Raw genomic sequence first — 56,914 nt, 5'->3', positions numbered from 1 at the left:
TACAAGCGCAATCACATCACCATTTGGAACTAAAATAGTTTTTAGTGTTGGAAAAATTAGTTTTAATGAAATAAACGAAACATCAATCGACGCAAAAGTTGGTAGACCTTCTGTAAAATCAGCAGGAGTGGAATATCTAAAATTTGTTTTCTCCATGACTGTTACACGCGGATCTTGGCGAATTTTCCACGCTAATTGATTGCTTCCCACATCGAGTGCATAAGCATGCTTGACACCATTTTGTAAACCGCAATCTGTAAATCCGCCAGTAGAGGAACCGATATCTAACATTATTTTGTCTTGTACAGTAAGATCGAATTGTTCTAATGCCTTCTCTAGCTTTAGCCCGCCTCTACTTACATATTTTAATACTTGACCCTTGACGGTTAAGATAGAATCGATTCCTATTTTTTCACCTGGTTTGTCAACCCGTTCTTCTTTGTTATATATAAGCCCTGCCATAATTGCACGCTTTGCTTTTTCTCTTGTTTCAAATAAACCTTGTTCCACTAATAGTATATCTACACGCTCTTTCGGCACTTTGGTCATGATGAAATATACCTTGAACTTTCCGTTATGGAAGTTTTTACTAGCTTTATAATATCTTCTGTCGTGATATGAATTTCTTCTAATAATTGATTCACATCACCGTGTTCGATAAATACGTCCGGAATTCCTATTCTTTTTACGTTCGCTTGAACATGTTTTTCATTGAAAAACTCTAGGACAGCACTTCCAAAACCACCTTGAAGGGCACTCTCTTCCACAGTAATAATCGGAATATTACGTGCGTGCAAACTCATTAGCATTTGCTCATCTAGTGGCTTGATAAAACGAGCGTTCACGACTTCAACCGAAATATTCGCTTCTGCCAATTGTTCCGCTGCTGTCATAGCCATTGGAATCGTCGTACCGAACGTTAGGATAACAGCTTGTGTACCTTCTTTTAATACTTCCCATAAACCGATAGGAATTGTTTTTAAGCTTTCATCCATAGGTACACCTAATCCGTTTCCTCTTGGGTAACGAATGGCGATTGGACCGTCTGCATAATCGAATGCCGTCTTCACCATATGTTGTCCTTCGTTTTCATCCTTCGGCATCATGATAACCATATTAGGCATATGACGTAAAAATGAGATGTCATATACTCCTTGATGTGTTTCACCGTCTGCTCCTACTAAACCGGAACGGTCTATACCAATTACGACATTTAAGTTTTGACGACAGATATCATGTAGCACCTGATCATATGCTCTTTGTAGAAAAGTCGAGTAAATGACTAAAAATGGTTTCATCCCATCTGCAGCCATACCAGCTGCCATTGTCGTTGCATGTTGTTCTGCAATCCCAACGTCAAACATACGATCTGGGAACTCGGAAGCAAATCCTTCCAATTTTGATCCAACTGGCATAGCAGGGGTAATTGCGACAATGCGTTTATCTATACGTGCAAGCTTTCTTGCTGTTTCTGCGATTAAACCACTCCAAGATGGTGCTTTGGAAGAGGATTTGATTAGATCGCCTGTTTCCATTTTATAAGGACCAGTCCCGTGCCAAGTACCAATCTTATCTTGTTCAGCAGGTTTATATCCTTTTCCTTTTTTCGTAATTACATGAAGGAGAACAGGACCTTTCATTTTCTTCGCATTTTTTAAATTTTCTTCTAACGCTTCGAAACTATGTCCATCAATTGGACCTAAATAAGTGAAGCCCATTTCTTCAAAAAATACACCAGACACCAGTAAGTATTTCAAACTATCTTTTACTCGCTCCGCAGTCCCTGCAAGTTTCCCACCAACCGCGGGAATTTTCTTTAGTAAATATTCTAATTCATCTTTTGCTTTATTGTACGTACCATGTGTTCGTAGTTTTCCTAACACATTATGCAATGCGCCAACGTTCGGAGCAATCGACATTTCGTTATCATTTAAAATAACGATCATATCTGTTTTTTCATGACCGATATGATTTAGCGCCTCTAATGCCATTCCACCTGTAAGCGCGCCATCTCCAATAATTGGTACGACATAATTCTTTTTATTTTGTAAATCTCTCGCTTTTGCCATTCCCATAGCAGCAGAAAGTGATGTGGAACTATGTCCTGCCTCCCACACATCATGTTCACTTTCAATTCTTTTCGGAAAACCACAAAGCCCTTTAAATTGACGTAGCGTATCAAACTGATCTGCTCGCCCTGTTAAAATTTTATGCACATATGCTTGATGTCCAACATCCCAAAGAAATTTATCTTCTGGACTATTGAACGATTTATGAAGTGCAATTGTCAATTCTACAACACCTAAATTGGGTCCGATATGACCACCCGTTACAGATAATTTCTCTATTAAAAACGATCGAATATCTTCACTTAATTCCTTTAATTGTTCATTATCTAAACTTTTTAAAAAGGATGGGCTAGAAATTGAAGTTAAATCCATTGCCATCACACACCTTCTTTTAAGATTTCCTTCTTTACAACTAGTTAATATAATATCAATAAATCCCATTAAAACAAAATTTTACGCTGTTAGTTTGATCTTTTCGTAATATAATCGGCAAATTCAACGAGAATACCTTGGTGCATATTAACTTCTTCCAACGCGATAATAGCTGACTCATATTGTTTTTGCAACTGCTCTTTCGCACCGATGAGCGTTAAAATAGAAGGATACGTATTTTTTTCACTTAATACATCTTTCCCAGCAGTTTTTCCGAGCTGCTCAGAAGTGCCTTCGATATCTAAAATATCATCTTGAATTTGAAATGCTAAACCAATATGGAAAGCATACGTTTGTAATGCTTTCATAATTTTTTCCGAAGCATTTGCAATAATGCCACCGGCTAATATGCTAAAGGAAAGAAGTGCGCCTGTTTTATTTATATGAACTTGTTCTAGTTCTTCAAGTGTTAATGATTTTCCCTCACCTAAAATATCTAGTACTTGTCCACCAACCATGCCTTCTGCTCCAGCCGCGTAGCTTAGTCGCTCGATCAACTCTATCTTCTGATCTGCTGATAAATTAGGAAGTCGCGCTATTATTCCAAAGGCAAGTGTTAAAAGCCCATCTCCAGCTAAAATAGCGAGTGCTTCGCCAAAAACTACATGATTCGTAGGTTTTCCTCTTCGCAGATTGTCATCATCCATTGCTGGAAGATCATCATGTATAAGCGAATACGTGTGAATCATTTCAATTGTGCTAGCTACAATTGCTGCATCTTCACTTATTACATTCAGTTCTTCTAAAACTGCAAGTGTGTAAAGTGGTCTTATCCTTTTCCCACCTGCTTGAAGTGAATATACCATCGCTTCTTTTAACTTTTCAGGGGCATGAATTTCCTGTATTAATGTAGACAGCTTTTGTTCGATAACTGGTTGATTTGTTTGGATGAATGTTTGTAGTCCTTTACTCATTTTCGGTACCAGCTTCCTCTGCCTTTTCTCCCATGAAAGAGACAAGTTGCTTTTCTGCACTTTGTAGTTTGTCACTACAAAGTTTGGATAGCTCCATGCCTTTTTGATACAATTCGATCGCGTTTTCTAATGGAACATCCCCTTGTTCTAATTGACGCACAATATTCTCTAGTTGTAGCATAGCTTCATCAAATGGAATTTCTTTTTTAGTCATGAAAATTAGTCCCCTCTCTCATTCGTATCTACTTCTTGAACAATTGCTTCGAGTTTCCCGTCTGATAAAGTAACAATGATCGAATCACCTTGCTGGACATCAGCCACTGTTTTTACTAATTTTTCGTTCTTATACGTAATACTATATCCGCGATCCATTATTTTTAATGGATTCAATGCTTCTAGCGTACGTATGGAGGCGATAAATTGCCCTCGATTTTTTTCGAATATGGATAAAGTTACTTGACTAAGTTGATTCGTAATTGTTTGGACTGATTTTTGATGTTGATCTATTACTTTCTGAGGTGAAAGCTGGATAAATCTATTTTGCATTTGTGTAAAATATCGGCTCTTATCTTTGTATAAACGACTTGTTTCTCTTTGTAGTTGTTGCTCTGCACGTACATATCTCTCTATAAAAGGACGATATAACTTTTCGGGAGTTGCAAGCACAGGAGATTCAATCGCTCGCTTATATCTATTTTTCTCATCCGCCAATTTTTTGGTCACAAAGTGTAAGCAAGCAGATTGATAAGATAATATATTTTTCATAAGATTTTCTTTGCTTGGCACTGCCATCTCTGCCGCTGCTGTAGGCGTAGGGGCCCGTAAATCGGACACAAAGTCTGCAATCGTCGTATCTGTTTCATGCCCAACCGCACTAATAATCGGTATATGACTATTTGCAATCGCTCTAACAACTACTTCTTCATTGAATGCCCATAGGTCTTCAATAGATCCTCCACCTCGTCCAACAATTAGTACGTCTATGGAATCCATGCTATTTGCTTGCTCAATCGATTTTACTATCGATGGTGCCGCTTGGGGTCCTTGAACAATACTTGGAAACACAACTACTTCGCTAATCGGATATCTGCGTTCTAAAGTAGTTAAGATGTCTCGAATCGCCGCTCCTGTTTTCGATGTAACTACTCCAATTTTTTTAGGGAAAGTTGGAATTGCTTTTTTACGGCTCGGATGAAATAATCCTTCTTTCTCCAATTTCTTTTTTAACTGTTCAAAAGCGAGGAATAGTTCTCCGATTCCATCCGGTTGCATATTGGAAGCATAAAGCTGATATTGCCCTGCTGCTTCAAAAACGTTAATATCTCCCCGAATAAGTACATTCATACCGCTTTCAGGCGTAAATTTGAGCGCTCTTGCATTCATCGCAAACATGACGGAAGTGACTCTTGCAGCATCGTCTTTCAATGTAAAATAAATATGTCCGCTCGAGTGGACTTTCACATTGGAAAGTTCTCCTTTTACGTAAACATCCCGTAAGTGTGTATCCGCATCAAATTTTCTTTTTATGTATTTAGTTAATGCCTTAACCGTTAAGTATGTGTTTGATGTCACGAAAACAACTCCTCAGACCCTGGGCAATGTAAAAGCTGTCTTTCTGTCGAAAAACAGCTTTTATCCCTATTAGTTCTTCAATGTATTTTCAGCTGCTATACAAGTATTTTCCATTAGCATCGCTATCGTCATCGGGCCAACTCCGCCCGGTACTGGCGTAATTTTAGAAGCTACTTCTTTTACAGATGCAAAATCAACATCGCCACAAAGCTTGTTATGTTCATCGCGATTAATACCAACGTCGATCACAACAGATCCTTCTTTAACGTAGCTTGCATCAATCATTTTCGCACGACCTGTAGCTACTACTAAAATATCCGCTTGTTTTGTAAATGTATGTAAGTCTCTTGTTTTAGAATGGCAATACGTCACAGTTGCATCTTTTTGTAAAAGCAATTGTCCCATCGGTTTTCCAACGATATTACTTCTACCGATAATAACTGCATGTTTTCCTGCTAGTTCCACATCACTATATTCAAGTAATTTCATAATTCCAAACGGAGTACAAGAAAGGAAGGTTGGTTGACCGATCATCATTTTACCTACACTCTCTGGATGGAAACCGTCGACATCTTTAAATGGAGAAATAGCTGCAATTACACGATCTTCATCAATTTGTTTTGGTAAAGGTAACTGCACTAAAATACCGTGGATTTTCGGGTCATTATTTAATGTTTCTACATGTTTTAGAAGTGCTTCTTCTGAGATATCCGCTTCCAATTCAATCATGACAGAATACATGCCTAGTCTTTCGCAAGTTTTTGTTTTGTTATTCACATACGTTTGAGATGCTGGATCACTTCCAACTAAAACAACTGCTAAACCAGGTGTAACACCTTGTTCTTTTAAACGCTCTACACGTTCTTTTACTTTTTCTGTTACTTGACTTGCGATTTGTTTTCCATCGATTATATGATTTGACACGTTTGATGTTCCTCCATTGTAAGTAGATTATTGCTCTGTATATTTGGATAATACACCATTTACGAAACGGCTAGATTTTTCATCACCGAACAATTTACAAATTTCTAATGCTTCGTTAATCACTACTTTTGCTGGTGTTTCTTCTGTAAATAATAGTTCATATACAGCTATACGAAGAACTGTACGTTCTATTTTAGGTAATCTAGGAAGTGACCAGTTCTCTAATTTATCAATCAAAGAAGCGTCGATCTGTTCTTTATGCTCAATTGTACCAGTTACTAATTGAGTTAAAAATGGATCTTGTTTCTCGGTGACATGCCCAATGGCTTCTTCTATGGAAATTTCGTGATTGTCTAACTGAAATAGTGCTTGCAGTGCTAGTTCTCTTGCTTGTCTTCGTTTCATGAATAAGTTCTCCTTTAAATGTAGCTATCTAAAGAACAATAATAGCATATTTCCCACCACAATGCGTAGGAGAAGAAAGAAAAAATGAAAAGAGCCATCTTAGAGGATGGCCCTTAACAATTATTCTGCTGTTTCAAATTGTACACCCGTAATATGAACGTTTACTTCTTTCGGTGTCAGGCTCGTCATATTCTCGATTGCTTGGCGAATTTGAGACTGTACTTCTCTTGCAACAGTAGGAACAGAAGCGCCGTATTTAACTAAACAATAAACATCAATAAACAATCCATCATTTGTGATCTCTGTTTTAATCCCTTTTCCATGGACTTTTTTGCCTAGTCGTTCTACTACACCCGCAGCAAAATTACCACGGGTTCCAGCGATTCCTTCTACTTCATTTGTTGCAATACCTGCAATTACAGTAATTACTTCAGGAGCAATTTCAATCGTTCCTAAGTTGTCTTTTCCTTCAGGAGTCATTTGAACAAATTTTTGTTCGGTGTTTTCTGTCATTTAGAACACTCCTTTTATGAATTCATCACATCGTATTTCTCTAAAAACTTCGTGTCAAAATCTCCAGATACAAACACTTCATGATTCATGAGTTTTTCATGAAAAGCAATCGTTGTTTCCACGCCATCTATTGCAAATTCAGAAAGAGCACGTTTCATTTTCGCGATCGCTTCTTCACGTGTTTCGCCGTAAGTTATTAGTTTTGCCACCATGGAATCATAAAATGGTGGAATACTATAGCCTGGGTAAACTGCCGAGTCCACACGTACCCCTAGACCACCAGGTGGCAAGTAAAATTCTACTAGACCTGGAGAAGGCATAAAGTTTTTCGAAGGATTTTCTGCGTTGATACGGCATTCAATTGCCCAACCGTTCAGTTTTATATCTTCTTGTTTGAACTGTAATTTTTCACCTGACGCAACGTATAGCATTTGTTTGATCAAATCTATGCCTGTAATCATTTCCGTTACTGGGTGTTCTACTTGAATACGAGTATTCATTTCCATGAAATAGAATTTTTGTTCGATATGATCGAATATAAATTCTACGGTACCCGCACTTTCATAACCTACTGCAAGTGCCGCTTTTACAGCAGCTTCTCCCATTTCTGCACGAAGTTCTTCTGATAATGCAGGAGAAGGCGCTTCTTCAACTAGTTTTTGCATACGGCGTTGAACAGAACAATCACGTTCCCCAAGGTGAACTGCGTTTCCATGTCCGTCCGCAAGTACTTGAATTTCTACATGACGGAATACTTCAATGTATTTTTCTAAGTATACACCTGGGTTGCCAAATGCAGCTGCCGCTTCTTTTTGCGTAATTTTTATCCCATTAATAAGATCTTCTTCGTCTTTTGCAACTCGAATTCCTTTACCGCCACCGCCAGCAGTTGCTTTAATAATAACGGGAAAGCCGATTTCTCTCGCCACATTTAGGGCATCTTCTTCTGTCTCCACAATTCCTTTTGAACCTGGAACTGTAGGAACACCTGCTTTTTGCATTGTCTCTTTTGCAACATCTTTAATCCCCATACTTCTGATTGCCTGGGATGTAGGTCCGATAAATTTAATATCGCATTCTTCACATAGCTCCGCGAATTCTGCATTCTCAGCTAAAAATCCATAACCAGGATGGATTCCTTCACAACCAGTTAGCTTCGCTACACTAATAATATTAGAAAAGTTCAAATAAGAATCTTTCGATAATCTTGGTCCGATGCAATAAGCTTCATCTGCAATTTGGACATGTAGGGCTTCCCGATCTGCCTCGGAGTATACCGCTACCGTTTCAATTCCTAACTCTTTACACGCACGTATAATTCGAACGGCGATTTCACCGCGATTGGCAATTAATACTTTTTTCATTTTATATGCCCCTTTCCTCGTTTATAGTTTAATTCGTTTAAAATTAATTTCCTTTAACGAGGAACAATGGTTGACCATATTCAACTAGTTGACCGTCTTTTACAAGAATCTCTACGATTTCCCCTTCAACTTCCGCTTCAATTTCGTTGAATAGTTTCATCGCTTCTACGATACAAACGATTGAATCAGCATTTATTTTACTACCTACTTGTACATATGAATCCGCATCCGGAGAAGCCGATTGATAGAATGTACCAACCATTGGTGAAGTAATTTTATGTAGTGAGCTGTCTTCTACAACTGGTTTTGCTTCTGCTACAACGACTTCTTCCTTCACTTCGCTTACAGGTTCTGGCTTAACTTCAACCACTTTTGGTTGCTCCACTACAGATGAGCTTTCGAATGTTTGTCCAACTGTTGTAACAGTTCCTTTATCATTCTTTTTTAATTTAATTTTTGTACCATCTGATTCATATAAAAATTCGTCTAATGAAGATTGATCGATCAATTTAATAATTTCTCTGATTTCCTGGATTTTCATGTAACTTATCTCCCTTTTATATACATTATTAATACTTACTATATCCATTTTAGACGTTTTTACGATAATTTGAAATAGCTAGCTCGGAAATCTTCTAGAAAGAATGAAAAAAAGCGCCCGCTAAAGGCACTTTTTTCTTATAATCCATTAAATTTAACTTCTACATTATACGCTTGTGGCCATTCTCTTTTAACCGCATAAACGATATCCGAAGCTTTTTTAGTAGATTGTTCGTTTGCCACGACATCTATTAATACATCCTTGTCTTCGATGCGAACAAGTGCATCATCATAACCTAGTGATTTAATGACAAGCTCCAACATCGCTTCTGTGGAGTCTATTTTTATTAATTCTTCAATTTCGTTAAACGCTGCATCTTTTTCTTCTGTAGAAAAATCATTCGAACCGACTTTTGTTGTTAATGTGTCCCGAAGCTGACTTCGTTTTTGTTGCACTTCCATTCTCATTTCTTCGAATTCATTACTATGAGACACAAATGATTCTTCATTCGTAGAGGAAGTTTCCACTAATTCCACATCCTCTAATGTGTCATTGGAAAATAGGGCGATGCCATCAAAAGGAGATGGGCGATCCGATAAGTAGAAAACCGTCACTACCGCTACTAAACTGATTAAAGTTAAAAACCAAACTGATCTCTTTTTTATATTCATATTATTTATCCTCCATTTCCATTTCTTGTATCACGATTCGATGTGGAGCTATTTGCAAAACAGATGAAAGGGTCTTAATCAAATTATTTTGTACGCGTTTATCCCTCGCTCCTTCCGCTACTACTAGTATTCCAATCAGTTCTTCTTTGTTCCCCCTACTGTCACTTGTCCACTGGAAAAATGATACGTCACTTTCCGTTGACTTTTCAGTGTTCTCTTTGTAATGAAAATACACTTCCACTCGGCCAACCCCACTGATTTTTTCTAATATGTAGCCTAAGTCTTCTGTTGTTTTGGGAGCTAGATTTGTATCCGTAGCATTACTTTCATCATTGGAAAGGAACATTTCTGAAAAAAGTAGACTGATGATGAGAACAGCAATACTTATGACAACAAAACGAAAAGTGGGTTTTTGTTTGATTGATATAATGCTTCACCCTTCTTTTCATGATGGATACAATACTTTATGCAAGACAAACTATTTATATGAAGAGAAAGGACAAGATCCAAAAGATTATCGCAATTTTAACGAGAAAGTCTATCTTTTCACTGCCCGAACCTTCTAGTAGTATCGAAAGAAGTTCTCCAACTACCGCAATTAGTAAAAGACCAAATAAAAAATTGGTAACGATTGATTTTATCCTTTCACACTTATGAGTAATTTCGCAAAAAGCATGGTTAAGATAATAGTAAAAAAGAAAGCAAAAGCGATCAGTACAGATATAATAGACAACACGAATAATGTCCTTCCAATATCGTCCAACAAACCACTAATATTGCCATCGATAAAAGGATCCAGTATCGCTCCTAATAATCGGTATAAAAAAGCGATTAAAATCGTTTGAATCGTCGGTATAGACACTAAGATTAATACAGAAAAAAGCACCGCATTACCGGTAACAACTGAAGCGGAAGATGAGTAACTTTTCATCGTACTTATACTTTCCGTTAATAATGAGCCAACAAATGGAATGTTATTTGCGATTAATCGTTTAGCAGACTCGCTAACTGCACCACTGACCGACCATGTAAAAACTCCATTAACTGTCATAAAAAAGCTATATAAAAGTAAAATAATAGAGGTAGTCCCAACCAACGTCATCCGAATGAGATCCGACATTTTCGAAAACGAAGTAGCTGGATGGATTCTCGTAATGACGTCAAATATGAAAGCTGCCATAATGGAAGGTATTAACACTTTTTCAGCTAATATCGTTGTAAACGAAGCAAATAACATCACCATCGGATTCCACAAAGTAATCAGTAAAGCACCACCGGATACAGCAATCCCTGCAGTTAATAAGGGATACATCCCTAAAAAAAGTGTTACCAATTGGTTTGAAAGCGCATGAATCATGTCCAAAGTTCGAATTGCTGGCTCTAAACAATAGAAACAAATAATCATGATAAACAAAAATTTAAATAGCCTTTTACTATTTGGAATTAACCATTCTAAACAAACAAACACCAGTCCAAACAGGAGAACATACGTAAATGTTTGGATGACCTCTTTGACTGGCTGCAATAATGTCTGTAACATTTCATCCATCATTCATAGTTCATTCCTTCAAGAGAGTAATCCTAGTACGGAAAAAAACTTTTCGTAAAATTGCTTCATATGCTGCAGCCAAACGAGGAGAATAATTGCTTTAGTTGTGAACGTAAACATGGTTGCCAGGCTTGTATATTCATAGTCTGAGAGAAGTTCTTCCACAATTTGAGAAATAAAAAGTAATAATACAGAAAAAAGGAGTAATTTAAATACAGGTAGTAGGGCGACTGGAACGATGGAGAAATAGTTGGTCACAAACGGGATAATAAGAGATATAACCAAGTACATTAAAAAAAGGAAAACATAGATCGTATAGATAATCGAATGTAAACGTGGGTACGTTTCTTTTACTAATTCCAACAAGCAAAATGCTAGAATAATCGTGACATATACTACCATTGGCTAACTCGTCATAAGAAGCCATTCTAAAAATGTGGAAATCTCATAAAAAAATAATTTCAATAAACGTAACAATTCGATTGTCATATAAATATATCCAACAAAAAACAAGAAAAAAGCAAACTCTTTTTTACCAGTAGATTCAAAGAACAAGTGCAGAATTGCAATTAATAATCCTATCCCCGCAACTCGAAGTACATCGTGAAGTTCCACAATGCCTCCCCCTTCCATACGAATAACATATGAATGGTTATCAAAGAATATGAAAAAGATTATCGCAAATTGGAGATACACTCTATTAACATTAGACCAAAGAGAGCCACCAAAAATTCCCTATTACAACTAAGAAGTGCTTTTTTACAACTTAAAAGAGCGAAAGTCCAACTAAACATCCTGCACTAACAAAAACTTAGTCCACTAATCTTTTTATGGGCTGAAAACAGCAAAAAAGCGAGTCTTCTCTCGACAAAATCGAGAAAAGACCCGCTATTTTTGGTTTTATTTTAAGCTCTTGAAACGTATGAACCTTCATCTGTGTTGATGATTAATTTATCTCCAACGTTGATGAATAATGGTACAGTCACGACTAAACCAGTTTCTAATGTTGCTGTTTTAGAACCACCACCAGAAGTGTCTCCTTTAATACCTGGTTCTGTTTCCGTTACTTCTAGTTCAACTGATTTTGGTAATTCTACTCCAAGTGTTTCACCAGCATATTGAATTACATGAATTTCCATGTTTTCACGTAAGAATTTTAGTTCGTACTCGATTTGGTTTTCGTTTAATTCTAATTGCTCGTAAGAATCTGTGTCCATGAATACATGTTGATCCCCACTTGCATATAAATATTGCATTTTTTTATTGTCAATTTGTGCTTTTTCTACTTTTTCTCCAGCACGGAACGTTTTTTCATTCACTGATCCGTTACGAAGATTACGTAGTTTTGAACGAACGAACGCTGCACCTTTTCCTGGTTTTACATGTTGGAAATCCAATACGCGGTAAAGTACGCCGTCTACTAAAATTGTTAATCCTGTTTTAAAATCATTTACTGAAATCATGTATTTTCCTCCAAATATTAAGATAGTATTAATAGTTCTTTTGTCGAGTGCGTGAGCTTCTCTAAACCATTTTCCGTTACAAGTGCATCATCTTCAATTCGTACTCCACCGATATTAGGTAAGTAAATACCTGGCTCGATTGTAATAACCATACCTGGTTCTAGCACAATATCCGAACGGAATGATAATCCAGGACCTTCATGCACCTCTAGACCGATTCCATGACCTAATGAATGACCAAATGCTTCTCCATAGCCTTTAGAAGCGATATAATCACGTGCAATTGCATCAGCTTCTTTACCTGTCATACCCGGTTTTACTTTTTCTAAAGCAAGTAATTGTGAATCGAGCACGACTTGGTAAATTTCTTTCAATTGTTCACTTGGCTCTCCCACTGCTACTGTTCGAGTCGTATCAGAAATATAACCATTATATACTGCTCCAAAATCTAATGTCACAAAATCTCCAACTTCGATCACTTTATCCGACGCAACACCGTGTGGTAATGCAGAACGGACTCCTGAAGCAACGATTGTATCGAAAGATGAAGAGGTTGCCCCTCGCTTACGCATGAAAAATTCTAACTCATTGGATACTTCAAGCTCTGTCATTCCTGGTTTTATGTATGTAACGATATGCTCATAAGCCTCATCCGCAATACGACAAGCTGCCTTTATTATACTAATCTCTTCGTCGGTCTTTATCAAGCGAATTTTTTCCACGAATCCAGCTACCGGTACTAAATCTGCTTTGATGGCTTGTTTGTACAATTCAAAACTGCTGTATGTTAAATCCTCTTTTTCAAATCCTAATGTTTGAATGCCCATTTGAGCGACTTGTGTTGCAACTTCTTCGATTAATGTTTTCTCATGTTTCACAATGCGAAAATCTGTAATCTGGCTTGCCGCTTGTTCAGTGTAACGGAAATCAGTAATAAAAACAGCATCACTTTTAGAAACAATGGCAACACCCGCCGTTCCTGTAAACCCTGTCATATATCGTCTATTGTATCCGTTAGTAATTAATAAAGCATCAATTCCTTTTTCTTCTAACGCCGTACGTAATTTAGCAAGTTTCATTATTACCCCTCATCTCATTTTCTAAATAACTACTGCCTATTATTTTATCATACGAAACAAGGATGGTAAATTTTCATTTGCTGAGTGGTTTATCTTGCGCATGGAAGATGGCGGATTCCATTAAAAACCGTGTGGCCAATATGATAATACAAATAAAAGGAATAGACATTCTTTTAATCGTTTTTTCGATCGAACTAGCATCCAGAATAATCCACTCTAAAACAAACGCGATTAGTAGCCCTAGCGCGATACTCGTAATGGGTACAGGAATTTTCATAAATAGCAAGCTAATATAGTATAAAATAATGCTCCCAGCCCAAACGATGATGAATAATATTCCCCATTTAATAAACGCATTGCTGTCCTTTAAAATATGAAAAGTATCCGAAAAACCTACAGGATCCCATTTGATAAAATGAAAAAAATCTAATATTTTGAGCATGATTACAATAATTACTGTCCCCGCAAAACTAGTGCTGATAGCTAAACCTTTCATGGAAGTCTCCTTATCCTTTTTACTGTAGTGTAGGCTTGGAGATAATTTTTTAAACAAGTAAGACCAAAAACGAAAGTGCTTATCGTTAAAAATAGTAAGTAGTAACAGCAAATAAAATGTTCCACTGATTTTGGTTAACTTCTTTTGACATATATGTTCAAGGTATAAAATTTACTTTGCCATAAATAACAATATATATGTAAAGAGTGATTACTGGAAATCCTATAACTGCTGATAATATAGTTACAACCTTTTTTGTACTTAAATAATGTCTCTTAAAAGATATTAATTTATACATGAATAATCCAATTAGTCCACCTAAACTATTGAGTAATAAGTCATCTATATCCGCTATCCCTGTACTTGTTAGAAATTGCATTGTTTCTACCAAAAAGCTGATAGAGAATACGATAATTAAATTAAATATTAAATTCTTGTTATGTCTAAATAAAGATATAAAAATACCTAATGGGATAAAAATAAGAATATTACCTAAAAAGTTCCCGTTAAGTCTCAGTCTTCCTGCTCCTATATCTTCATAAATACTCATAAATGGAACAACATTAAATTGTTGTGCAGGTAGTTTTAAATTATTTTGTATAGAGAATATTAGCCTTCCTAAAAATAAAAAATCTAACATCATAATAACGTATCCGATCAATACCAAATATAAAAGTGAGTTTTGTATAGAAAACTTTTTCTTCATATGATTACCTCTTCTATGTGGGATATATCTAAATTTAACTTTATTACTTCATATGATTATGGGATACCAAGCAAGGTTTCACATTTCATTCGTATATGGTCACAATTACTCCATCCATATTATTACCTGAAATATCAAAATAGCTATTATCCGGTACGTTAATCATTTTGGACCCGGAAATGGGGTAATAGGATATCGTATATTTTTCCCCATTTATACTGACAGAAATAGTTTTTTCTTCTTTTAGGTAATCTATATATTCTTCTAGAACAAAATTCTTTTCCTTCATAATCGCACTATGAGGCAAACCTACATAGCGGATATGCCACGGTTCATATTGAATACCTGTTATATCCGTTTTATCCTTTGGGTAGCGTAAAATGAACCCGTATTTCCAAGCATTTTCTTCTACCCACTTTCCTTCTGGTGCATCAGCCATCTTCATCTGCGTAGATCCTACATCAAGGGATAAGCCTAAATTATGTTCGCTATAGCCGGCTGGCAATGCATAGGAAGAACCCATTTCTCGATACAGGGTACTTTGCTCATCAAAATCTCGAAATCCGCTAGTAATAGAAAAATTATGTACTCCTTCTTTTTTTGCAGCTGAAATCATCTCTGAAAATTCACGCGCAACACTCTCCGACAAATAAATTTTGCTATCCAACAATCCGTACCCCTCAGTCAATTCTTTGTGAGCAGATAGTTTGATGACATCCGATTTTATACTTTGTGGGTGAACTGGGTACTCACTGTTAACCAAAAGCAGATTTCCTTGATAGATTTGTTCTTCTGTAATCTCTTTTTTTAGTAGATGTGCAGAAGTCTTTCTATCCTCTACTTGATCATTTTCATTATGATCGTAATTTTTTATTTTCACATTTGGTTCAAAAAATGATTCAATATTTATGAAAGTTAAACACAAACACAATAATAAAAATAAAAATCCCCACTTCTTCATTTTTCAGTTTCCTCCTTGATGTAACATGTTTAAAGGATAAGACAAACTTTTAAAATAAAAAGTGGGGTAAATATTAAATTTTTCTTAAATTTTTTTATTGGATTTTATTATTAATCCTCTTCGAAATCGTCCACTGGTAATCGGACTTCAAAAATAGTGCGTATTAGATCACTTTCGGCAGTTATTGTTCCATTGTGTTGCTCTACAATATTCTTCGCGATGAATAGTCCGAGACCTGTACTATTTTCTTGATGAGTTCTTGCTTTGTCACCAGTATAAAGCATATCAAAAATATGAGGCAGTTCAGCTGGCGGAATGGCATCCCCATAATTAATAACTTGAATAACCACTTTCTCTACATCCATAAACCCTTCGATATCTACATACTGCCCCTCGTACCCATAGCGATTTGCATTTATCAATAGATTTTCAAACACACGTGCCAATAACTCTCCATCACCCTCAATAAATAATGGGGATGTCATATTTATTCTTGCTATCAAATCGTTTTTCTCGAAGACAGGATACAACTCTTCCTTCAATTGGATAAGTAACTCACTTAAATCGATTTGTTTCTTCTCAATTGGTAACATGCCATAATTCATCCTAGTTATCTCGAATAATTCATCAATTAATCTTTCTAAACGTTGTGATTTAGTAAAGGCGATTGTTAAAAAATGTTGGACTTGTTCTTTCGTTAATCTATCATCCTTGAGAATCAAATCCAAATATCCTAAGACAGAGGTAAGTGGCGTACGCAAATCGTGAGCTAAATTTACGACCAATTGATCTTTACTGCTTTCCGAAAAATCTCCTCGTTGAATCGCTTCCTCCAATTTTTCACTTGCCAAATTAATGCTTTGTGCAATATCCCTAAATTCATCATTGGACTCTATTTGAACACGATGCTTAAAGTCCCCCTGAGCGAGATAATGAATTCCTTTTGAAATCTCATTAAAATAGGCAGAATAGGGTTTTGTAAAGAAAAAGAAAAATAATATCACAAGCAAAAGAAATAATAATAAAAAGAAATAAAGGTCTCCAATATTACCTATAATACTGCGTAAATAAGCTAGTGTATCACCATGATTAACATTTGTATAATAATACCATTGGAGTATTTTAAAGAGTAGGTAAGTTATAATACTAGACAACAGCATGCTTAAACCTAACAATATAATCATTTTAGAACGAAAGCTTCGGAGTATTTTATCCATCGAATTTATAACCTACTCCCCATACAGTTTTTATCATTTTGTCTTTTCGTTTATCCTCTTCAAGTTTTTTTCGCAAAGTACGAATATGAACCATAACGGTATTTCCACTTTCATAGTATGCATCCCCCCATACCTTCTGAAAAATATCTTCAGCACTGTAAACTTTATTTGGATTACTGGCTAATAAATATAAAATCTCAAATTCTTTCGGTGTCAACTCAATATTCTTACCATATAGTATAACCGTACGTTGTTCAGGAGAGATCATTAATCCTCCAAATTCCAAATTTAAGTTTTGTTTAGTTTTAGGTTGATTCAACTTCATATAGCGCCTCAGCTGTGCATTAACCCTTGCTACCAATTCAATGGGGATAAATGGTTTAGTCATATAATCATCTGCTCCAATTACCAATCCCTGTACTTTATCAAAATCAGATGTTTTAGCACTTAAAAATATGATCGGCATATTATGTTGTTCACGAATGCGACGGGTCACTTCATATCCATCCATTTTCGGCATCATAATATCTAAAATCAACAAATCAATGACCTGAGCCTCAACAGCATGAATAACCTCTTGTCCATCCGATACTTTAATAATATGATAACCCTCTTTTTCTAAATGGATGGCAACCAGATCAGCTATTTCCTCCTCATCATCCGCAATTAAAATCGTAATATCTCGCATTTTCCCACTCCTAAATAAATTTAAATAACAATCTTCTTTATCTTTTAGACGAAAAAACTCCTCATTAAATAATAATATCCAAAGGGGAATAACGATGCATCTTTTTTATAAATTTTAATCAAAAACACCCAGCAGTCCCATATTTCACGTTAAATGAAAAACCGTTTTGTAAAAAGATTAATCAAAACATGTTTTTCGTTTATAAATTGAAGATGGAAAGTAAGCTTGACATATATTGCATTACTGACTATACTTCCCTTATGTAAAGCTAGCTTTCCATAAGGAGGGTGACCAGGTGAAAAACCGTTTAGAAAAAATCCGTAAACAACGCGGAATTAATCAAGAAGAGTTAGCAAAGGCCCTTGAAGTATCAAGGCAAACAATCGGTTCACTTGAAAACGGACGTTATAACCCATCGATTCTTTTAGCATTCAAGATTGCACGTTTTTTTGGTATGACTATTGAAGAAATCTTTATTTATGAGGAGGACGAAAAGGTATGAAAAAAATTATTTCCGCTTATATTCTTACCGCGGCAGGTATAGGACTACTAACAGTAGGTCTATTCTTCATCAAAACAATTGAAGATCCACAAGGTATGCTAGTTGCAATGCCTTATATCTGTGTAGGACTGGGGTGTCTTATTTTTGGTCACGGTATAGGAGAAATAGTCCTCCAACGTGCTATGAAGAGTGATCCTGCCGCAGCAAAGCAACTGGAGATTGACAAGAAAGATGAGCGTAATTTGGCAATCGCTAACCAGGCAAAAGCGAAAGCATATGACATGATGGTTTTTGTGTATGGCGCGTTATTGTTATCAATTGCCTTGATGGGTATAGATTTAATAGTGGTATTGCTATTGTTTTTTTCCTATCTGTTTATCGTTGCATATAACACTTATTACCGCTTCAAGTACGATAAAGAGATGTAATGAAATTCATGTACTTTTTTAGGAGTAATTGAAAGGAGGTGATAACTATGACACACGAGGCTAAAAAGTTAATACCCGGATTAGGCACTCTAGTTAAGATACAACCCGACGAGGTTAGTTTTCAGATAGAACACCAAGCTGAGTCTACTGCAACTACACTACCTGAGCTAGTAGCAGACTTTAACGAGCTATTAGTAAAGCTTCAAGAAGCAGGTATTATGAAGAAGCAATAGTCCATAATTAGTTCAGACTCATAGCCGCTAGCTTATTATGAAGTTAAATAAAACGTGTGGTTTAATATTCTATCAATCCTAATAAGATAAAGAAAATTAGTATTTATATCAAAAGAGAGAATGTATCCTCTTTAATTCAATTCTCAATTTAAAATAATCGTTTTCTTTTGAACATAAAAACGCCCCTTTAGATAATTTTATCCAAAGGGGTATAAGAGTGTGACTTTTTTTATAAACGGTATATCTTTTTTACAAATGGTACGACTATATTTCAAAGCCACATACTTCTACTTATTTTTTTATTATAAACCACATTTTAGCTGTGCGTTACAGTTCGTGCATGTGTTACAGCCGCCCATTTCTTCTACAGTTCCTTTTCGGCAAACTGGGCAAGTGTTACCTACTTCCGAACCAATCGTTACGTTTGTCGAGCGTAAATCTTGGATCGTGTCGATTAACACGATTGGGCGTTTTTCAACTACTTTTTCTTCTTGTTCTTGGTCGTCATCTAATGTGTTTTCTTCGGCTTTTAGCGTCAAAACTTGCGCATCGCGACTTCCATCGACGTATACAGTACCACCTTTTGCTCCGCCATTGTATAAGCGTTCATAAACAGCTTCTACTTGCTCTACTGTGTATCCACGTGGCGCATTTACTGTTTTGGAAATCGAGCTATCAATCCAGCGTTGGATAATACATTGCACATCTGCATGTGCCTCTGGTGGTAATTCCATTGCTGTTACAAACCAGTTTGGAAGATTTTCTTCTTCAGCTGTTTCATTATTTGTTAAATATTCTTTTACAATATCTGCTTTTACTTCGATAAATTTACCTAAACGTCCGCTTCTGTAATACGTAAACGAATAATAAGGTTCCAGACCAGTTGAAACACCAACCATTGTTCCAGTAGAACCAGTAGGTGCAACTGTCAATAAATGCGAGTTACGAATACCTGATTCTAAAATAGTATTTCTAATTTCCTCTGGCATTGTTTGCATAAATCCTGTTTCTGTAAAAGCTTTGCGAAGACGATTTGTTTCTTCTTCGGTTTCGCCTGTTAAGAACGGGAAACTTCCTCGTTCTTTTGCAAGCTCTGCAGAAGTTTCATACGCTGCGATAGCAATGGTTTTAAAAATCTCATCTACTAAAATATTTCCTTCTTCAGAACCGTATTCTTTTTCACAATAAATAAGTAGATCGGCTAATCCCATTACTCCAAGCCCAACACGTCTTTCACCAAGTGCTTGTACTTTATTTTCTTCTAAGAAATATGGTGTTGCGTCAATAACGTTATCTTGCATACGCACACCAACACGTACTGTTTCTTTTAAAGCTTCATAGTTGACTGTTTTTGTTTCTTTATTTGCAAATTGTGCTAAGTTAACAGCTGCTAGGTTACAAACAGAATATGGAGCTAACGGTTGCTCACCACATGGGTTTGTTGCAACAACTTTTTGTCCATATGCTTTTGCATTTGTTTTTTCATTTGCATTGTCAATGAAGAAAACACCTGGCTCTGCTGAGTAAGTTGCACAAATATTAATCAAATTCCAAAGTTCCTTCGCTTTTACTGTACGATAAGTTCTTACAGCGTAACCCATTTTCTCCCACTCACGAACATCGCCAATCGTATGCCAATTTTCGTTGTAGAAAGCCATTTCCTCTTCTGTATAAGATTCAGTCGCTGGGAAACGAAGATCAAAATCATCATCATTTTCTACTGCTTTCATAAAGTCATCTGTTAATGTTACTGAAATGTTCGCACCTGTTAAAAATTCCGCATTATGAACAGTGTACGTCCCACCATCACGAAGTTTTGTTTCTGCATCACGAATGATTTCGTTGCTGAAACCTCCAAGACCTGGGATTGCCTTATAGTTGATAATCCCTTGATACATCGCTTCTTCTTGATACGTTAAAGGTTTAAATTTAAGCTTGTCCTTGGCTAATTGTTTGATCGTTTCATCATTTGTATTTTCGATTAAGAATCGTAAAATACGCGGATTTTGCATTTTCGAAATGATGAATTCCGCAATATCCGGGTGCCAATCTGCCAGCATTATCATTTGTGCTCCACGGCGAGAACCGCCTTGTTCGACAAGATGAGTCAATTTAGCAATATCATCCAACCAGGAGACAGAGCCGGAAGATTTTCCGTTTACTCCTCGTGCTAATGTGTTACGTGGACGAAGTGTGGAACCGTTTGTACCAACACCACCACCGCGGCTCATAATTTCCATTACTTGTTTACGATGATCACTAATTCCTTCACGTGAATCAGCTACAAATGGCATTACGTAACAGTTAAAATACGTTACGTCCGTTCCTGTACCTGCTCCATATAATACTCGTCCAGCAGGGATGAATTTTAAAGAAACTAATTGCTGATAGAACTTTTCGAACCATTCTGCTCTTTTTTCTTCCGTCTTCTCAACAGAAGCAAGTCCAGTAGCATTTCGTTTAGCAATTTGTTCATAGAATACTTCTAAAGGTTTCTCAATCACGCTAAGCGGACGAGTTACAACTCCTGATGCAACTTGATTGCTGTCATCAATTGCACTGCGGTAATCTTCTTCGATCAATACATCTGCTGTTTTCGCGTCCTGATTAATCGACACGATATACCCTAAACCGCGCGCAGGGAATTTCGGATCGTCTTTTACCGTTAATACGACAAAATCTCCTGTTTTTAGCGTTTTTTTCTCCGTGTCTTTAAAAGAATAACGGTCAATCATTACTAGTCTAGATACACCTTTATGTGTCAATGTCATGTTGTTTGTAATTGGGTGTACTTGAGGAAATTGTTCAATGTCTTTGTTTAACTGTTCAATGTTAATGGTTGCATTTTTATTCTGAGATGCTAATACCATCATATTGCCTCCCTTTTATTCAAAAATAAAACACACCATATATAGTGTATCATTGTTTATAAACGATACTATATGTTGTGTTATTTTGCAAATGAATAGATTTGGTACAAACCTAATGACCTCGGTAGTCAATGGACTAAATGACTATAAAAAAATAAATTATTTTCTAAAGTTCCACTCATCATTAGCATATCGCTTTGCTTCCAACTCTTGTACATACATTTCTTGTTCTTCCGTTAACTTATATTCCACTAATTCAATTTTTAAAGCATCTTCAAAACCTTTTTTAAATGCAATTTTGCATTCGTCGATTGTTACAGGATTTTGACTTATTTTGTTGATGGCAACTGCTTTTTTCGACAAGCCGGCTTTAACGCGCTCTTTTAATGCTTCAGAAGAAAATTTGAATGTCTGAATTAATTTATCTTCATCCAAATCCAATAATATTGCTCCGTGTTGCAAAATGACACCTTTTTGCCTAGTTTGTGCACTACCAGCTACTTTTCTACCTTCCACTACAAGTTCATACCAACTTGGAGCATCAAAGCAAACGGCAGATTTCGGCTTTTTTAAATCCTGTTTTTTTTCATCTGTGTCAGGGATAGAAAAATATGCATCTAAACCGAGATTTTGGAAACCAATTAACAATCCTTCACTTATTACTCGGTAAGCTTCTGTCACAGTAGCTGGCATATCTGGGTAACTTTCCGTCACAATCACGCTATATGTAAGTTCATGTTCATGAAGTACGCCTCTTCCACCCGTAGGTCTTCGAACAAATCCTAATCCTAAACGTTTAATGGCATCCATGTCAATTTCTTTTTCAACCGATTGAAAATAACCAATCGACAAAGTAGCAGGATTCCATTCGTAAAATCGAACAACTGGCGGAATGAGACCCTCACTATGCCAATCTAATAACGCTTCATCAAGTGCCATATTATAAGATGGGCTACAAGGACCCGAATTTATAAAATACCATTTTGTCTTTTCCACACAAGTCTCCCCCTTCACAACGATATTCATTTTATCAAATAGATTGAATTGTATCTAGTGAATCTTTTATAATAGATATGGAAACATAGAAAGGGGAAAGACCGTGTCTAATACTTTATACTTTTTAATCGCAGTAATTGTCGCGTTAGTAGTTTATGCTATCGTCCAAGCACTTCGATTAAAAAAAGCTGTTACAAACCTTACGCAAGAACAATTCATCGCAGGCTACCGCAAAGCCCAATTAATCGATGTGAGAGAGCCAAAAGAATTTGATGCGGGACATATTCTAGGAGCAAGAAATATTCCTTCGTCACAACTTCGACAACGATTTAAAGAAATTCGTCCAGATAAGCCTGTTTATCTATATTGTCAAAGCAGTGCAAGAAGTTCTCGTGCAGCAATGTTTTTAAAGAAAAAAGGATATACAGAGTTAAACCAGCTACAAGGCGGCTTTAAGACTTGGACTGGCAAGATCAAATCGAAATAATCATGAAAGTTATTTAAGTCCAGACATACATAAAGGTTCTTCTATATCCAGGAGAACCTTTTTTCTATCATATTAATCGGAGGTATTTGATGCAAAAACCTGTTTTATTTTCACACAATGAAGATTTCAGAGAAACCCATCCTAATTACGAAGATTTTGCTATTGTATCCAAACGAATTATTCACCTTTTAAAAGATCATAAGTACGCGAATTGGCAAACGATCGACATAGGAGAATCTATTTTACAATTAGACGGCAACTTATTAGAAATGATGGAAAACAATCTTATTACGTATGAAGTACTCGCATCTATCTTTGAAACAAGAGCTCAAATTAAAATTACAAGCAAATCACAATTATCGATAGAAAGTAAACTGGAGATTGTCGAAACATTTGAAAACAATCTCATCTACTTCCCCGAATATGATGTCGCCATGACATTCTCTTTTAATTACTCTGGAGGTAATACTTGGCCAGAATACTATTTCTTTTCAACCTCGGCTGAAACAGCTCTATTTTTCTTGCAAGAAATCAACGAAAAAATGCGTCAATTACTCATGCAATCTGTTACCTATTTAGTCGATACTGAGCATGGGGTGCAACGTCGAAAATACGGAGAGCAAGCTGCAGTGGGACGTGATGATGTATTATTATCCGAAAGTATCAAACAAGATATCTTCCGCTCCATCGATGAATTCTTTAAAGAAGATGGTCACTTTTTCAAAGATTATGGTCTACCATATAAACGCGGGATCCTACTATACGGGTCACCTGGTAACGGTAAAACGACTTTAGTAAAGTCCATTACTGGCTCTACCAAAGCACCGGTTGTCTATTGGCAAATTACCGAATTCACTGGCAGCCATTCTGTACAAGAAGTATTTGGCATTGTTACCCGTTTAGCTCCAGCAATTTTAGTGATCGAAGATATTGACTCCATGCCAGAATACACGCGATCCGTCTTTTTAAACACGTTAGACGGTGCGCAATCCAGAGAAGGGTTATTTATCATCGGGACGACAAACTACCCGCAAAAAATCGATCCTGCGCTTATTAACCGTGCGGGAAGATTTGACCGGGCATACGAAATCCCTTCCCCTTCTGAAAAAGTACGGGAAAACTATTTGCGGAAACTCGATATTAAGCATATTTTCACAGAAGAACAATTTGCAGACATGGCTAAACGCTCCAGAGGACTATCTATGTCCCAGTTAAACGAACTTTATATGTCCGTTGCGCTCAATTGGCATTATGACGGAGAACTTGCTTATGAAAAACGTATTGAGGAACTAATTAAACAAAACAAACGATCAATAAAAAATGATTGGGAAAAAGACGAATCTTCTATTGGGTTTTAACCAGATCATAAAAAACAAAAGGATCCGAAGTATGGATCCTTTTTTACTGCTTAGAAATGCGTTTCACTTTTTTCAAGCAACTTCAAAAGTAACATTTTAGATTGCAAGTAATATAGGGTTAATACTTCGTAAGATAACCTCCAGCCTATGCTCTACGGTAAATTATTGGAGCTATTTATTTAGCTAGGGAAGAATGCACAACATTGTAAGGCATTTTCTCCACATTTACAAAAAACGAGCCATAACTATAGTTATCTACTTCAAGTAAACTTGCTATAGAAAGAATTAGTTGCTTTGGAGGGCAATTTGGTTGCTCTTATACCTTATATAGTTGCTTTCAGACTAAAACTAATTGCTTTCAACGACCGATTGGTTGCTCTAAGCCATTTACTGGATACACTCACTGAAAAAATTTTGTCTTGAGCGAATTGATACTGAAAAAGTACGAAACTTCTATTGATCTTCGCAGCAATCGGCGCCCCAGCGGAAATAACGTTAGCGAAAATTTACTTTTGCGACAAGCTTGCGCAGGATCAAGGGAAGCGGCTGGGGCAGCGTCCGACCAGCAGCGAAAATCATAGCGGAAACTTCATTCCACTCACTTAGACGCACTCCCCCTATTATGTGTCAATGCTCCCACTTGCAATATCGAAGCATGGACAGGGCTTTTATCATCAATTTATTAGTCGTTATTTTCTGAAACCTTCCATTCCTTTTTTTCGTATAACAATTAAGAAGATGTTAACTGCAAAATGGAGGGGGTTCATCATGGCATTAAGAGATCGAAAAGATTTATTTTGGATTTTTGGACTTCTTATATTAATAATTGCACCATTTGTTTGCTTATTTACTCCGGTTATTACGTCGATCACATTTTTTAGTGGTCCTCGGACGATTGTTTTTATACCGCTCGTCACCGGTATTTGGATGCTTTTCTTTGCATTTATTTTTGTGATTGCCTTGCTTTGTGCTTCTTATTTTTCGAAGTCTATTCCTTTAAATATTATAACGGGTATAGTTGCAATCATTGGTTTTATCATTATTTTTACGCTAGGTGTTCAAAATTATATCCATTTACACGAAGATAAAATTGTCTATAATCCGATTTTTGGTAAGAAAGTAGAGTATGATTGGGGTGACTTAACAAAAGTAACACATGAACTTTATGATTCGAAAACCAAGCAAGACGAAAGATATATATTCACATTTACAGACGATTATATATTAGAGTTTCCTGGATCTGGTCCAGTTAATGCAGCTGTTAAAAGCATCATTTACAATAAAGCCTTAACATATGAAGTGCCTTTTGAGGAGTATTGAAAAAGTGCGGCCCATTTAAGGACCGCACTTTTTTATGCTTTTGTATAACGTAAAACTGGCTTACGAGCAGCTTTTGTTTCATCTAATCGATTGATAACCGTTGTATGTGGTGCATTTTGAACGATTTCTGGGTTTTCTTCTACTTCTTTTGCGATTTGGATCAAGGCATCACAGAATGCGTCTAATGTCTCTTTTGACTCTGTTTCTGTCGGCTCAATCATCATACCTTCTTCTACATTCAATGGGAAGTAGATTGTTGGTGGATGATAACCAAAGTCAAGCAGACGTTTAGCTATATCTAGTGTACGAACGCCCAATTTCTTTTGACGACGACCGCTTAATACGAATTCATGCTTACAATGACGGTTATATGGTAGATCGTAATGCTCTTCTAGACGTCTCATCATATAGTTTGCATTTAATACTGCATATTCTGTCACAGCTTTTAGACCATCTGGACCCATGGAACGGATATACGTATATGCACGGACATTAATGCCAAAGTTTCCGTAGAATGGTTTTACGCGACCAATCGTTTGCGGACGATTGTAATCAAATGTATATTTGTCATCCTCTTTAACAAGCACTGGGCTTGGCAAGAATGGAATTAGGTCAGCTTTTACGCCTACTGGACCTGAACCTGGACCGCCACCGCCGTGAGGACCTGTAAATGTTTTATGCAAGTTTAAGTGAACACAGTCAAAGCCCATGTCTCCTGGACGTGCTTTCGACATAACTGCGTTTAAATTAGCTCCATCATAATACAATTTACCACCAACACCATGGATGATTTCAGCCATTTCTAATATACTTTCTTCAAATAATCCTAATGTATTTGGGTTAGTTAGCATCAGAGCCGCTGTATCTGGACCAGCAACGCGACGTAAGTCTTCTAAATCTACTAAACCATTTTCATCTGATTTTACTGTAATCGTTTCAAAACCAGCTACAGTTGCAGATGCAGGGTTTGTACCGTGAGCAGAGTCAGGAACGATAACTTTTGTACGCTCTATGTCACCATTTGCTTCATGGAATGCACGAATCATCATAAGCGCTGTCCATTCACCGTGCGCACCAGCTGCTGGTTGAAGCGTCACTTCGTCCATACCAGTGATTTCGATTAAATGTTCTTGCAAATCATACATTAACTCCATCGCACCTTGAACAGTTGCTTCGTCTTGTAATGGATGAATATTTGCAAAACCTGGGAATCGCGCTACCGATTCATTAATTTTCGGATTGTATTTCATCGTACATGATCCAAGTGGGTAGAATCCTGTGTCTACACCGTGGTTTCGATTCGATAGAGCAGTATAATGGCGCATAATATCTAACTCAGATACTTCTGGTAACTCCGCCTCTTCATCTCGAAGCATACCTTGTGGTAAAAGAGATGTTACATCTACTTCCGGCACATCTAGTTCTGGTAAGTTATACCCTACACGACCTTCTTTTGTGATTTCAAAAATTAGTGGTTGATTATCCTTATGCATAAAGAGCCCCCATTTCTTGCACGAGTGCATCTATTTCTTCTTTCGTACGTTGCTCGGTTACCGCGATTAGTACATGATCTTTAAGATCGGCATCCACTCGACCTAGATCAAACCCGCCGATAATTCCTTTTTCAAAAAGTACTTTATTTGCATCCGCAACTGAACCGTTTACTTTTACAACGATCTCGTTGAAATGTGCACCTTGGAAAGGTACTTCAAAGCCAGCATTTTCAAATGCTTGTTTTGCATAATGTGTTTTCGTGATGTTTTGGATCGCCATTTCTTTTACGCCTTTTTTCCCTAGTGCTGTCATAGCAACTGAAGCCGCAAGTGCATTTAACGCTTGGTTTGAACAGATGTTAGAAGTCGCTTTGTCACGACGAATATGTTGCTCACGTGCTTGTAATGTTAAGACAAATCCACGACGTCCTTCTTCATCTGTTGTTTCTCCAACTAAACGACCAGGAACTTTACGCATCAATTTAGAAGATACTGCAAAGAAACCACAGTGTGGACCACCGAATGCTTCTGAAATCCCGAACGGTTGTGCATCTCCCACTGTAATATCTGCTCCAAATTTACCAGGAGGTGTTAATACTCCAAGTGCAAGTGGGTTCGTGGAAACAACAAATAATGCTTTTTGTGCATGAGTTAGTTGTTCCACTTTTGCTAAATCTTCAATTTGACCGAAGAAGTTTGGATACTGAACTAGTACAGCTGCTGTTTCTTCGTCTACTAGTTCTTCCAATTTAGCTAAGTCTGTTACACCATCTTTAGTTGGAACTGTTACAACTTGAACATTTTGTCCTTTTGCATACATTTTCACAACATCAATATATTCAGGATGAACTGCTTCCGAAACAACTAGTTTTTTACGACGAGTGTGTCCTGCAGCCAAGTTCCCTGCTTCAGCAAGCGCTGTACCACCGTCATACATAGAAGAGTTAGCAATATCCATGCCAGTTAATTCACAAATCATTGTTTGGAATTCGAAAATAGCTTGTAATTCCCCTTGTGAAATTTCTGGCTGATAAGGAGTGTATGCCGTATAAAATTCAGAACGAGAAATAACATGATCTACAATAATTGGTTTGAAATGATCATATACGCCAGCTCCTAAGAAAGAAGCATATTTTTTGCTATCCGCATTTTTGTCAGCAAGAATTGCTAATTCTTTCAATAAAGCAGATTCTGCTTTTGCAGGTTTAATATTGTACTCACCTTTAAAACGTACTTTCTCCGGAATGTCTGCAAACAATTCATCAATAGAAGAAATGCCGATTACGTCTAACATTTCTTTTTGATCTTGCTCAGTCATTGGTAAATAACGATGCTTCATCAATGGACAACCTCTTTCTTCGTATTATTTTGCTCTTTTATAAAATGGAGTAGCAACTGTAACTGCTTTTAAACGTTTATTTCTTATTTCCACTTCTAACTCTTTACCAATTTCCGCGAATGTTGCGTCAATTAATACTAAACCAATATTTTTCTTAAGCGTTGGAGATTGAGTTCCTGTAGTGACAATACCAACTTGTGTTTCACCAGCATATACTGGGTATCCAGTACGTGGAATTCCTTTATCAATCATTTCAATTCCAATACTTTTTCTCGGCACACCATTTTCTTTTTGATCAGCCAAAACAGCTTTACCATTGAAATCTTGCTCTTTTTTAAGCTTTACAACAAAACCTAAACCTGCTTCAAGTGGAGAAATATCTTTTGAAAGCTCTTGGCCATATAATGGTAAACAAGCTTCAAAGCGCAACGTATCGCGTGCCCCTAGCCCACAAGGTAGAAGTCCATCTTCCTTACCCGCTTTTAAAATATCACTCCATAAATCTCTCACATCATTACTAGATGCATAGATTTCAAATCCATCTTCGCCTGTATAACCAGTACGAGAAATAAGAACGGATTTTCCAGCTACTTCAACATTATTTGCAAAACGAAAGAATCCGATTTCGTCTAGCGGTTTAGAAGTAAGCTTTTGTAAAATCTCTTGTGCGAGTGGTCCTTGTAATGCAAGTAAACCGTACTCATCCGATTTATTGACTAGTTCGACATCTTCGGTTACAAATTGTTTCATCCAGTCAAAGTCTTTTTCAATATTGCCTGCGTTTACAACTAATAAATAATGATTATCTTCTACTTTATAGACTAATAGATCATCTACAATTCCACCATCTTCGTAACACATCGCTGTGTATTGCGCTTGGCCATTTACTAATTTGGAAACATCATTTGTCATGATTTTTTGTAAAAACGCTTCACTTGAAGAGCCTGTAACGATAATTTCTCCCATATGAGAGACATCAAACAATCCTGCTTTCGTTCTTACTGCTTCGTGTTCTTCTTTAATACTAGAAAATTGCACAGGTAATTCCCAGCCACCAAAATCAATCGTTTTTCCTCCGTATGTAGCATAATCATCGAATAGAGGTGTACGCTTTAACTGTTCTGACAAAAAAATCTCCTCCTTATGTTTTTCACACATAAAAAAGGACAGAGAAACCCCTTTATATTAACAAGGGTTCTCTGTCCTGGCACCTGAAAGTTTACCGAAATGGTTTGCCTCTTTGGTGGCTTTGCGTGATACTAAACGAAAGCACTCTCCAGAGTTGCGTCCTATACGAGTTCTTTTGCCTGAGAGATTCATAATAGTTATTACTTGCTCCTTCGGCGACGCTAGTTGCTGCGTTCTCTCCCCGTATATTCATCCGCGATATCTGTTTAAATGGCTTGCTTTGTCTATATCCTAACATTGAACATCAAAAGACGCAATACTTTTTATAAAATTACTTAAAAGACGAACTTTTATTTAAATATCTTTATTTTTGTTCGCCTTTTAAACGATTTACTTGATATCCAGCATACTCTGTTACTTGCCGTAATGGTCGATTTTCCGTATGGATGGTAATATGTGTTGCCTTCTTATAAGCTCTTCTTCTTTTATTGTATAACTGTTCTAACTCTTCTCTTGTGCTTTTTTGCACGATTGGCCGATTTTTGTCGTTTTTAATACGCATCCAAATATCATTAAACGTTGCGTCTAAATACAATACTAACCCTGTGTTTCGCATAATTCGAACATTTTCTTCATTCATTGCAACTCCACCACCCGTAGAGATTATACAAGACTCTTTACGAAAGTTTTGCAAGAAATCAGTTTCTAATTTCCTGAAATATGCTTCTCCTTCCTGCTCAAATATTTCTGGAATTGTCCTTTTCTGCTTATTTACGATTTCTTTATCCATGTCGTAATAAGGCATTTTTAATAAATAGCTCAGTCTTCTTCCGACAGCACTTTTTCCACTTCCCATAAAACCAACCAAATATACTTTGTACATGATTCACCAACTCGCTACATATCTAGATTATTTTCTCGCTCTTTAAAATTATCTATTTTAATGATAGTAGCATTAATGTTGCTCTTTTCCAACGAATCATACGTTCGATATTTGGATTGATATGCAGCAGTTGTTGCAAATAACGACAAACAAACGATTAATAACAATAACATTGCGGCCGGTAACAACACGCCTTTTTCATTCCGAACGAAATGTAACACAAAAAGTATGCTCCCTTTTCAACCCATTCAAAAAAGTGACAAAAAAGTGCAAAGATTGACCTTCGACTGTTACAGATAATGATTTTACATGTAGCAGCATTTGCTCATGGCCTAATCGATTTTTTTGTTTCCTTATCAAATTCGTATAAAATTCTATGTCATACTCTTCCCCATTTTTTCTGAATCTGATTCCTGGCTCGTCTTTCTGAATGAGAAGCGAATCAATCTCATTTAAATAGGTTTCCACGCTTTGAACAAATAGTGCCCATTCCATATCAGTTGGGTTCGTAATCATCTCTTCCGCTTTTGTTGTCCAACCGATTGTCAATGCAAATATTTGCGAAAAAACTATTAATACAGCAAGCTGCATGATTCCATCTACTAATGTGTATCCTTTCTCGTTGTCGATTCTTAATTTGAAACTGTTATGCAATTTGTTTTCTCCTCTCGCATCCCTTCATAATGTACGCAAATTTGAGGTAAATCTATTTTATACACATAAGCAATCTGTTCAATATGCATAGTACCATTCCAACTGTTTTCCGTTATATACTTTTTAGCAGCTTCATGCATCACAAGAGAGGCATGGTATTTCCGCTTTTTTTCTTCCAGTTGTATATGCATAGTATTTAATAAGGGTAGTAAGGTTGTCGCAATGATCATTGTAATACTTAGTGCCAGTATCGTTTCTGGCCATGAAAATCCATTACTATTCCTCATAGTTTACCTTACCTCCTCCGATGTATATTGTAACTGTCTTATGGCCTGTACCCGTCTCAAAGTATAATGTGCCAAATTGACTCACTGTTCCGTTTGGATGAAAAGAAACTCTCTTTAAGTTACTATTGAAAGAAAGGCGCATATGCTTTGGTAATTTGTATTCGAATAGAGGAGCGTCTGATAATCCCCCTATATATTTGGTACCATTTCCATCAAAATATATATGTGTATATTTACTTTCGGCAATTGCAATCGATTGCAGTCTTTGCATATCTAAATGAAATTGCCTAAAAAAACGTCGTTCTTCTGTTTCCTCTAATTTAGATGTTGTGACATATACAATGGAGGAAGTAATAACCATAACGATAGACAAGACGAGAATTGTTTCTATTAAAGTGAAGCCCTTTTCATCTCGGCGAACATTCTTCATCCTATTATTCTGTACTTCCAATTACGGACACACTTCCATCGGCAGCAATTTGTATTTCATCTCCGTTTGGACAGGCATCCGTTCCATTTAAAAATTCACTCGTTTTTAAATCTTCCATTGTTGGAATTGCTTTATTTTCAATTTTATATGCTTGTACTTGGCCTTCTACCATTTTGATGAAAGCATCGCACCCTTTTTTGTCAATATTGGCGGAATGTTTCGTTACATTTGGTATAGAGATAAGTATCAAAACGGAAATAATTAACAATACTATCATCATTTCTATTAGAGTGAAGCCTCGTTCATTCTTCCATCTTTTCATTCTAACAATCTCCTTCACACAATATTTATCATTTCGTAAATTGGTAATAATATTGCTAAATACGCACCGATAATGAAAATAGCTAAAATGAAAAACAATGTCGGTTGAATAATACTTAAATATCGAGTAAGTTTCGTTTCAATACGATCCGATAGAAAATCACTATACAACGTTAATTCCCTTCCAAGATAACCACTGTTTTCACCGTGCACGACAAAAAGATGAAAATCTTCTGTGAAATAATCTAAAAGTAACACAGATTTTGAAAAAGATTCTCCGTGCACAATTTTGTTTTTCATCTGTTCTGCGATGAACTGAAGCGTTTTATGTTCTTGTTGATTGATCAATGCATCGAACGACTGTTGTAACGGCATCCCACTTTCGATTAGCCCTCCCATTTCTCTTGAAAAGACCCTAGTCAAAAGCAGTTTATACCAACTGTTCACAATTGGGATTTTCGAATAAAAACTGAGCTGTATTTCTACTGTTTTCTTATTTAAAACATACAAAAACATACTTATCAATATTGCCAATAAAACCATCACTACTAAAAAAGTATTCGGCAATTGCAATAATAAGCTTGTCCATGCAATAGAGCTTTCCGATTCCACCGACTCTCTTGCACCTAGTAAAGATTCCATATTCGGAAGAAAATACAGTCTAAAAATAGTAAACAACAAAAAAATGACGACAAACAAAAACAGTGGATACATCAATAAATTATTTAACCGTTTCTTTGCTCGCTCATACACAGCAGCATTCACTCCGAGCGCAGAAACAGTTTCCTGCAATTGTCCATGAATCATCGCTAAATTGATCGGAAGTAGTAATCGACTTGGAAATCCTAATAATTTAAATACTTCGGTTACATTCAGCCCGTTTTTTTGAACTTCTGTTACTTGAAAAATTACTTTATCCGCATTCTTTACATGGAAAGGTAGCAACATCGTAACAGCTTCATGAAATGTATAACCTTCCTTCAACAAGTCACTTAATCTACTTAAAAAAGGAGATTGCATATGAGTAGGGATTGTTTCATCTTTATTAGTGAAGTATGTTTTAATTTCTTTGAATAACACCTTCTCTTATCCCCCTCTCAATTTGATAGGAAAGAGTAATGGCATGTGGGATATGAAAATTCTTACCAGTAAAAAGAGAACTTAGTGCTTCTTCTAAAAATTCATCTGAAATAATTTCAAATATAGCGGAGAGCTCTGGTTGTTCCATCTTCGCAACTGTTACTAGTCTTTGGGTTACGATTCCTATAATCGTTTGTTTTAATTCTTCGGCGGATATACCTAAATCCATTAAGCGATAAAGCGCCCCAACACCATCTTTTGCGTGGATTGTAGAAACCACTAAATGACCTGTCAAAGAAGCTTGGATGGCGGCTTTTGCAGTGTCTTCATCCCGAATTTCCCCAATCATAATAACATCTGGTGAGTGCCTTAAGATCGCTTTCAATCCTGTTGAATACGTTACACCTGATCGTTCATTGACTTGAATTTGCAATAAATGTGATTGACTATTCTCTACAGGATCTTCTAGTGAAATAACATGTCGATTTAAGTTTTCAGAACAGTACTTAGTAAGAGAATACATAGTTGTCGATTTTCCAGAGCCAGTGGGGCCAACAAAAAGGATTAGCCCTTGTCGATTGTTGGCAAGCTCCACTATTTTTTCAGAAGCATCTCGAAATAAAGACAAAGCATGAATTATCTTTGCATTATCATGTTGCTGCAAACGTATAACGAGACTTTCTTTTCCATAAACAGACGGTAATGTTGAAACACGAAATGAGAATTTTTGATTGTTGAATGTTTGTTGAAATGAACCACTTTGTGGCTTTCGTTTTTCGCTGATATCAAGAGAGGATAAAAATTTGAAGAATGATATAATACGTTCACCCAAATGGAGGGGAAGCTTCCCTGCTTCAAACATTTGAGCTTGTTTCTTAAAATAATAAAAATAATTTTCTTCGTTTGGGATCATATGCAAATCGGTTGCACCAAATCGATGGGCTTTTCTTAATAACAGAGCACATTTATGCTCAATCGTATTTTCTATTTGTTGCATGCATCTTTCCTTTCTCCAGATACAAGCTGTGACCGCATACAGCATGTACATGTTTAGTATACTTCCAAATATAAAATAAATAAAGAGTTTTATTTAAATTTTCAAATTACTTATTTGTGGTTTTAATTGTCATTTTCCTTTTCTTCATTATAATTAAAGAATAGATGGGAAAGGAGAAAATAGTATGCCAGACACTTTAAAAATTACAAATACGTTAGCAGATGAGACTAGATACTCCATTTATCAATATGTCGTGAAAAAAAAGAAACAAGTAAACGTGCAAGAAATAGCAGAACAATTTGGCATACATCCAAATGTTGCAAGACTACATTTAACGAAATTGAATGATTCCCAATTAGTTTCCTCTGAATTAGAGAACAACAAAAAAGGTGGGCGTCCTGCCAGAGTATATTTCCCTGCAGAAGATCCAATCTATTTAAGCTTTCCAAAACAAGAAAATCATTTGTTGTTGCAATGGTTATTGGAATTAGTCGATTCAATGGGTGAAATAGCACTTACAAAAGCAAAAGACATTAGTTATCAACACGGACGAGCAATTATTGATCAAGCTACTGCTTCTACTCAAAGTTTTGAATGTAAAATGGAATTATTAACAGAAACAGCAAATGCGATTGGATATATACCTCAAATAACAGAAAATGAAGATAAAAAAGTCATTACATTTTCCATTTACAACTGTCCATATACAAATCAGTTGCATAAACACCCAGCTCTTGTTTGTTCTCTCCACGAATCTTTTTTAAAGGGACAATTTGATGCACTGTTTCCAGCTAATAAATTTATTCAAATCGAAAGTATGCAAAATCATTGTAACAATTGCGTATATCAAATAGAAGTTCTATAATGTAGCTATAGATGAATCATAATTGTGACAATCCAATGTATATTCAAAATCGAAATGCAATAATCAGTTTACAGCTGTCAACATTATCATCTATAATGAATGAGAGAATATTTGTGTCGTTGCAAAAGGAGGGACTACAAATGGGCAATATGTATAAAGTGATGGCTTTCTGGACAGGGATTTTTGCAGTTTTCTTTTATTTAGGTGGTATGTCAGAAGCTTCTCTACTATTTTTAGCAAATACGGGACTATTCCTTCTTTTAGGGTTTTTAAACCTTTCGGAACGTATGTATATGTACATCTTCGGAGCTTACTTAATGTTCTTCTTCGCAGGTTTTACATACTACACTACTTTTATGCACGTACCAGGCGCTGGACATTAATCGTCCATAGGGAAAAAGCAGCTCATGTAGAGCTGCTTTTTTCTTTTCTAACATTAGGAAATAACATATACGTCGAACAACCAAATATAAATAGTAAACTCGGCTACTCAGTCCCCCCACTAACATTTCCACCTTTTCAGGACAAACGGAAAATATTCTCCTACCGTTTACTTGTTAAAATCCATTTAAAAATGGATTGGAGTCCATTTCATCCTCGATTGTAGTCGCTGGTCCATGACCTGGATAAACGATGGTAGACTCCGGTAATGATAAAAGCTTTGTATGAATCGATTTCATCAATTCTGCTTGATTTCCACCTTGTAAGTCTGTACGACCGATACTATTTTGGAATAGCGTATCTCCGACAATTGCAAATTCAGCTTCTGCGAAATAATAAGTTATACTACCCGGAGAATGTCCTGGTGTATGCAATAATTGCATAGAAAAGCCACCGATTTCTAAATTCGATTCTTTTTCTAAAATGATATCTGCTTCATTGCAAACAATAGATGGAATTTCCGCATACTTTGCAGAGCCGTTTTTAGACGGATCAAGCAACCACTTCTTTTCTGCACTATGAATGTATACAGGTATTTGATAAGCATTCCGCACATCTTCCACTGCTCCAATGTGATCGAAATGCGCATGTGTTAAAAGTATTGCAAGTGGCTTCAAATTTAACCTGCGAAGTTCACTTATTAGTTTCTCTCCTTCTCCACCTGGATCAAAGATTAAACAATCTTTTTCTGCATTCGAAACAATATAACAGTTCGTTTGTATAAATCCTAGTGGATAGCTCCGTATATTCAACATTAAAATCACCTCTTTCTTAGTTTAAACGATAATCCATCTGTTGTTCAACGTATCGCCACTTTTTTCACTCGACAAAATGAGAGAATACACTTACAATAGAAGAGGAATATGTAAAGCGACATTCATTTTCTGATGTCGAAAGGAGTGTCTTTCATGAATTTATTAATCGTTATTTTTGCATTAGTTACAATTTTAGCTGTAGTCGGCACTTTCCAAGCTTTTAAAGAAAAGAATGTGCTAGGAGTTCTATTTAACTTTGGTACTTTTGCAGTTTTTGGCTTCTTTACAGTCATGACGGTTTTGAACCAAGGCTATCCACCAAGCTTACACTAAAATGTACAAGAAAAAAGCTGTCATACTATATGTATGGCAGCTTTTTTCTATTCCTTCAAATCCAACCAAATTTGTTCCTTGAATGGATCTAATTGTATCCAATTTTCTTTTTCATACCCACCAAGGCAAACTGCTCCATTTGGAGAACAATCAATTGGTCCTGCATCGATTTCTCCAAATTGTTTGGAGCCATTTAATGAAATACTCGAAAGTACACTTCTATCCGTAAACGCATCCACATTCCCAGCCTGTTTCGATTGAAGCATTATAAGCTCATCTGGCTGTATGATAGACATATTTGGTATAATCCATTCTGAATAATTACTAACAGCCGGAGAAGTCCACTCAAACACTTGATTCGTTTTCTTTTCTTCCAATCGATATTCAAACTGGTTTTGCGGTTCATTTATGGTCATATAAAGCATGCTACCACCTAAATTTTGCACATCCAATAGATGATTCCAACTCGTTTTTTCTATAGTCTTCTCTTTTATTGAATAGAAGAAAAGTTCACTTCCGTCCAAACTGCTTTCAGCCCATTTAAACACCATTAAACGATTTTCGTCATACCATTTAACAAATGGGTTATCCACCTCAATTGCCTCTAAATTTTGAGTTGTTCCATCGTAAATAAACGTGTCGTATGTCCAATCTTCGTAGAAAGTGGTAAATACGATTAGATTTGGGTTTTCAGGGTGCCAATTCATATACATTTCAGCGGATTCAAAAAATAAACTTTGCGCTATGTAGCCATCCTTATGTAATAAAAGAACTTCTGCTGAAGAGGAATTACTAGATGTATGTAGAAGAACCATTTCTTTGCCCGGATGAATTTCACCTTGAATAATCGGGGTCGTCGTAGTATATATCGTTTTCCACTTTTCACTGGATAATGTATAGGATTGAACTGTCCACTCTCCATTTTCCATTAAAATGAAAAGTATTTCATCATCAGACATCCAGCCAATGACACTATGAAAGACGGAACGATCTAACTTGATTGACGGAATCTTTGCAGAAGGCGTAATGTCAACATCAGACGGTAACGTTTGTGGTGCTTCCTCGGTATTCGGTGTAACTGGTACTACTACTTGTTTATTTTTTCCTACACATGCTTGTAATAAAAACAGGCATAAAATCAGTACTGCAACCTTCTTCAATCGACTCCCCCTTTCTTATTTCAATATACTTAGTTCATACTCATACAATTAGACGCTTGAGTTTGCTAATTGTTTCACAAAAAAGCACAGACTTCTAATGTCTGTGCTTTTTCTATCGATTTAGCTATTTATGGATTCTTTTTCTCCGCCTGATCAATTAACAAATTTCCTGTTTTTAAATCATAAAATCGAAGTAAATCTCCATTAATAATTTGATCGGAATAACCTAGTTCTTGCGTAGTACGGTCAATATATGGTTGGCAACTTTCAATGTCAATCTCTTCCCCAGTTGCATTGTCATAACAAGCATTATTTGCAAATACCAATTTATCCGTAACAAATCCACCATTTCGGAAAATAACAAACTCTTCATGTTCATTAGAAAATACATCTGCACCTAATTGCATATCCTTGGCTGTTTCCACACCAAGCAAATGTAAAATAGTAGGTCGAATATCTATTTGACCAGCAGTCTCTGTAATTTCTTCTCCTTTACCGCTATTCGGAATATGAATAAAGAATGGAACACGTTGTAATTTTGCAGATTCATATGGTGTAATTTCTTTACCTAAATATTGAGACATTGCTTTATTATGGTTTTCAGAAATGCCATAATGGTCCCCATACATGACGATAATCGAATTATCATATAAACCTTGTTCTTTTAAATCGTCAAATAATGTTTTCAACGCTTCGTCCATATAACGAACGGATTGAAAATATTTATTGAGCGTACGAGAATTAGAATCATAAGGAGGAATCAATTGATCCTCTTCATCTAAATCAAACGGGTAATGGTTCGTTAATGTGATTAAACGAGAATAAAAAGGTTGAGGCATTTCTTTCATAAGCGAAACAGACTGCTCAAAGAATGGAATATCTTTCATTCCCCAGTTTACCGCATCTCCCTCGTTTACTACATAACTGTTCACATCATAATATTTTTGAATTGATAGTGCTTGATACATCATATCACGATTCCAGAAACTTTTATTGTTCGGATGCATTACATTCGTAAAATAGCCTTGCTCATTTAAGCTTTCAGACATCGAATGGAATTTGTTTCCGCTGTGTGTAAAAAATACAGCTCCCCCACCCAATGGATAAAGCGAATTTTCTACCAAGAATTCGGAATCAGACGTTTTACCTAAACCTGTTTGGTGGTAAAAATTTGAAAAATAATAAGTATCTTTATCTTGAGTTAATGAATTTAAAAATGGCGTTACTTCGTGTCCATTCATATCATTATTAATCACAAAATTTTGTAATGATTCCATAGAAATAACGATTAAGTTACGACCTTTTGCAACTCCAAACATTTCTTCATTCGGTTCTGCTTGATTTGAACGAACATAGTTATTTACTTCCACAAGCTCACTACCATCTGCAAGCGCTCGCTGTGCGTGCGATTTAGATTGAATATATAAATCATACAAATGATAATTATAAGAGCCAATATTTTTCACTAACATCTCACGGTCAAAACTTCTTGTTAACAATTGTGGTCTTTCGATTTCAGATAAGCCTAAGTTCAAAAATAATATAGCTGCTGTCAACACAAAATATGCTCTTCGAACAGCTGGTTTAATAACAGATGTTGTTTCTCCAATTTTTAACCATTTTAGTGCAATGATAATAATCGCAACATCCGTGAAATAGAAAATATCGGACCAATAAATACTTTCTGCCGCCGATGTACCTAAATCTCCAAAATTACTTGTTTGGAATAATACTGGTAGTGTGATAAAGTCTGTAAAAAAACGATAAAACACAGCATTGGCATATAGCACTGCAGAAAGAATAAAACTGACAATGACGATATATCTATTTTTTACTTTAGGATTTTTGAAAAATAAAGAAATCCCATAAATAAATAATATAAAACTAAGCGGATTAATAAATAAAATTACTTGTTGCATTATATTCTCGATTTTCATATCAAAGCTCGTGTGGTAAACAATATAGGTTTTTATCCATGTGGCCACAATAGCTAGAACAAGAATAGAATGTGTCGGCCAGCTTTTCTTTCTCATGCCTACATCCTCCCCTTTTTTTCACTCTTTATAGTATGAGTAAAAGTCACAGAGTATATCTTAATACTTTCTTCACAATAAATCAATACAAACAAAAAGTCATGGTGATATAATTGTAGATTGCTTTTACATTCATACCCTATATTAGACGGTTGTAACCTTAAAAAGTTTCATTTTTTTTACAAAAAGAAAAAAAACGACAGATTTTAGTATCTCTGTCGTTCTTCTATTGCTTATATTTATTTTGTTCTTGGCGCAATAATAGTAAAGCGATTTGGAATTCTTTTGCTTCAATCATTTGCATCCTATGAAGCTCTCTTACTTCCTCTTCCATCATTTCCAAGTCGGCTAACCGATCTTTGGTGTAAACATAAATACCAAAACGTTTCAATAATTGCATAACATCATATACTGAATTCATCTTATACTTCCTTTGCACGATTTTCTTTACATGGAATTATTTGCTTATTCGTTACAATTTTATCGACAGGCATGTCAAACATATCCCGAACAACTTCATCCATTACTTGAAAGTCAAATGCTAATGAGATGGTATGCCCATTAAATTTCGTCAAAAATCGATCATAGTATCCACCGCCATAGCCAATTCGATAACCTGAATTACAGTACACAATTCCCGGCACGATAAGCAAGTCAATTTCTTTTGGTGTGACAGCCACTGTTAAATGAGGATTAGGCTCTTTTAGCTGCATATATACCGTTTCTAATTGGTCATAGCTGTCTATTTTATAGAAGGTCATCAAACGTTCTTTCGGACTGCATTTAGGTACAACGATTGTTTTACCCATATCCCATAGACGCTTTATAATTCCCTCTGTATTTACTTCTGGGAAAGCAGAAATAGTTATCCCAATAATGGAAGCGTCTTGGACACTTCTCTCTAATAATAGACGTTTTTCAATTTCTTTTGAATAGGTTAGATAAGAATTCTGATTTAAAGAGGTCAATTTAATTTTCATTTCATTTCTTACTATTGACTTTGACAAGTTCTTCCCTCCAAACAATAGAAAAAAACCAAAACCGAATTTGGTTTTGGTTTAAGTTATTATTTCGTTTCTCTATGAAGAGTTGATTTCTTTTCACGTGAGCAATATTTTTTAAGTTCAAGACGTTCTGGATTGTTACGCTTGTTTTTCTTAGAAATATAGTTGCGCTCTCCGCAATCTGTACAAGCTAATGTAATATTAACGCGCATGGTTGTCCCTCCCACTCTTTGCCAGGATTAAATATAAAACTTGAGCATGATTTATACGACTAATCAATTATAGCATATAATCAAAGAAAATCTACAATTAACATAAGAATTTCTTCAAAGTTTTTTAGGATATGGTAGTATTAGATGAAGAACTTATTATATAGAGGTGTGTACAATGGACTTTTCAATCATCATTATGATTATCGGTATAATATTAATCATCCTTTCCTTTTTCTTTAAGGATTCCAACAAAAAAGTAGAAGCTGAAGTCGAGGAACTTACTTTTTCATTGTATCAAGAAACGAGTGCTTTAAAACGCAGATTAAAAGTAGTCGAGGAAGAGTTGTTAATCGAATCTACAAAAATAACGCCCCCTAAAAAAACAACGAAAAAACCAGTTGTTCATGATATTATCAAAAGTCAAGTTTTAGAGCTACATAAGCAAGGGTATTCATTAAAAGAAATCAGTAGCCGCTCGTCTCTTACAATAGAAGAAGTGCAATCGGTGATAGGTGGTGGCAATTAATGAATAAGTATGCCGTTCGATTTTTGGGGATTGGTTTATTTTTGGCTGGTGCTGTAATTCAAGTACAACTGATGTTAAGCGAGGATGAACAAGCAAAGGGTGACATTATTACACCACAAGCCTATGAACAAGCCCAACTTGAGTTACAAAGTGTTAAAAAACAATTAGCCCAACTTCAACTTGACTTAGAAAATGCACAAAAAGAACAAGCTGCTCCTAGAGTGGAAGATAAGACAGAACCAACCGAAGATTCATCTAACGGGTCTACAAATGTCGTACTGCATATTCAATCGGGTATGACATCAAGTGATATAAGTGCTTCCTTGGAGCAAACCGGCATAATTCAAAATAAACAAGATTTTGAAGATTATTTAACTGCCCAAGACCTTTCTGGCAAAATCCAAATCGGTCAATATGAGCTTAATTCTACAATGTCCATGAAACAAATAGCAGAAACAATTACAAAATAAAAAAAGCATAAGGCCCTGCTTGATACAGGACCTTGTGCTTTTTTAATTTAATTATTTAACTCATAATGCTTACCTTTTAATAAATACAGCAATCTCTCTGCTAAATTTGTAGCGTGATCTGCAGATCTTTCTAGATACCTGCAAACAAATGATAACTGCGTTACTTGGCTAAGTTGCTCTGGTTTCTCTACCCCTACGTTTAGAAGCGTACGAATAGCATGACCATACAACTCATCTACCTCATCATCAAGTTTTGCTATTTTTCTTGCCTCATCCATATTTTCATGAATAAATGCATCAAGTATTTGTTTTAACATGGCAATTGTTTTCACACGCATTTCATCAAGCAAATGGATAGGTTCAATATGCTCATCTTTTCCTATACGAATCGTTTCTTTGGCGATATTGACTGCATAATCACCAATACGCTCCATATCGGAAGCTATTTTTACAAGTACCATCAATCGTCTTAAATCCGTAGCAACAGGTTGCTGTTTAGCAATTAGTAAGATGACACGGTCATTAATTTCTTCTTCCATACGATTAATATGAATATCGTTATTAATGACTACTAGCGCACCTTCAATATCATTACCTAATAAATTATCCATTGATTTATCCAATGTATTGATAGCGGTATTACTCAATTCTAATAATAATTCTTGCACCTTTTGTAATTCTTCATCAAACTTCTCTCTACCCACCATTTTGCATAACCCCTTTCCTTATCCAAATCGTCCCGAAATGTAGTCTTCTGTACGCTTATCTTCAGGAGTCGAGAAGATTACATCCGTCTGATCAAACTCTACTACTTCACCAGACAAGAAAAATGCTGTTTTGTCTGAAATTCTAGCTGCTTGTTGCATATTGTGTGTCACAATAATGATTGAGTAATCTTCCTTTAATTCTTGAATAAGTTCTTCTACTTTTAAAGTAGAAATTGGATCAAGTGCAGATGTAGGCTCATCCATTAAAATAACATCGGGTTCAATTGCTAAACAGCGCGCGATACAAATACGTTGTTGTTGTCCTCCTGAAAGACTGTACGCATTTGTGTGCAGGCGATCCTTTACTTCATCCCAAATCGCTGCTCCGCGTAAACTTTTCTCTACAATTTGATCTAAAATCTTTTTGTTTTTGATACCATGTATTCTTGGACCATAAGCAATATTATCGTAAATGGATTTAGGAAATGGATTTGGCTTTTGGAATACCATTCCTACTTTAGTACGTAGCTCTTCCACACCATAATCATTATCGAAAATATTCCGTTCTCGGTATAGGATTTTACCTGATGTCTTCACCGTAGGTACTAATTCTACCATACGATTTAATGTTTTAATATAAGTCGATTTCCCACAACCGGATGGTCCGATAATTGCCGTTACTTCATTTTCTTTAATTTGCAAATTAATATCTTTTAATGCATGGTGATTACCGTACCACAAATTTAATTGTTGCGTATTATAGACGATATTGGATGTACCAGAATGTGCAATTGACCCTTTCTCTAACGATTGTACCATTATACTTCCCCCTAGTTAAGTTAATACCTTTTTGAGAATTTGTTACGAATAAATATAGCGATTGAGTTCATGATTAATAAGAAAATCATTAGAACAAGAATTCCAGCAGCAGCTACAAATTGAAACTCCTGCTGCGGACGTTTTGCCCAATCGTAAATTTGCATCGGTAATGCGGTGAATTGGCTTAATAGTCCTGTCGGAAGGAATTGAATAATGACAGGAATCCCAATTACGATTAGCGGTGCTGTTTCCCCTACTGCTCGTGAAAGCGCCAAAATCGCACCAGTAAGTATACCTGGAATGGCAGATGGCAACACAATTTTCACAACAGTTTGCCATTTTGTAGCACCCATACCATATGAAGCTTCTCTAACTTCGTTCGGTACTGCCCTAATTGCTTCTTGAGATGCTACGATAATAACGGGAAGGATCAATAAACTCATTGTAAATCCTGCTGCTAAAACGCTATTGCCTAATGCCAATGCACGGACAAAAATTGTTAAACCAAGCAATCCGAATACAACAGACGGCACTCCAGCAAGATTTGAAATATTCATTCGAATAAAATCACTCAATTTATTTTTCTTCGCATATTCTTCCAAGTAAATCGCAGTACCCACACCCAAAATAATAGATACTGGTGCAACTACGAACATTAACCAAATGGAACCAACAAGCGCTGCTTTAATGCCTGCTTTTGCAGGGAAACGAGAACCAAAGTTTTGGAAAAACTCTGGTGTTAAATAACCAATACCTTGTGTAATGATTCGGTAAAACAAAATTGCTAATGCGAGTAAGGCGAATAATGTCGCAAAAAAGAAAATCGCTTTAAATATTTTATTTATTGTAAGTCTACTCATCATTCTTTTTACAACTGATTCATGATTTATAAATTTCATATTAATATTCCTCCCGATATTTTTTGGAAATAGCGTGAGCAATTAAGTTCATTATCAGTGTAAACAAGAACAGTGTGAAACCGACTGAGTAAATAGAATAGTAAATAGTCGTTCCATAACCAGCATCTCCGGAAGAAACTTGTACAATATAGGCAGTCATCGTTTGAATCGATCCAGTCACATCAAAGTCGAATTTTGGCGTTGACCCACCAGCAAGTGAAACAATCATCGTTTCTCCAATTGCACGTGAAATAGCAAGTACGACGGAAGCAATAACTCCAGAAAGAGCGGCTGGTAACACTACTTTTAGTGCTACTTCCAATTTAGTGGATCCCATTGCAAGAGCACCTTCACGAATTGAATTTGGGACAGAAGACATTGCATCTTCGGATAATGATGCAATCATTGGTAAAATCATTATTCCAACAACAATACCTGGACTTAATGCATTGAATATTTTCAAATCTGGAATAAATTGTTGCAATAATGGCGTTACAAATGTTAAGGCAAAGAAACCATAAACAATTGTCGGTATTCCAGCTAATACTTCTAAAATTGGTTTAATAATTCTTCTTGTCGTATCAGATGCATATTCGCTTAGGAATATGGCGGAGCCGATACCAAAAGGTACTGCTACAATAACAGCAATTACTGTTACTTTTAATGTTCCAGCAATTAGTGGAAGTATACCAAATGCTGGTTCTTTATTTGCAAATGGATACCATTCAGTTCCGAATAAAAAGCTGAAAACTGGTATATCCTTAAAGAAAATAATCGTTTCCACAATTAAAGTTACAACAATCCCGATTGTCGTTAATACAGATATAGAAGCAATCAATAACAAAATAACAGGCATTAATTTTTCTACTATTTGTTTTTGCTTCTTACTGCTTGATTTTGCAATTAGCTCTTGTACTGATGGTTGATCAGATACTTGTTTTCGAGCCATGGTGAATCCCCCTTTTACCAAAACGTAAGAAATGAGTAGCAGATATGCTACTCATTTACTTACAGTCGGCTTACCTTTTTCAAACTTATTTTAAACCTTCTAAAGTAGATAGACCTTCTTCATACTTTTCAGCTGGAAGGCGTACGTATCCAACAGCATCTGCCATATCGCCCGCATTTTCAAGTGTGTATTTCATGAAATCATAAAATGCTGGGTTTTCAGAAAGTGCACTGTTTTTTGCATAAACGAATAGTGGACGTGATAGTGGAGAATATTCTCCAGATTCAATTGTTTCATTGTTAGGTTCTACTCCACCAATTTTTACAGCTTTTAAAGTGTCTTGGTTAGCTAAGTAGTATGCATATCCAAAGAATGCAATTGCATTTTTGTCAGCTTGTACACCTTGTACTAACACGTTGTCATCTTCTGAAAGAGTCGCAGATTTAACAAGATCTTCTCCATCAAGAATTACTTCATCAAAGTAATCATAAGTTCCTGAATCTGTACCTGGTGAATAGAATACTACCTCTTCTGCTGGCCACTCTGGGTTAATATCAGACCATTTTCTAGTAGTTCCATCTTCGATCCATAATTTTTTAAGATCTTCTACTGTCATATCTTCTACCCAGTCGTTATCTTTACTTACAACAACTGTTAGACCATCATTGGCAATTAAGAATTCCGTGTAATCAATTCCTGCATCTGCAAGTGCTTTTGCTTCTTCATCTTTAATCGGACGTGATGCGTTTGCAAAGTCAGTTTCTCCAGCACTGAATTTTTCAAATCCACCACCAGTTCCTGATACACCAACTGTCACTTGAACTTTACCTTGTACTCCAGCATATTCTTCTACTAGTGCTTCTGTTATTGGAGCTACAGTACTTGATCCATCGCCAGATACTGAACCTTCGATTGCTGCTTCTTCAGCTGCAGGAGTTTCTGTTTCTGTTGTTTCAGAAGCTGTTTCTTCTGTAGGTGTCTCTTCTGTTGTCTCTTTGTCAGAGTCATCTCCACATGCAGCAAGCGCAAGCGCTGAGCCAATCATTGTCGTCATCATTAAATACTTCCAGCTTTTCATCAGGTAAATCCCCCTAAAATTATGTTTTTCTTTTCTTTCTTACAAAAACTACTTTAAAGGTTCCATGTTGAGTCGGTATGAATGTAATGTAAAGCTTTTGTAAACTACACAACATTTTGATTAATAATTGAAAAAACCGGTTACCCTATTCAATTAAATAAGGTGACCGGTTTGTTTTCTAATCATTATTCAGCTTGTTCTTCATCAATCGAATCATTTGTGTATGGAGCTTTGATGAGTGGTGTTGCTGTAGAGTCATTTTCTTTTAATGCATTATTTTTTTGTTTTATCTCGAAATATTTGTCGACTAATTCTTTTGTAAGTGCGGTTGTAAGATTCGTTTTGTAACTAGACTCAATGAATGCATGCGGGACGACAACTGCATATGCTATTTCTGGATTATCATATGGAGCAAATCCAACGTGAGTTAAATTTACAGTTTGAATATTTTGCTGTTTATCCGCATCCCAAAAAAACGACTGTGCTGTACCTGTTTTTCCTGCTCCTGTATACGCTGCATGTGAAAAAGCAGACCGAGCAGTCCCTTTATTACCAAAATATACTCGTTGCATCCCTTGACGGACGCGCTCAATTTCCGCTCTTGTATTATCTAAGGTATTTAATATATTCGGGGTCATTTCTTTCACAATTTTCCCCAGTTGTACCCCATCAGAAGACGGTTCCCTAATTTCTTTTACAACATGAGGTTGAATTCTATTTCCTCCGTTGGCAAGTGTCGCCACGAATTGCGCAAGTTGCAAAGGTGTATACGTATCATACTGACCAATACTTAAGTCAAGTAGTTTCCCCATTTCTATACCGCCCTCAACACCGGATACTTCTCCAGGTAAATCTATCCCAGTTGGTACACCAAGTCCTAATTGTGCGTAGCCATTACGCATTTTCTGGAATGATTCTGGTCCGAAATTTATCCCTTGATTTGGCTGATAAGTTCGACCTGCTACGGAATATGCAATTTGGAACATATAAGAGTTGGAAGAACGCTCAAGTGCTTCTAAATCATTCATAGGGATTCTGCCAGTTCGGTTAAATACGGAACTTTTTGGGTTAGAACCTTTAATACGGATAGGTTGGTCTATTAAAGTCTGACCAGGAGACAACGCATTTTCACGGTAACCAGTAAGTACCGTACCAGGTTTTACTGTAGAACCAACTTCATATGCTGTTGTAAAAGCTGCAAATGCATAGTCTCGAACTGTCGGTTTTCCCGTTTCTGAATCTTTGACAATTTGCTTTCCTACTAGTGATAATACTTCTCCGGTATATGGATCTAACATCACTACAAATGCTCTGTCTAAATATTTTGTACCGGAATTACTATTTTTCATTTCTACTAATTTTTTTTCTAATATAGCTTCCATTTCGGTTTGAAGCTCGCTGTCTATCGTTAAAACAAGGTCCTTTCCAGGTTCTCCTTCATATACAGTTTGGACATCAATAACACGACCTTTTCCATCTGTTATATTTTTGACAACACTTTTTTGCCCTTGAAGTACTTCTTCATATTGTTGCTCAATATAACTTTTTCCAACACGATCATTACGAGAATAATCTCTTGATAAGAAATAATCTAGACGATTTTTAGGAATCCCCTCTTTTGGCAATGTCGTCGTTCCTAAAATGGCCAATGTGGAATTTTTAACTCTTCTCCAGTCCGTTGTTGTATTGACACCCTTCAAATCATCACCTAAACGCTCAGATACCCGAGCAAATTCTTCAACTGTTACTTCTTCCGAAATTTGACCAGGTTTAAGGACTTTGTTTGCAACATCGCCACCTTTAATAATTTGTGGGGATAATGCATAACCAGAAGCCATTTCTCGGTAAATCGCAATTATTTCTAACTCATCTTTTGAAAACGAGTTTAATTGTTCCTCTGTAATTTTGCTTCGTATCAACCGATTAATCGCAGCATTTTTTTCTTTTTTCGACAAGTCTTCGTCATTTTCAATTTCATTGCGTTCTTTCGTTGTTACTAAATTATTCGCTTCTTCGCTATTTATAAATAACCAAAAATCTTGTAAGTCACTTTTGGTTATAGCATTTGTATCCTTTTCGATCAGCAAGCTTAGTTTTTCTGCTATTTCATACATATCCTTTGCGGTAGTTGTCTGCATCTTTGTGTATGTAATTGCTTTTTGAGGTTTATTGTCTACTAAGATTCTACCTTCGCTATCAAAAATTCGTCCTCGAGGTACACTAGTATTGACAGGGACCTCTTCTGTTCTTTGTATTTCTCTCGAATAATCTTCACCTTTTACTATTTGTAAATAACCTAGACGTAAAATGAGCATTGTAAAAAGAATGAATATAGAAAAGAAAAGTATATTCATGCGAAAAGTGATATTAGCTCGTTGTTTCGCTTTTACACTTTGTGCACGTTTGTTTGGGGTTTTTCGCATAAGTTCACCTACTTCATTATTAGCTTTTATTGTAACATAAAAAGCACACACTTTTAGACGTAAAAGTGTGTGCTAAGTTTCTTTTTTGTATGAGATTATTTTGCTGCTTCGTAACGTTTTGAAACTTCATCCCAATTTACTACATTCCAGAATGAACCGATGTAGTCAGGACGACGGTTTTGATAGTTTAAGTAGTAAGCATGCTCCCAAACGTCTAGTCCTAATAATGGTGTTTTACCTTCCATGATTGGTGAATCTTGGTTAGCTGTAGAAGAAACTTCTAATTCTCCATTAGCAACGGATAACCAAGCCCAGCCAGATCCGAAACGAGTAGTCGCAGCTTTTGCGAACTCTTCTTTGAAAGCGTCAAAGCTACCGAATTTAGCATCGATTGCTGAAGCTAATTCGCCAGTTGGATTGCCGCCACCGTTTGGTGAAAGGATTTCCCAAAATAGTGAGTGGTTAGCATGTCCGCCACCGTTGTTACGTACTGCAGTTTTAATATCTTCTGGAAGAGCATCTAAATCAGCGATTAACTCTTCTACTGATTTGCTTTCTAACTCAGCTTTACCTGCTACTGCATTGTTTAAGTTCGTCACATATGTGTTATGGTGTTTCGTGTGATGAATATTCATCGTCTCTTTGTCGATATGTGGTTCTAGTGCGTCGTACGCGTAAGGTAATTGTGGTAATTCGTATGCCATGATTGTTTCCTCCTAAAGAATATTTTAGAAAATTCTTTCCGTATATTAGCGTATCAAAATAAAAGGAATCCTTCAATGAAAAGAACCTAATATATTCTCATACTTTTGACCGAAATTAAACAAACCAAATAAAAATAACAAGCATTGCAGTTAGAATGACAATTTTCACCACAGAAGATGTTAAAAAACCGATTAAAGACCCTATTCCAGATTTTACTGCCTGTTTTAAGCCTTCTCTCGTGACAATTAATTCTGCTAGTATCGCTCCAAGAAATGGTCCAATTAAAATACCAGCGACTGGAATAACAAATGGTCCAAAAATCAACCCAATAGTACTTCCCCATACACCTGCTTTTGTACCACCGAATTTTTTTACACCGAATGCATTGGCAGCCATATCGGCACTAAATAGCAACACGATAAATAACGCTTGTATTATCCAAAAGTACCAACTTAACTCTGTAAAAGTGAAAAACAGCCCATATAACACATAGCCAAGCACCATGAAAACAACCGATGGAATAATTGGGTAAAATGTTCCGATATAAGCCACTACAAAACTAGCGACGATTAAAATCCAACCAATAATTTCAATCATATCCTTTTTCCTAATACCGAATCTGCGATATTCATAGAGTGATCCCCTATCCTTTCTAAATTACTTAAAATATCAACAAACATTACACCTGCATGTCCACTACATAATCTTTCGTTCAAACGAATAATATGATTTTTTCTAAATTGACGTTCCATTCGGTCAATAACTTGTTCTTGCTCCACCACTTCACGAGCTAGGTGATCATTACTATAATCTAATGCTTCTAATGCTTTTTTTACCGTATTAATCGTCAACTCAAACATCTCTGAAATATCCTCTAGAGCATCTGTTGTTAATTGAAAACGTTGTTCCCCTTGGTAATCAATCAATTCGATAATATTTTCGAAATGATCGCCTATCCGTTCGATATCGCGCGCTGTACCTAGTAACATAAAATGCCTAGTAGAATCTTGACTGGAAAGTGGCTGGGAAGATATTTTCACTAAATAATTAGTTATTTTCTTATCTAGATGATTAATGGCATCTTCTAAACGATACGCTTCTTCTGCATCGTGTTGATGTCCATTCTTTAAATATTCAAATGTTTTTTCTAATCCTTGAACACTGAATTCACCCATCCGTAATATTTCTTCTTTCGCTTGTCCAATAGCAATCGATGGGGATTCCTCGATGAAATCTTCTTCTAAATGCTTCGGTTTGTATTTTGAATTCACATCTTCTCCAGGCAACACTTTGACTAGTAAGTAAATCCAGGCACCTATTAATGGGAACTGAAGAATGACATTCACTACATTAAAAGTTCCATGCGCCAATGCAATTTGCATTTTACTTTCTAATGAAAGCACACTTGCTATCCACTCTATATACAAAGTAAAAGGTGTTAAGAAAATAAGAAATACAATCGCTCCAACTACATTAAATAACACATGTGCAGCAGCAGTTCTCTTCGCACTTACCGAAGCTCCAATGGAAGCGAGAACTGCAGTAATAGTTGTACCAATATTATCGCCAAATAATATTGGTAATGCACCATGCAGAGAAATTAACCCCTCCGAATAGAACCCTTGCAAAAATGCTACTGCTGCACTTGAACTTTGGATCAACATTGTCATAACCGTACCAGCGATAACACCCAACAGTGGATGTTCACTCATCGCTAAAGTGAAATCCGTAAACGAAGACAATTGCTCAAGTGGGCTCATCCCACTCGTCATTAATTCCAACCCTAAAAATAGACCACCGAATCCAAAGATGATCTCTCCAATATTTTGCATGGATTTCTTTTTAAATAAGAAAATTAAAAAGGCACCAATTGCCATAATAGGAAGTGCGTAGTCACCAATATCAACACCCATGACAAAAGCTTTCACCGTTGTCCCAATATTAGCTCCCATAATAACACCAATAGATTGCCTTAGCGTCATAAATCCTGCGCTGACGAGACCTATAATAATGACAATCGTACCGCTACTTGATTGGATTAACAAAGTAAAAAGTATACCTACAATAACTCCTGATAGCGGATTCGTTATATACCTGTCCAATAAATCGCGTAATTTATTTCCAGCGGCTTTTTGTAAACCGTCACCCATAAACTTAATGGCGAATAAGAATATCCCTAATCCCCCAAAAAACTCAAAGAGCATCTCTTGCCAATTCAGCTCCATGTAGTAATTCAACTCCCGTTTCGACAAATTTCACGTGTTTTTGAACGCATTACGTTTAAAGTATAAAGGAAATGTAAAGCTAAAGTATACATAATAATAATTTCTTTCCAACAATCACTCTTTTTTTGTTTTATCCAGTAAGAAAGATGCTAAAATTAAAAGGAAAGGGTGACGTTTGTGAATTTATATCAAATTTTCAAAGCAAGTTTACATAGTCCGAAAAAAATCGCTGCGTTTCGACTTATTCCTATAGGAAAAGTAATGCAATACATATTTAGCTATATTTTTATAATGACCCTTATTTCATTCGTCTTTTTTACGAGTGGAATATCAGATCAACAAACAAGTATGCAAGGATTATTGGAATACTTTTCTAAAATCCAATGGTTACTTTATCCTTTTGCATTTGTCTTTTTATTTGTATTTAATACATTATTAATCTTTGTACAAATAAGTATATTTGCGTACATCGGTCTCGGTATTCTCTATTTTAGAAAACGAAAAGGAGAATATCGTCATATTTGGCGAACAACTCTTTTCGCCAGTACTGTTCCGATGCTACTATCCATTTTAGCAACCTTGCTACAGTGGACCAGTAACTATGTACAACTAGCAATTTACGTAATCACCTTTGTGTATATAGTAATTGCAACCAAATATTATCCGATTAAAAGATAGTCATACTCCCCTTTTGTCATGCATAAAGTAGGACAAGGGGGTTTTTATATGAAAATATTCGTTGCAACTATCTTACTCTTAATCTCGTTCTATATAGTGAAAGTAGATCTCTTCGAAGGTACAATCCCACTTGCTTATTATCCAACAGAACCAACAATAGAAGAATGTGTAGAAAAGCTCGATTATATTTCAGTCGAAATTGTCGCTGGAGACACTATTTACTCATTGTTTTCACTGTATCCTTCTGAAGAGTCCATCACTTTTACAGAGCGATTAAATGATTTTTATACATTGAATCCACATCTGATCAATCAAAGCTTTATCGCTGGTGAACAGGTACTTTTACCGATTTATACAACACCCGCACAATGTAAAAATTAGAAATAGAGGTTTCTTCCTTGTCAATACCTTCTAAAGACTGATAAAATGATCGTAGTGATGGCATAAAGCCTCGAGAAGGAGAGAATTACATGAGTGAAATAATTCATCGTTCCAAAACTCGTCCCGTTCGAGTTGGAAACTTAACAATAGGTGGCAGTGACGAACTGTTTATCCAAAGTATGACGACAACCAAAACACATGATGTGGAAGCGACAGTTGCAGAAATTTTGCGATTAGAAGAAGCTGGTTGTCAAATCATTCGTGTCGCTTGTCCTGATGAACGCGCTGCATATTCAATCGGAGAGATAAAAAAACGAATTAATATACCACTAGTAGTGGATATTCATTTTGACTATAAACTAGCGCTTATTGCGATCGAGCAAGGCGCAGACAAAATTCGTATTAACCCTGGTAACATCGGACGTAAAGAAAAAGTAGAAGCAGTTGTAAATGCTGCAAAAGCAAAAGGCATCCCAATTCGTATTGGTGTAAATGCTGGTTCTCTAGAGAAGAAAATTTTAGAGAAATATGGTTACCCTACTGCAGATGGAATGGTAGAAAGCGCACTTCACCATATTAAAATACTAGAAGACTTAGATTTTCACGATATTATCGTATCGATGAAAGCTTCTGACGTAAACTTAGCAGTGGAAGCATATAGAAAAGCTTCTCAAGCGTTTGATTATCCTTTACATTTAGGTATTACAGAGTCAGGTACACTTTTTGCTGGTTCTATTAAAAGTGCTGCAGGACTTGGTACATTACTATCGATGGGTATTGGGAACACGCTTCGTGTATCTTTAAGTGCGGATCCTGTAGAAGAAATTAAAGTTGCTAGAGAATTATTGAAAGTATTCGGCTTATCATCTAATGCAGCTACTTTAATCTCTTGCCCAACTTGCGGACGTATTGAAATCGATTTGATCTCGATCGCAAACGAGGTAGAAGAGTATATCTCACATATTAAAGCACCGATTAAAGTTGCAGTATTAGGCTGTGCAGTTAACGGTCCTGGTGAAGCACGTGAAGCGGATATCGGAATTGCAGGTGCACGCGGAGAAGGCCTTCTATTCCGTAAAGGAAAAACAGTACGAAAAGTACCAGAAGAAACAATGGTCGACGAACTGAAAATTGAAATCGATAAAATTGCTGCAGAATATTTTGCGCAACAAGAACTCGAACAAAAACAACAACAAGAAAAACAACAAGCATAAGGGGTCGGGAATATGACGAATATTCGATTCGGAATCGATATAGACGGGACAGTAACATGCCCTACTTCTTTGCTTCCACATATTAATGAAGCATTTAAATGTAATTTACAATTAAGTGATATTAAAGAATATGACTTAACAAAAGCTTTTCCAGTAAGTGAACAAGAATTTTATGAGTGGTTTAAAAAATCGGAAGCAACGATTTACGCAACCTCCCCTATTCAGCCAGATGCTCATGCCGTATTATCTGCATGGAAAGAAAAATATGAACTATTTTTCATCTCTGCACGTGGCGAAAATGTAATGGATGTTACGCTTAACTGGTTTAAAGAGCAAGAGTTGCTTTACGATCATATCGAGTTAATCGGTACACATAATAAAATTGAAACCGCTAGAAAACATGGTGTCCATGCGTTCTTCGAAGACAAGCATGATAATGCGGTTGAAATACATGAAGAATTAGACATTCCTGTATTATTATTTAACACACCTTACAATCAACAACCTGCTCCAACTGGAGTCATTCGCGTAAATAATTGGATCGAAGCGAACAACTGGATCGAAAAAGAATTTGCACTATCCTTAAATAAATAATACTCAAAAGACCTCGTCCACAGTAGACGAGGTCCTTTTTTTCATCTATTCTATTTCGACAAATTACATGATTAATAGCAAAACAGATGTTATAATCTTAGCAAGAAGCAGATCGAATTAACAACAAAAAGGGGGTAAAATGAGTTGAGTGAAAAACTATTGCAACAAATTTTAAGTGAACTTACTGGTATTAAAAGCGAAATTACTGGTATTAACAATGAATTAGCTACTATTAATAATGAAATTACTATTATAAAGAGCAACCAAGCAACAATAAAAGCCCAATTAGAAGAAAATACGCAATTAACAAAGGCAATTTTCAATCGACAAGAAGAATCAGATGCAAAACTAGAAAGCCTTTCAATGGATATTCACAAAATACACGGTGACCTATCTTCTTTAAAGGGAGAAATGCGGGATATTAAAAATGAAGTAACTTTTACATACCAAAAAACCTCCAAAAATGAATTAGACATATTTAAATTACAACAAATACATGAACAATAAAACCTCCACCAAAAAATTCGGTGGAGGTTTTATTAATGACATTCTGGACAATTTCCATATATCTCAAATTTATGATTTTCAATTTCATATCCAGGAATCGCATTTTGCAACGTCTCCATTGGGCAATAGTTAATTTCTTTTATATTCCCACAAGACATGCATATGAAATGATGATGATGATGTTCTGCTTCACATTGCATTCTAAAATGCTTTTCGCCAGTCAGTTCTGTTTCTTCTAAAATACCTAAATCTACAAATGTACTTAAGTTTCGATAAATCGTATCATAACTCATCCCAGGATGCTCCGCCATCATTACATCTAAAATATCTCTTGCCGTAATATATTTTTCCGTTTGCGAAAAAATCTCTAAAATTTGTTCACGCTTGTCCGTTTTTTTAAATCCTTCTTTTTTCAGAATATCCCATGCTTTTTCAATATTCATTGTGCTGGAACTCCCTTCTTCATCCATTTTTTAAAGTATATTGTTAGAAGTAGTATAATAATAGAAACGACTACAATTGTTCCACCTGGCGCTAAATCCAAATAAAATGCACTTGCTAAGCCTACAATAACCGCCAATTCACCAAAAACAATCGAGAAAATTATCGCTTGTTTAAAGCTTTTCGCAATGCGCATCGCTGCAGCAACCGGTAAAGTAATTAAAGAAGACACTAGCAATATACCTACAATACGCATCGAGCCTGCAATCACTAATGCTGTAACGACCATAAACAACACATGAATCCATTTTGCAGGTAGTCCCGATGCTTTTGCATATTCTTCATCGAAAGATAAAACAAATAATTCTTTAAAAAAGAAACCTAGAAATAATACAACGATCAGTGCAATAATAGCTACAATCCATAAATCTTGTCTACTTACTGCTGAAACAGATCCAAATAAGTAACTAAATAAATCAGAGCTAAATCCTTCAGCAAGAGAGATGAATATTGCACCGAAACCAAGTCCAGCTGACATAATGATCGGAATTGCCAGCTCTTCATAATGCTTATACACTCTCCGAAGACGTTCTATAAACAAGGAACCCATTACAGATGCAGCAATACCTAAATACAATGGATTCAAAAACCCTAGCACACTAATGGATTGACTTAAATACAAGCTCCCTGCAATACCTGCAAGCGTCACATGACTGAGCGCATCGGCGATTAAAGACAATCTTCGTACGACGATAAACACGCCTAGAAGTGGTGCAATCACTCCAATGATTAAGCCAGATGCAAAGGCATTTTGTAAAAACTCATAGCGAAATATCGACTCTATCATACTTGCACCTCACTCGGGTGATCCACTTTACGAACTGCATGCCCATACCAAGCTTCTAGTTGTTCATCACTCATTGTGTCCATATCATTTTTGAAGCCATGAAAATGTATTGTCCGATTAAGGCAGGCTACATGACTAATACTTTTCGATACGGCGTCCACATCATGTGTTACTAAAACAATTGTAATCTTATGTTCCCGATTTAAATGAGATAACATAAGATAAAATGAACGAACATTTTTACTATCCACACCTACTGTCGGCTCATCGAGTATTAA

Annotated in this window: 69 protein-coding genes and 1 riboswitch (2 of these 70 only partly in view); of the genes, 16 read left to right on the top strand and 53 right to left on the bottom strand. The window is 36.1% G+C overall.

Annotated features, from left to right (window positions below):
• The 22 genes from ACIQ38_RS08840 to vanR all read right to left on the bottom strand — a co-directional run.
• Positions 1-549, bottom strand: the 5' portion of a protein-coding gene (locus tag ACIQ38_RS08840) for a TlyA family RNA methyltransferase (RefSeq protein WP_402821059.1). 270 nt of this gene lie to the left of the window's left edge; 549 of the gene's 819 nt are visible here — the first part of the coding sequence; its start codon is at positions 547-549; its stop codon lies off the left edge, out of view.
• Positions 546-2,441, bottom strand: a complete 1,896-nt coding sequence (gene dxs, locus ACIQ38_RS08835) for a 1-deoxy-D-xylulose-5-phosphate synthase (protein WP_402821380.1) — start codon at positions 2,439-2,441, stop codon at positions 546-548. The genes ACIQ38_RS08840 and dxs overlap by 4 nt, the downstream gene beginning before the upstream one ends.
• An 89-nt stretch (positions 2,442-2,530) precedes the next feature.
• Entirely contained in the window at positions 2,531-3,415 is an 885-nt protein-coding gene (locus ACIQ38_RS08830) for a polyprenyl synthetase family protein (RefSeq protein ID WP_402821056.1), read from the bottom strand.
• Positions 3,408-3,629, bottom strand: a complete 222-nt coding sequence (gene xseB / locus ACIQ38_RS08825) for an exodeoxyribonuclease VII small subunit (protein ID WP_402821053.1) — start codon at positions 3,627-3,629, stop codon at positions 3,408-3,410. The genes ACIQ38_RS08830 and xseB overlap by 8 nt, the downstream gene beginning before the upstream one ends.
• Before the next feature lie 5 nt (positions 3,630-3,634).
• Positions 3,635-4,987 carry an exodeoxyribonuclease VII large subunit gene (xseA, locus tag ACIQ38_RS08820; RefSeq protein ID WP_402821050.1) on the bottom strand — a complete coding sequence of 451 codons (1,353 nt, stop codon included), beginning with the start codon at positions 4,985-4,987 and terminating at the stop codon, positions 3,635-3,637.
• A gap of 69 nt (positions 4,988-5,056) precedes the next feature.
• Complete coding sequence (gene folD, locus ACIQ38_RS08815; RefSeq protein ID WP_402821047.1) at positions 5,057-5,911, bottom strand: bifunctional methylenetetrahydrofolate dehydrogenase/methenyltetrahydrofolate cyclohydrolase FolD; 855 nt, start codon at positions 5,909-5,911, stop codon at positions 5,057-5,059.
• 27 nt (positions 5,912-5,938) lie between these two features.
• On the bottom strand, positions 5,939-6,316 hold the full coding sequence (gene nusB / locus ACIQ38_RS08810) for a transcription antitermination factor NusB (protein ID WP_402821044.1): 378 nt from the start codon (positions 6,314-6,316) through the stop codon (positions 5,939-5,941).
• Positions 6,317-6,436: 120 nt separating this feature from the next.
• Complete coding sequence (locus ACIQ38_RS08805; RefSeq protein WP_402821041.1) at positions 6,437-6,829, bottom strand: Asp23/Gls24 family envelope stress response protein; 393 nt, start codon at positions 6,827-6,829, stop codon at positions 6,437-6,439.
• Between the two features lie 14 nt (positions 6,830-6,843).
• Positions 6,844-8,193, bottom strand: a complete 1,350-nt coding sequence (gene accC, locus ACIQ38_RS08800; RefSeq protein ID WP_402821038.1) for an acetyl-CoA carboxylase biotin carboxylase subunit — start codon at positions 8,191-8,193, stop codon at positions 6,844-6,846.
• 43 nt (positions 8,194-8,236) lie between these two features.
• Entirely contained in the window at positions 8,237-8,734 is a 498-nt protein-coding gene (gene accB, locus ACIQ38_RS08795) for an acetyl-CoA carboxylase biotin carboxyl carrier protein (protein WP_402821035.1), read from the bottom strand.
• A 137-nt stretch (positions 8,735-8,871) separates the two neighbouring features.
• Complete coding sequence (locus tag ACIQ38_RS08790) at positions 8,872-9,405, bottom strand: SpoIIIAH-like family protein (RefSeq protein ID WP_402821033.1); 534 nt, start codon at positions 9,403-9,405, stop codon at positions 8,872-8,874.
• A gap of 1 nt (position 9,406) precedes the next feature.
• The gene (locus ACIQ38_RS08785) at positions 9,407-9,646 is read right to left on the bottom strand and encodes a hypothetical protein (RefSeq protein WP_402821030.1); all 240 of its coding nucleotides are present in this window, start codon (positions 9,644-9,646) and stop codon (positions 9,407-9,409) included.
• A 396-nt stretch (positions 9,647-10,042) separates the two neighbouring features.
• Entirely contained in the window at positions 10,043-10,957 is a 915-nt protein-coding gene (locus ACIQ38_RS08780) for a stage III sporulation protein AE (RefSeq protein WP_402821027.1), read from the bottom strand.
• Positions 10,958-10,972: 15 nt separating this feature from the next.
• Positions 10,973-11,356 (bottom strand): hypothetical protein, encoded by a 384-nt coding sequence (locus tag ACIQ38_RS08775; protein ID WP_402821024.1) that lies wholly within the window; start codon positions 11,354-11,356, stop codon positions 10,973-10,975.
• A 3-nt stretch (positions 11,357-11,359) separates the two neighbouring features.
• The gene (locus ACIQ38_RS08770) at positions 11,360-11,569 is read right to left on the bottom strand and encodes a SpoIIIAC/SpoIIIAD family protein (protein WP_402821021.1); all 210 of its coding nucleotides are present in this window, start codon (positions 11,567-11,569) and stop codon (positions 11,360-11,362) included.
• Between the two features lie 290 nt (positions 11,570-11,859).
• Positions 11,860-12,417, bottom strand: coding sequence for an elongation factor P (gene efp / locus ACIQ38_RS08765; protein ID WP_402821019.1), 558 nt, complete (start codon positions 12,415-12,417; stop codon positions 11,860-11,862).
• Between the two features lie 17 nt (positions 12,418-12,434).
• The gene (locus tag ACIQ38_RS08760; RefSeq protein ID WP_402821377.1) at positions 12,435-13,499 is read right to left on the bottom strand and encodes a M24 family metallopeptidase; all 1,065 of its coding nucleotides are present in this window, start codon (positions 13,497-13,499) and stop codon (positions 12,435-12,437) included.
• 70 nt (positions 13,500-13,569) lie between these two features.
• Positions 13,570-13,992: a hypothetical protein gene (locus tag ACIQ38_RS08755; protein WP_402821016.1), complete on the bottom strand. Its 423-nt coding sequence runs from the start codon at positions 13,990-13,992 to the stop codon at positions 13,570-13,572.
• Between the two features lie 157 nt (positions 13,993-14,149).
• Positions 14,150-14,698 (bottom strand): VanZ family protein, encoded by a 549-nt coding sequence (locus tag ACIQ38_RS08750; protein ID WP_402821013.1) that lies wholly within the window; start codon positions 14,696-14,698, stop codon positions 14,150-14,152.
• Positions 14,699-14,783: 85 nt separating this feature from the next.
• On the bottom strand, positions 14,784-15,659 hold the full coding sequence (gene vanY, locus ACIQ38_RS08745; RefSeq protein WP_402821010.1) for a VanY-A/VanY-F/VanY-M family D-Ala-D-Ala carboxypeptidase: 876 nt from the start codon (positions 15,657-15,659) through the stop codon (positions 14,784-14,786).
• 110 nt (positions 15,660-15,769) lie between these two features.
• Complete coding sequence (locus ACIQ38_RS08740) at positions 15,770-16,876, bottom strand: HAMP domain-containing sensor histidine kinase (RefSeq protein WP_402821007.1); 1,107 nt, start codon at positions 16,874-16,876, stop codon at positions 15,770-15,772.
• Positions 16,869-17,564, bottom strand: a complete 696-nt coding sequence (gene vanR / locus ACIQ38_RS08735; protein WP_402821004.1) for a vancomycin resistance response regulator transcription factor, VanR-F/VanR-M family — start codon at positions 17,562-17,564, stop codon at positions 16,869-16,871. The genes ACIQ38_RS08740 and vanR overlap by 8 nt, the downstream gene beginning before the upstream one ends.
• 295 nt (positions 17,565-17,859) lie before the next feature.
• Here vanR and ACIQ38_RS08730 point away from each other — a divergent pair, with 295 nt between their 5' ends.
• From ACIQ38_RS08730 to ACIQ38_RS08720, 3 genes are read left to right on the top strand one after another with little or no spacing between them, the layout of a single operon-like run.
• Positions 17,860-18,066, top strand: coding sequence for a helix-turn-helix transcriptional regulator (locus ACIQ38_RS08730; RefSeq protein ID WP_402821001.1), 207 nt, complete (start codon positions 17,860-17,862; stop codon positions 18,064-18,066).
• Positions 18,063-18,494, top strand: a complete 432-nt coding sequence (locus tag ACIQ38_RS08725; RefSeq protein ID WP_402820998.1) for a hypothetical protein — start codon at positions 18,063-18,065, stop codon at positions 18,492-18,494. Before ACIQ38_RS08730 ends, ACIQ38_RS08725 begins: the two co-directional genes overlap by 4 nt.
• A gap of 47 nt (positions 18,495-18,541) precedes the next feature.
• Complete coding sequence (locus ACIQ38_RS08720; RefSeq protein WP_402820995.1) at positions 18,542-18,727, top strand: hypothetical protein; 186 nt, start codon at positions 18,542-18,544, stop codon at positions 18,725-18,727.
• A 302-nt stretch (positions 18,728-19,029) separates the two neighbouring features.
• Here ACIQ38_RS08720 and ACIQ38_RS08715 read toward each other — a convergent pair whose 3' ends face one another.
• Both ACIQ38_RS08715 and ACIQ38_RS08710 read right to left on the bottom strand, forming a co-directional pair.
• Complete coding sequence (locus tag ACIQ38_RS08715; protein ID WP_402820993.1) at positions 19,030-21,597, bottom strand: vitamin B12-dependent ribonucleotide reductase; 2,568 nt, start codon at positions 21,595-21,597, stop codon at positions 19,030-19,032.
• Positions 21,598-21,756: 159 nt separating this feature from the next.
• Entirely contained in the window at positions 21,757-22,623 is an 867-nt protein-coding gene (locus tag ACIQ38_RS08710) for a lipoate--protein ligase family protein (protein WP_402820990.1), read from the bottom strand.
• Positions 22,624-22,720: 97 nt separating this feature from the next.
• On the opposite strand from ACIQ38_RS08710, the gene ACIQ38_RS08705 reads away from it, so the two are divergent.
• From ACIQ38_RS08705 to ACIQ38_RS08695, 3 genes are all read left to right on the top strand, one after another.
• Positions 22,721-23,080, top strand: coding sequence for a rhodanese-like domain-containing protein (locus ACIQ38_RS08705; RefSeq protein ID WP_402821374.1), 360 nt, complete (start codon positions 22,721-22,723; stop codon positions 23,078-23,080).
• 89 nt (positions 23,081-23,169) lie between these two features.
• The gene (locus tag ACIQ38_RS08700) at positions 23,170-24,438 is read left to right on the top strand and encodes an ATP-binding protein (protein ID WP_402820988.1); all 1,269 of its coding nucleotides are present in this window, start codon (positions 23,170-23,172) and stop codon (positions 24,436-24,438) included.
• A gap of 768 nt (positions 24,439-25,206) precedes the next feature.
• Positions 25,207-25,758, top strand: coding sequence for a hypothetical protein (locus ACIQ38_RS08695; protein WP_402820986.1), 552 nt, complete (start codon positions 25,207-25,209; stop codon positions 25,756-25,758).
• Positions 25,759-25,790: 32 nt separating this feature from the next.
• Here the strand turns inward: ACIQ38_RS08695 and gcvPB are convergent, their stop codons facing one another.
• The 11 genes from gcvPB to comGA all read right to left on the bottom strand — a co-directional run bounded on the left by gcvPB (position 25,791) and on the right by comGA (position 34,370).
• Complete coding sequence (gene gcvPB / locus ACIQ38_RS08690; RefSeq protein WP_402820984.1) at positions 25,791-27,251, bottom strand: aminomethyl-transferring glycine dehydrogenase subunit GcvPB; 1,461 nt, start codon at positions 27,249-27,251, stop codon at positions 25,791-25,793.
• On the bottom strand, positions 27,244-28,590 hold the full coding sequence (gene gcvPA / locus ACIQ38_RS08685; RefSeq protein ID WP_402821371.1) for an aminomethyl-transferring glycine dehydrogenase subunit GcvPA: 1,347 nt from the start codon (positions 28,588-28,590) through the stop codon (positions 27,244-27,246). The genes gcvPB and gcvPA overlap by 8 nt, the downstream gene beginning before the upstream one ends.
• Positions 28,591-28,614: 24 nt before the next feature.
• Positions 28,615-29,748, bottom strand: coding sequence for a glycine cleavage system aminomethyltransferase GcvT (gcvT, locus tag ACIQ38_RS08680; protein ID WP_402820981.1), 1,134 nt, complete (start codon positions 29,746-29,748; stop codon positions 28,615-28,617).
• A 127-nt stretch (positions 29,749-29,875) separates the two neighbouring features.
• A riboswitch (glycine riboswitch) is annotated at positions 29,876-29,971 on the bottom strand.
• Positions 29,972-30,082: 111 nt separating this feature from the next.
• Complete coding sequence (locus ACIQ38_RS08675) at positions 30,083-30,601, bottom strand: shikimate kinase (protein WP_402820980.1); 519 nt, start codon at positions 30,599-30,601, stop codon at positions 30,083-30,085.
• Positions 30,602-30,615: 14 nt separating this feature from the next.
• A complete protein-coding gene (locus ACIQ38_RS08670; RefSeq protein WP_402820978.1) occupies positions 30,616-30,822 on the bottom strand; it encodes a hypothetical protein in 207 nt (68 codons plus the stop codon).
• Positions 30,800-31,255, bottom strand: coding sequence for a competence type IV pilus minor pilin ComGF (comGF, locus tag ACIQ38_RS08665; RefSeq protein ID WP_402820976.1), 456 nt, complete (start codon positions 31,253-31,255; stop codon positions 30,800-30,802). The genes ACIQ38_RS08670 and comGF overlap by 23 nt, the downstream gene beginning before the upstream one ends.
• Positions 31,234-31,542 carry a hypothetical protein gene (locus tag ACIQ38_RS08660; protein ID WP_402820974.1) on the bottom strand — a complete coding sequence of 103 codons (309 nt, stop codon included), beginning with the start codon at positions 31,540-31,542 and terminating at the stop codon, positions 31,234-31,236. The genes comGF and ACIQ38_RS08660 overlap by 22 nt, the downstream gene beginning before the upstream one ends.
• Positions 31,532-31,972, bottom strand: a complete 441-nt coding sequence (comGD, locus tag ACIQ38_RS08655; RefSeq protein ID WP_402820972.1) for a competence type IV pilus minor pilin ComGD — start codon at positions 31,970-31,972, stop codon at positions 31,532-31,534. Before comGD ends, ACIQ38_RS08660 begins: the two co-directional genes overlap by 11 nt.
• A 4-nt stretch (positions 31,973-31,976) precedes the next feature.
• Positions 31,977-32,294 (bottom strand): competence type IV pilus major pilin ComGC, encoded by a 318-nt coding sequence (gene comGC / locus ACIQ38_RS08650; protein ID WP_402820970.1) that lies wholly within the window; start codon positions 32,292-32,294, stop codon positions 31,977-31,979.
• Between the two features lie 14 nt (positions 32,295-32,308).
• Entirely contained in the window at positions 32,309-33,373 is a 1,065-nt protein-coding gene (gene comGB, locus ACIQ38_RS08645; RefSeq protein WP_402820968.1) for a competence type IV pilus assembly protein ComGB, read from the bottom strand.
• On the bottom strand, positions 33,354-34,370 hold the full coding sequence (gene comGA / locus ACIQ38_RS08640; protein ID WP_402820966.1) for a competence type IV pilus ATPase ComGA: 1,017 nt from the start codon (positions 34,368-34,370) through the stop codon (positions 33,354-33,356). Before comGA ends, comGB begins: the two co-directional genes overlap by 20 nt.
• A 184-nt stretch (positions 34,371-34,554) precedes the next feature.
• Here comGA and ACIQ38_RS08635 point away from each other — a divergent pair, with 184 nt between their 5' ends.
• Positions 34,555-35,235: a helix-turn-helix transcriptional regulator gene (locus tag ACIQ38_RS08635; RefSeq protein WP_402820961.1), complete on the top strand. Its 681-nt coding sequence runs from the start codon at positions 34,555-34,557 to the stop codon at positions 35,233-35,235.
• Between the two features lie 140 nt (positions 35,236-35,375).
• Positions 35,376-35,618, top strand: a complete 243-nt coding sequence (locus ACIQ38_RS08630; protein WP_142538403.1) for a DUF2626 family protein — start codon at positions 35,376-35,378, stop codon at positions 35,616-35,618.
• Between the two features lie 174 nt (positions 35,619-35,792).
• Here the strand turns inward: ACIQ38_RS08630 and ACIQ38_RS08625 are convergent, their stop codons facing one another.
• Entirely contained in the window at positions 35,793-36,431 is a 639-nt protein-coding gene (locus ACIQ38_RS08625) for an MBL fold metallo-hydrolase (protein ID WP_402820958.1), read from the bottom strand.
• A gap of 153 nt (positions 36,432-36,584) precedes the next feature.
• Here ACIQ38_RS08625 and ACIQ38_RS08620 point away from each other — a divergent pair, with 153 nt between their 5' ends.
• Entirely contained in the window at positions 36,585-36,764 is a 180-nt protein-coding gene (locus tag ACIQ38_RS08620) for a DUF2759 domain-containing protein (RefSeq protein WP_402820956.1), read from the top strand.
• 47 nt (positions 36,765-36,811) lie between these two features.
• Here ACIQ38_RS08620 and ACIQ38_RS08615 read toward each other — a convergent pair whose 3' ends face one another.
• The 5 genes from ACIQ38_RS08615 to rpmG all read right to left on the bottom strand — a co-directional run bounded on the left by ACIQ38_RS08615 (position 36,812) and on the right by rpmG (position 41,173).
• A complete protein-coding gene (locus tag ACIQ38_RS08615) occupies positions 36,812-37,924 on the bottom strand; it encodes a YqgU-like beta propeller domain-containing protein (protein ID WP_402820953.1) in 1,113 nt (370 codons plus the stop codon).
• Between the two features lie 128 nt (positions 37,925-38,052).
• Positions 38,053-39,957 (bottom strand): LTA synthase family protein, encoded by a 1,905-nt coding sequence (locus ACIQ38_RS08610; RefSeq protein WP_402820950.1) that lies wholly within the window; start codon positions 39,955-39,957, stop codon positions 38,053-38,055.
• Between the two features lie 226 nt (positions 39,958-40,183).
• Complete coding sequence (locus ACIQ38_RS08605; protein WP_402820948.1) at positions 40,184-40,378, bottom strand: YqgQ family protein; 195 nt, start codon at positions 40,376-40,378, stop codon at positions 40,184-40,186.
• A 1-nt stretch (position 40,379) separates the two neighbouring features.
• Complete coding sequence (locus ACIQ38_RS08600) at positions 40,380-40,964, bottom strand: 5-formyltetrahydrofolate cyclo-ligase (protein ID WP_402820945.1); 585 nt, start codon at positions 40,962-40,964, stop codon at positions 40,380-40,382.
• Positions 40,965-41,023: 59 nt separating this feature from the next.
• Positions 41,024-41,173, bottom strand: coding sequence for a 50S ribosomal protein L33 (rpmG, locus tag ACIQ38_RS08595; protein ID WP_093265860.1), 150 nt, complete (start codon positions 41,171-41,173; stop codon positions 41,024-41,026).
• 175 nt (positions 41,174-41,348) lie between these two features.
• Here rpmG and ACIQ38_RS08590 point away from each other — a divergent pair, with 175 nt between their 5' ends.
• On the top strand, positions 41,349-41,699 hold the full coding sequence (locus ACIQ38_RS08590; RefSeq protein WP_402820941.1) for a hypothetical protein: 351 nt from the start codon (positions 41,349-41,351) through the stop codon (positions 41,697-41,699).
• On the top strand, positions 41,699-42,169 hold the full coding sequence (locus tag ACIQ38_RS08585; RefSeq protein WP_402820938.1) for an endolytic transglycosylase MltG: 471 nt from the start codon (positions 41,699-41,701) through the stop codon (positions 42,167-42,169). Before ACIQ38_RS08590 ends, ACIQ38_RS08585 begins: the two co-directional genes overlap by 1 nt.
• Positions 42,170-42,216: 47 nt before the next feature.
• On the opposite strand, the gene phoU is transcribed toward ACIQ38_RS08585, so the two are convergent.
• From phoU to ACIQ38_RS08540, 9 genes are all read right to left on the bottom strand, one after another.
• On the bottom strand, positions 42,217-42,876 hold the full coding sequence (gene phoU, locus ACIQ38_RS08580; RefSeq protein WP_402820935.1) for a phosphate signaling complex protein PhoU: 660 nt from the start codon (positions 42,874-42,876) through the stop codon (positions 42,217-42,219).
• Between the two features lie 18 nt (positions 42,877-42,894).
• On the bottom strand, positions 42,895-43,695 hold the full coding sequence (gene pstB, locus ACIQ38_RS08575) for a phosphate ABC transporter ATP-binding protein PstB (RefSeq protein WP_402820932.1): 801 nt from the start codon (positions 43,693-43,695) through the stop codon (positions 42,895-42,897).
• Positions 43,696-43,715: 20 nt separating this feature from the next.
• The gene (gene pstA / locus ACIQ38_RS08570; protein WP_402820929.1) at positions 43,716-44,594 is read right to left on the bottom strand and encodes a phosphate ABC transporter permease PstA; all 879 of its coding nucleotides are present in this window, start codon (positions 44,592-44,594) and stop codon (positions 43,716-43,718) included.
• Between the two features lies 1 nt (position 44,595).
• Positions 44,596-45,543 carry a phosphate ABC transporter permease subunit PstC gene (pstC, locus tag ACIQ38_RS08565; RefSeq protein WP_402820926.1) on the bottom strand — a complete coding sequence of 316 codons (948 nt, stop codon included), beginning with the start codon at positions 45,541-45,543 and terminating at the stop codon, positions 44,596-44,598.
• A gap of 85 nt (positions 45,544-45,628) precedes the next feature.
• Complete coding sequence (locus ACIQ38_RS08560; RefSeq protein WP_402820923.1) at positions 45,629-46,621, bottom strand: PstS family phosphate ABC transporter substrate-binding protein; 993 nt, start codon at positions 46,619-46,621, stop codon at positions 45,629-45,631.
• Positions 46,622-46,806: 185 nt separating this feature from the next.
• A complete protein-coding gene (locus ACIQ38_RS08555) occupies positions 46,807-49,044 on the bottom strand; it encodes a peptidoglycan D,D-transpeptidase FtsI family protein (RefSeq protein ID WP_402820920.1) in 2,238 nt (745 codons plus the stop codon).
• 95 nt (positions 49,045-49,139) lie between these two features.
• Positions 49,140-49,748, bottom strand: a complete 609-nt coding sequence (locus ACIQ38_RS08550) for a superoxide dismutase (RefSeq protein WP_402820917.1) — start codon at positions 49,746-49,748, stop codon at positions 49,140-49,142.
• Positions 49,749-49,863: 115 nt separating this feature from the next.
• Positions 49,864-50,343 carry a DUF456 domain-containing protein gene (locus tag ACIQ38_RS08545; protein ID WP_402821368.1) on the bottom strand — a complete coding sequence of 160 codons (480 nt, stop codon included), beginning with the start codon at positions 50,341-50,343 and terminating at the stop codon, positions 49,864-49,866.
• The gene (locus ACIQ38_RS08540) at positions 50,343-51,974 is read right to left on the bottom strand and encodes a Na/Pi cotransporter family protein (protein ID WP_402820914.1); all 1,632 of its coding nucleotides are present in this window, start codon (positions 51,972-51,974) and stop codon (positions 50,343-50,345) included. The genes ACIQ38_RS08545 and ACIQ38_RS08540 overlap by 1 nt, the downstream gene beginning before the upstream one ends.
• 177 nt (positions 51,975-52,151) lie before the next feature.
• Here ACIQ38_RS08540 and ACIQ38_RS08535 point away from each other — a divergent pair, with 177 nt between their 5' ends.
• From ACIQ38_RS08535 to ACIQ38_RS08515, 5 genes are all read left to right on the top strand, one after another.
• Positions 52,152-52,652: a DUF1189 family protein gene (locus tag ACIQ38_RS08535; protein ID WP_402820911.1), complete on the top strand. Its 501-nt coding sequence runs from the start codon at positions 52,152-52,154 to the stop codon at positions 52,650-52,652.
• Between the two features lie 48 nt (positions 52,653-52,700).
• Positions 52,701-53,033 carry a hypothetical protein gene (locus ACIQ38_RS08530; RefSeq protein ID WP_402820908.1) on the top strand — a complete coding sequence of 111 codons (333 nt, stop codon included), beginning with the start codon at positions 52,701-52,703 and terminating at the stop codon, positions 53,031-53,033.
• An 89-nt stretch (positions 53,034-53,122) separates the two neighbouring features.
• On the top strand, positions 53,123-54,247 hold the full coding sequence (gene ispG, locus ACIQ38_RS08525; protein ID WP_402820905.1) for a flavodoxin-dependent (E)-4-hydroxy-3-methylbut-2-enyl-diphosphate synthase: 1,125 nt from the start codon (positions 53,123-53,125) through the stop codon (positions 54,245-54,247).
• Between the two features lie 12 nt (positions 54,248-54,259).
• On the top strand, positions 54,260-54,841 hold the full coding sequence (locus tag ACIQ38_RS08520; protein ID WP_402820902.1) for a 5' nucleotidase, NT5C type: 582 nt from the start codon (positions 54,260-54,262) through the stop codon (positions 54,839-54,841).
• 144 nt (positions 54,842-54,985) lie between these two features.
• Positions 54,986-55,348, top strand: a complete 363-nt coding sequence (locus ACIQ38_RS08515) for a hypothetical protein (protein ID WP_402820899.1) — start codon at positions 54,986-54,988, stop codon at positions 55,346-55,348.
• Positions 55,349-55,380: 32 nt separating this feature from the next.
• Here the strand turns inward: ACIQ38_RS08515 and ACIQ38_RS08510 are convergent, their stop codons facing one another.
• The 3 genes in view from ACIQ38_RS08510 to ACIQ38_RS08500 are tightly spaced (each overlapping or abutting the next) and all read right to left on the bottom strand, a layout consistent with a single transcriptional unit that may run on beyond the window.
• The gene (locus ACIQ38_RS08510) at positions 55,381-55,791 is read right to left on the bottom strand and encodes a Fur family transcriptional regulator (RefSeq protein ID WP_402820896.1); all 411 of its coding nucleotides are present in this window, start codon (positions 55,789-55,791) and stop codon (positions 55,381-55,383) included.
• Positions 55,788-56,636: a metal ABC transporter permease gene (locus ACIQ38_RS08505; protein WP_402820893.1), complete on the bottom strand. Its 849-nt coding sequence runs from the start codon at positions 56,634-56,636 to the stop codon at positions 55,788-55,790. The genes ACIQ38_RS08510 and ACIQ38_RS08505 overlap by 4 nt, the downstream gene beginning before the upstream one ends.
• Positions 56,633-56,914: the 3' end of a metal ABC transporter ATP-binding protein gene (locus ACIQ38_RS08500; RefSeq protein WP_402820890.1), read on the bottom strand. The gene runs 486 nt beyond the window's last position; 282 of the gene's 768 nt are visible here — the last part of the coding sequence; its start codon lies beyond the right edge, outside the window; its stop codon occupies positions 56,633-56,635. Before ACIQ38_RS08500 ends, ACIQ38_RS08505 begins: the two co-directional genes overlap by 4 nt.

Source organism: Psychrobacillus sp. NPDC096389 (genome assembly GCF_044762855.1).
Lineage (GTDB): Bacteria > Bacillota > Bacilli > Bacillales_A > Planococcaceae > Psychrobacillus.
The sequence above is the reverse complement of the archived record's forward strand: the minus strand, read 5'-3'. Positions and strand labels throughout refer to the sequence as shown.

Coding starts and splice junctions, on each gene's coding strand:
- ACIQ38_RS08520 (WP_402820902.1), top strand. CDS start 54,260: ATGACGAATATTCGATTCGGAATCGATATAGACGGGACAGTAACATGC.
- comGD (WP_402820972.1), bottom strand. CDS start 31,972: ATGAAGAATGTTCGCCGAGATGAAAAGGGCTTCACTTTAATAGAAACA.
- ACIQ38_RS08625 (WP_402820958.1), bottom strand. CDS start 36,431: ATGTTGAATATACGGAGCTATCCACTAGGATTTATACAAACGAACTGT.
- ACIQ38_RS08530 (WP_402820908.1), top strand. CDS start 52,701: ATGAAAATATTCGTTGCAACTATCTTACTCTTAATCTCGTTCTATATA.
- dxs (WP_402821380.1), bottom strand. CDS start 2,441: ATGGATTTAACTTCAATTTCTAGCCCATCCTTTTTAAAAAGTTTAGAT.
- ACIQ38_RS08700 (WP_402820988.1), top strand. CDS start 23,170: ATGCAAAAACCTGTTTTATTTTCACACAATGAAGATTTCAGAGAAACC.
- pstB (WP_402820932.1), bottom strand. CDS start 43,695: ATGGTACAATCGTTAGAGAAAGGGTCAATTGCACATTCTGGTACATCC.
- pstA (WP_402820929.1), bottom strand. CDS start 44,594: ATGAAATTTATAAATCATGAATCAGTTGTAAAAAGAATGATGAGTAGA.
- ACIQ38_RS08620 (WP_402820956.1), top strand. CDS start 36,585: ATGAATTTATTAATCGTTATTTTTGCATTAGTTACAATTTTAGCTGTA.
- efp (WP_402821019.1), bottom strand. CDS start 12,417: ATGATTTCAGTAAATGATTTTAAAACAGGATTAACAATTTTAGTAGAC.
- comGA (WP_402820966.1), bottom strand. CDS start 34,370: ATGCAACAAATAGAAAATACGATTGAGCATAAATGTGCTCTGTTATTA.
- ACIQ38_RS08505 (WP_402820893.1), bottom strand. CDS start 56,636: ATGATAGAGTCGATATTTCGCTATGAGTTTTTACAAAATGCCTTTGCA.
- ACIQ38_RS08755 (WP_402821016.1), bottom strand. CDS start 13,992: ATGAAAGGTTTAGCTATCAGCACTAGTTTTGCGGGGACAGTAATTATT.
- comGC (WP_402820970.1), bottom strand. CDS start 32,294: ATGAAAAGATGGAAGAATGAACGAGGCTTCACTCTAATAGAAATGATG.
- ispG (WP_402820905.1), top strand. CDS start 53,123: ATGAGTGAAATAATTCATCGTTCCAAAACTCGTCCCGTTCGAGTTGGA.
- accB (WP_402821035.1), bottom strand. CDS start 8,734: ATGAAAATCCAGGAAATCAGAGAAATTATTAAATTGATCGATCAATCT.
- ACIQ38_RS08715 (WP_402820993.1), bottom strand. CDS start 21,597: ATGGTATTAGCATCTCAGAATAAAAATGCAACCATTAACATTGAACAG.
- gcvT (WP_402820981.1), bottom strand. CDS start 29,748: ATGTGTGAAAAACATAAGGAGGAGATTTTTTTGTCAGAACAGTTAAAG.
- gcvPB (WP_402820984.1), bottom strand. CDS start 27,251: ATGCATAAGGATAATCAACCACTAATTTTTGAAATCACAAAAGAAGGT.
- ACIQ38_RS08540 (WP_402820914.1), bottom strand. CDS start 51,974: ATGGAGCTGAATTGGCAAGAGATGCTCTTTGAGTTTTTTGGGGGATTA.
- ACIQ38_RS08790 (WP_402821033.1), bottom strand. CDS start 9,405: ATGAATATAAAAAAGAGATCAGTTTGGTTTTTAACTTTAATCAGTTTA.
- ACIQ38_RS08805 (WP_402821041.1), bottom strand. CDS start 6,829: ATGACAGAAAACACCGAACAAAAATTTGTTCAAATGACTCCTGAAGGA.
- ACIQ38_RS08550 (WP_402820917.1), bottom strand. CDS start 49,748: ATGGCATACGAATTACCACAATTACCTTACGCGTACGACGCACTAGAA.
- ACIQ38_RS08630 (WP_142538403.1), top strand. CDS start 35,376: ATGGGCAATATGTATAAAGTGATGGCTTTCTGGACAGGGATTTTTGCA.
- xseB (WP_402821053.1), bottom strand. CDS start 3,629: ATGACTAAAAAAGAAATTCCATTTGATGAAGCTATGCTACAACTAGAG.
- ACIQ38_RS08675 (WP_402820980.1), bottom strand. CDS start 30,601: ATGTACAAAGTATATTTGGTTGGTTTTATGGGAAGTGGAAAAAGTGCT.
- gcvPA (WP_402821371.1), bottom strand. CDS start 28,590: ATGAAGCATCGTTATTTACCAATGACTGAGCAAGATCAAAAAGAAATG.
- rpmG (WP_093265860.1), bottom strand. CDS start 41,173: ATGCGCGTTAATATTACATTAGCTTGTACAGATTGCGGAGAGCGCAAC.
- ACIQ38_RS08635 (WP_402820961.1), top strand. CDS start 34,555: ATGCCAGACACTTTAAAAATTACAAATACGTTAGCAGATGAGACTAGA.
- nusB (WP_402821044.1), bottom strand. CDS start 6,316: ATGAAACGAAGACAAGCAAGAGAACTAGCACTGCAAGCACTATTTCAG.
- ACIQ38_RS08560 (WP_402820923.1), bottom strand. CDS start 46,621: ATGAAAAGCTGGAAGTATTTAATGATGACGACAATGATTGGCTCAGCG.
- ACIQ38_RS08740 (WP_402821007.1), bottom strand. CDS start 16,876: ATGGATAAAATACTCCGAAGCTTTCGTTCTAAAATGATTATATTGTTA.
- vanR (WP_402821004.1), bottom strand. CDS start 17,564: ATGCGAGATATTACGATTTTAATTGCGGATGATGAGGAGGAAATAGCT.
- ACIQ38_RS08510 (WP_402820896.1), bottom strand. CDS start 55,791: ATGAATATTGAAAAAGCATGGGATATTCTGAAAAAAGAAGGATTTAAA.
- accC (WP_402821038.1), bottom strand. CDS start 8,193: ATGAAAAAAGTATTAATTGCCAATCGCGGTGAAATCGCCGTTCGAATT.
- ACIQ38_RS08605 (WP_402820948.1), bottom strand. CDS start 40,378: ATGAATTCAGTATATGATGTTATGCAATTATTGAAACGTTTTGGTATT.
- ACIQ38_RS08695 (WP_402820986.1), top strand. CDS start 25,207: ATGGCATTAAGAGATCGAAAAGATTTATTTTGGATTTTTGGACTTCTT.
- ACIQ38_RS08660 (WP_402820974.1), bottom strand. CDS start 31,542: ATGAGGAATAGTAATGGATTTTCATGGCCAGAAACGATACTGGCACTA.
- phoU (WP_402820935.1), bottom strand. CDS start 42,876: ATGGTGGGTAGAGAGAAGTTTGATGAAGAATTACAAAAGGTGCAAGAA.
- ACIQ38_RS08590 (WP_402820941.1), top strand. CDS start 41,349: ATGGACTTTTCAATCATCATTATGATTATCGGTATAATATTAATCATC.
- ACIQ38_RS08780 (WP_402821027.1), bottom strand. CDS start 10,957: ATGATGGATGAAATGTTACAGACATTATTGCAGCCAGTCAAAGAGGTC.
- ACIQ38_RS08720 (WP_402820995.1), top strand. CDS start 18,542: ATGACACACGAGGCTAAAAAGTTAATACCCGGATTAGGCACTCTAGTT.
- ACIQ38_RS08585 (WP_402820938.1), top strand. CDS start 41,699: ATGAATAAGTATGCCGTTCGATTTTTGGGGATTGGTTTATTTTTGGCT.
- ACIQ38_RS08555 (WP_402820920.1), bottom strand. CDS start 49,044: ATGCGAAAAACCCCAAACAAACGTGCACAAAGTGTAAAAGCGAAACAA.
- vanY (WP_402821010.1), bottom strand. CDS start 15,659: ATGAAGAAGTGGGGATTTTTATTTTTATTATTGTGTTTGTGTTTAACT.
- ACIQ38_RS08830 (WP_402821056.1), bottom strand. CDS start 3,415: ATGAGTAAAGGACTACAAACATTCATCCAAACAAATCAACCAGTTATC.
- pstC (WP_402820926.1), bottom strand. CDS start 45,543: ATGGCTCGAAAACAAGTATCTGATCAACCATCAGTACAAGAGCTAATT.
- ACIQ38_RS08710 (WP_402820990.1), bottom strand. CDS start 22,623: ATGAATATCGTTGTGAAGGGGGAGACTTGTGTGGAAAAGACAAAATGG.
- ACIQ38_RS08725 (WP_402820998.1), top strand. CDS start 18,063: ATGAAAAAAATTATTTCCGCTTATATTCTTACCGCGGCAGGTATAGGA.
- ACIQ38_RS08750 (WP_402821013.1), bottom strand. CDS start 14,698: ATGAAGAAAAAGTTTTCTATACAAAACTCACTTTTATATTTGGTATTG.
- ACIQ38_RS08610 (WP_402820950.1), bottom strand. CDS start 39,957: ATGAGAAAGAAAAGCTGGCCGACACATTCTATTCTTGTTCTAGCTATT.
- ACIQ38_RS08775 (WP_402821024.1), bottom strand. CDS start 11,356: ATGGTAGTATATGTCACGATTATTCTAGCATTTTGCTTGTTGGAATTA.